Below are 56,717 nucleotides of genomic sequence, written 5' to 3' on the forward strand. Positions count from 1 at the left end.
TCGGTTTCAGTGTCGAGCAAGAAAAAAGACATGTCTTTTCAGTCAGAAGTGACGTTAGGGAAAGAGGATTTAGATCTCAGCTTCGTAAATGAAGCAGTGAAATCAAAAATGTTACAAATGATAGAACAAGAGCAGCCAGAATAAGGTTGCTCTTTTAATTTATTGGAAAGTAGGTGGCATATGTTAAACGTAGGGGAGTTAGCAACTTGGGCAGGTTGGATCATGACAATCGTGGGAATGCTGGCATTTGTAATCAAACCAGTAATGTCTAACTTTACAAAGATTGCAGATAATCTGACCAAACTCGCTCATAATCTTGATTTATTAACCAGAGATTTAGAAGCAAGTAAATCAGATCGTGTTGCAATTCATGATGAATTAAAGCGACATGATGAGCGCTTGGATAAACACAATGACCGATTGATTGAGCATGGGGAACAATTAAAGTCTTTATGGAAAGAAAGAGGGAAATAATATGAAATTGACGAACAAGCAATATGATTTAGCAAAAAAAGTTTTAACCGTTGGGGTGCCAGGTATCACGGCGTTTATCGTAACTCTAGGTGGTTTATATGGCTTCTCGACAGAAATTATTGTTGGAACGATCACGGCTGCTGCAACTTTAGCTGGTGTGTTCTTAAATATCGCTAGTAGCCAGTATCAAGATGACCAGAAACCTGATTATGGGGACGGACAAGAGTTTACCGACAAGAAGGAGTAGCCGATCGGCTGCTTCTTTTTTTAGAGAGGATGATTGATATGAGTTTCATCAAATACGAGTATATCAATATTAATGAGTACTCAAGACCAGGTATCAGGAATAACGGTATTGATGGTATCGTTATGCACTACACCGCCAACAATGGTGGCACCGCACGCAATCACAAGAACTATTTTAATAATCTAAAAGGAATCTATGCTTCTGCTCAACTGTTTATAGATGATATTGAAGCACTCTGTATCATTCCCTTGAATGAAGTTGCATATCACGCTAACGAAATCAGCAAATACAATGCAGATGGTTCACGCTATCGTCCGCTGTATTCTAAGATAGGCAACGCCAACTATTCAACGATCGGTGTTGAAATGTGCCTAGACAAGAATGGAAACATTACGGAAAAGACATTCCAAAATGCTGTGAAGGCAGTCAAAGAATTGATTGCCATTTATCCTCATATTACGAGAGAGAAGATTTGGCGCCACTTTGATGTAACAGGCAAAAACTGTCCAGCTCCTTGGGTGGCAAAAACAAGCGAATTCGAACGATTCAAGAACGCAGTTTTCAGCAATACAAGCAACAACACACAAGCAAACACACCACAAATTCAATCAAAGAAAGTAGGAGAAACCATGTTACTATTTAGAAATCAAAATGATCCGAAAGTTTACTTTTTGACAGGAAACAAATTTACTCATGTGAAAACAGAAGGTGACTTGAAGAAAATCCAAGCGATGATGGAAAAAGCAGGCTATAACACTTGGATTCACACAGATCCAGTTCAAGTTGCGTATCTCCGCAAAGTAGCAACAGAAGCATAAAAAATAGCCCGCTTCGGCGGGCTTGTACATAGATCATATTCATTTTACTTGCAGTAAATAAGTTTATACTATAAATTAGTAGGTGCGTGCAATACTTTATGAAGAGTAGTTAGGCGGTGAAAACTTGGGGAAGTGCGCCTAACACTCTTCTTTTTTATTTTATCATTATTTCAACGTAATAGATATTATTGATTAGAAATCTCTTATATATACTCTAAGCTCTAAAAATTTGACCACTTATATTAATTATTGTATTAAAATTAGTATTTTATTAATTAAACATATTGATAGAAAGTTAAGAATGATGTAGATTTGTATTAGAGGTGATTCTATGAAAGTTGATAAACTACATTATAGAAAAGTAATTAACAGCGCAAGACACCTAGAATACAATTCGATACGCTATTTTCAATCTTCGTCTGATCAAAGCAACCTCGAGACAATTAATGAAGAATTAGACTATTTAATAAAAAATGATGTTTATCACAAGATAGCACGTACATCTCGTAAGTCATTTTTAAGAGATAAGATAATAATTAGAAAAAATCTTGAGCAGGATTTTAAACTTTTGGAGAAGTATACAGCTTTTTTTGACCAGCATGAAATGTGAAAAACAATATTCATTAAAAAAATTTTTTTATTTAATTATGTTACTCCTCTATGGAGATGGTTGGTTTATATAAATACATAGCCCGCTTCGGCGGGCTTGTAAAAATACTTAGTTAACCGCTAGATCTTTTGTAAAAAATTAATAAGATTTTCTGCATCTTTCATATTATCCAACTCATAGATGCTTTCTGCATCATCGGTTTTTACTGTGACAAAATTTCCATAAAAAGTATAGCTAGTAATTATCTTGTCATTTTCAGATAAATCTAGCGCATAAGTATTAGCTCCAACAAGTCCATCATAATCTTTTACTTTGTTCTTATCTGTAAGCTCTAGTTCGGATATCATATCTTGAACCTTTGAAATTATTTCTTGATCCAAACTTTTCTTATTTATATCTTCAAATTGATAGATACTTCCGTTCATAACTTTAAAATGAACTTCATCGATATTATTCGAATCAGAGTTTTTACTGGCTGATGCACAGCCACTTAAAACTAATATTAGCAATAGTCCACCTAAAATTTTTCTCATGACGGTCCTCTTTTCTTTTTTTCAGTATATCAGAAATTTATTTAAAAAAGTCTGAAAAAAGAAAATCTTAAAAAAGGATAATTGTATCCAAATAAGGCTATAGTATGTAAATAACTAACCAATTTAATTTTTCATTGTTTTACTTATTTTGATCCACTCTATCATAACTAGGGAGGCTTTTTTGTTGAAATAAAAAATATTACTTTGTAAAATGGAATCATAGCCTTGACCGGGGCTATTTCATTTTATATCTTTTTTCAGGCCCACTCTCCTTGAGGGTGGGTTATTTTTGAGCAGAAGGTTTGAATAAATTTTAGATCGCTCATATAATTAATTTACCATATAAAAAAACTTTTTTATCTAATTGTGCCACTCCTCCCCGGGAGTGGTTTTTTTGCAAAAAAAGCACAGCATATTCTCATATGCCGTGCAAGTGGAACTATGTTCCGTCATCATAATAATCATATAGTAATTTACTTAATAGGAAAAGTAATACGCTTATCGAACATTGATATTTTCAAATTCAATCATGATCTTCGTTTTGCCAATGACAGTATACTTCTTCACAACAAACTGTTTGCGATCATTATACTCACCAACAACCACAATTTGCATTCCCTCATCCACATCGGCTAGGAAGTTTAAACTATGCGCTGCAATCAAACAATTCACTCCATCAAGCGAGAACCGCATCAAAGGGGTCTTGCTCATCTTCAACACACGTATCTTCGATACATAGCCTTTCATCGTTTTCATAACAATCGCCTCCGTAAGCTTGTAAATAATAGCGACAATCCGTTTTACCTAAAGTGACAGCAACATAAAACGCGACACATTTTGCGCCGAATAAAGCTTCCTGTGATTCAGAAATAGAGTCAGGAAATTCATTTATAAACTCGGAATAGGATAAATAGCCTTGCTCGTATTGGCTGATGATATTCATCACACATCAAACCACTTTTTCTCAGAATAGAAATCTATATTTCGAATTTCACCATATTCTATGAGGGTGGATCCGATATAGATTCCCAAATCATTATGACCAGACAGAAATCCAGTTATATCAGGCATGAATCTCCCTAACTGAGTGTAATTTAGTTGTATCGCTAACTTTTTGTGTTTCATAAGCGCATCCTGAAGAAACTTTCCTATTTCTTCTTCATCCATTTCTGGTTTAGGTGGGCATACATAAGCTAACTCTTTGTCAACTCTATCAATATCGGTTGTATGTTCAGACAAGAAGAATCCTATCCACTTTAATTTTTTTCGATCCTCATAAGGTTTAATCATTCCCATAATTATCACTCCTTACGAAAAAGTATACGAACGTTTGTTCTCTTTGTAAAGCGAACAGAATTATAAAATTTAGATATTTGAATGCATTTTTCATTTTCTTCGCCAATATTCCGCCCATCTGACAAGTATTTATAAACATTCTTAATGCAGTATAGGCATTGTTTAGAATATAGGGGATTGATGAATATAATTATATCAAGGACGAACAGGGAATAAGGAGGACGTATAAATACTATTAAATACCAGAATGATATAAGAAGCCTTCATGGCAGTTCTGAAGATGGATGAGGACGAACCGAAGAAATAATCTGTTTTGACGGATGTCAGTAAGAGGAATAGAATGAAAGTACCTTCGAGAGAAGGTGCTTTTTTTGAATAAAAGGAAAAATCTAAAATGACCGAAGGGACATTCGTCGGTTGTTTAGTAGATAGTTTCATTCGATTGATGCGTGGCTTTTGATAGATTGAAGATCGGAGATGATTTGCGCATGAAGGCGTTGTATTTTAATGAATTCGGTGATTCAACTGTTTTAACATATGGGGATTTGCCGGATCCCATCATTCATGAAAATGAGCTATTGGTAGAAATGGTGTATATTGGGTTGAATTATGCTGATATTTATCGGAGAAAGGGCACCTATCATATTGAATCCCGAGAGCCTCTTATTAATGGCTATGAAGGGGTAGGGAGGATTATTCAAAAAGGAACATCTGTCTCCAAGTTTCAGCTAGGGGAAACGATTCTTTTTGTGGATGTTCCTTTTGCTAATGCAGAATTGGTGGCTGTTCCTGAGGAAAATGCCATCCGTATCCCATCAGGTATACCACCTAAATTAGCAGCCAGTATTGGTCTGCAAGGGTTGACAGCTGATTTTTTAGCTCATGATCTTGGCAATAATGTGAATCGTAGTAAGGTCTTCGTCCATGGGATAAGTGGTGGTGTCGGACAAATTTTATCGCAATTATTAACCGCAGATGGTCTAGAAGTGTATGGCGTCACTTCTACGGAAGAAAAGCGACAACTGGCTTTAGACCAAGGAGCAAAACAAGTCTTTTTAAGAAATACAAAATGGCAAGAATCCTACACCTCTTTCTTTGATACCGTTTATGATGGCATTGGGCATACATTAGCCGAAAGTGTCGACTTGCTCAAAAATAGAGGGAGGGTTGTCTTTTTTGGCATGGCCGGTGGAAATCCGCCAGCGATCGACTTTATTCCCTTGCTATCTAAATCAAAAAGTATTTTGACAGGAGATCTCTGGGATTACTTGACAAGTTTTCAAGAGCGGGAGAGAAGAAGCTCTCGATTGTTTGACTACTTTAGCAAGGATCAAATGAAAATCAGTCAACCAACCATTTTTTCATTAGCTGACGGAAAAGCTGCCCATGATTATTTAGAATCTGGAAAAAGTATCGGTAAAATTCTGCTGCAACCATAAGAAGGTAAAAAACTAGATTTTTTATTGCAAACGATACACCGAATGTTTGATGTTTCACTAAGGAATTTTTTTATATAATCTATAGTTCTCTTTTGATACATCTTTAAGGATAAAAATAAATGTAAAATGAATAGAATATTGCAAGAAACTAATAGTTTCTATCTATTCAGTGAGAATAAGATAAAACTTTGTGATACACAGTACATTTAATTTGAAAATATTTAATTACAGCAGTAAGATAAATATATCAAATACTTAAGGAGTGATATCTATGACAAACTATGAAGAAAAGGAAGCAAAAGCATTGGTAAAGATTGCAGAGGTTCTTGATAAGTTAGATGAAAATTTAGCTGAATTAGACACACTAGATGCAGATGCAAAAAAACATAGTATGAAGAAATGGATCGTTGAGAAAAAAGCGATTCATGAAATCAAAAAGATCGCACACGAAGCCGGTAAGTATGAAAAGTACGATGAAAAAGCACTACAAAAAGAAATTGATGAAGTTGAGAAGTATATGTAATTGAAGAATAATAAGAAATTGTCACCATTATTCAGCAATTGAAATCTGAATTGATAAAAGCCAGATTTCAATTGAAGATTTAGAATTGACAATGATCTCAATAAGCCCATGCTCTTATGAGTGTGGGCTTATTTGTGTCAGTCACAAGAAGTAACTCTCTGAGAATAGTTGCGTTAAAAAACATGGGCCAAAATTTACTAATTGAAGGAATATTTAAGAAGATGCCAAAATTATTTTTCTTATTTTTGAAACGGTCTCCGCAACAGAGTAATGGGAAATATCAATTTTTCTTGAACGCAATTCAGTATATTTTGGTAACCTATCCAGTGAACGCTGTAAATCAGATAGTGTTCGTTTCCCGGTGGTTATATCTCCTTCAAAGTTTTTCTGCAATTTTTCTGGCGAGGCAATTAATGAGGAGTGTTGCACGTCAATATCTTCCAATGCGATGCCGTTCAAGACTCGATCCACAATTTTTTGCTCATCCATAACCCAGCAAAAATAAATGACGTTGATCATAGAGTTATTGATAAAAGAGTTTAACAGAAAATGGCTATTGTTGATCACCATATCCTTGTTTTCTTCATTGACGACAAACGGATTCATCATCCAGCATCAATCTCCGTCAAGGTAAACAGACTGCTTTGTTTGTTTGGATAGTTCTTCAGTTATAGTTGATTTACCAATTCCCATCGTACCACTGATCAATATGAGCTTTTTCATCAAACTACCGCCAGCTTTAATATAAGGAGTAATGTTTTTCTCAATCAAAAAATGTGTTTAGATTTTTAACTGTGATCCAACCGTTTTCTTTCCACAGCCCAATCTCTTCAGAGCAAGCTACTTTTTCACTCGGTTGCTCATGCAAAAACAATTGGATCTTCTGTCCGTAAAGTAGTTTTCGAGTCAAAGCAAAGGTTGCTTCCGCAAAACCAGCTGCACCGATATAACCACAGATGCCATTTTTTTCTGTGTTATACAAATAAAAAATCTCGGCTTTTTCTATGTCTTTATAAAAGTCTACGAATAAGGTTGGAAACTGAGTAGAAAGATCGTCCGTGGCTTTTGGATAATTGATCACCTGATGACCGTTTTCAGTAAGTGTATTCGTCAGTTCTTCAAAATCCTTTTGAAAAGCGATACTTCCAGAAATAATTATTTTTGACATGCTATGGCTCCTTGTCGTTGATTTACTTCATTATATCAGGATGAAGGTGCTAAGCGAGGGAAATTTAAGCTAAAATATATCAATACAGTAATAATGGGAGACGAAACGGTAGCTTGAATTTAGCTGATTTCTTCTTAAGAAACTTAAGCTTAAGTGACATTTAGCTTAAACGAATAAAATTAATTAAAGCTAGACCTTCTGAACAAAGTATTTTATAGTATGATATTGAATGAAGGAATATTTATCATAGGACGAATTCCTTCCATACATTTGTAGAATCTATTGAGAAAATGAAATCGTTTTAAACAAATAGAGAGGAGAGTGTTTTGTGAACAAAGCAAAACTGATTGTTATTGATGATGAGAAAGTTAATGCTGATGGGGTAGCTAACTTGATCAGCATTAGTCAGTTACCAGTCGAGGTCGCCGGTGTTTTTTATTCGGGTTTAGAGGCGAAACAGTACCTAGAAAACAATCAAGTGGATTTAATGATTACGGATATCCAAATGCCAGAGGTTACTGGATTAGATTTATGTCAACTAATTCACGAAAAAAATCCTCAAGCAAAAACGATTATTTTTACAGGTGTTGCGACCCTTGATTATGCAAAAAAAGCCATGCGTTTTGGTGTCAAACACTTTATTTTTAAACCTGTTTCGCCTATTGAACTTCAAGATAGTATTATTGATTGTTTGAATGATTTGGCAAATATACAAAACAATCAACTTTTGCTTTTGAAAGAACAACTCAATCATATCATTTTAAATAATGAAGAAACATCAGTTACGCTACCTGAATTCTCACTCATTATGTTTGAAGAACAGTTTGCCGACCGTCTTCAACCCGTTATTACCGCTCAATTAAGAAACAGTCAATGTTTATTTACATCTACAAATCTTAAAGGGGTTCAACTTTTCTATCTATTTCAAATCGAAGAGCTATCATCTATTTTACGTGGAATAGAGAGCTTTGATATACGATGTGTTATTTTTACAGCGGAAAAACAAAGACCCAATAGGATTACTAGTACCTTCAAAAAAGGGCAAATTAGTTTGGAAGATCGATTTTATTTTGACAAACTAACGATCATAGATGAATGTGATGTGACAGATAAAAATTATATAGGCTCAAAACGAATTCCTGAATTCCAGCCCTTGATTGATCTAATTAGGGATAATGAGTATACCAAAGCGAGGGAATTTTGTGTTGAACTATTGGAGCATTGTCGAGACAAGAAGGTACCTGCTCAAGACTTGAAAGATCGCTTTTTCTCATTTGTAAAAAAGGTTATGAATGAATTTGATTTTGACGATACAAAAGGGTACATGAATTTTTTAAATCAAATCAATGAAGTCACTTATTATTTACAATTGGTGGATCTTCTGGATGATTTATTAGACCGTGTGTCTAATTTAAAGAAAAAAGAGCAATTGAATGATACTATTTCAGCCAATATTAACTATATTCTTGAAAAGAACTATCATAATCCCGAACTTTCCTTGCGATGGATCTCCAAAAATTTACTATTCTTGAATCCAGATTATCTTGGGAAAACATACTTTAAAGAAACTGGTATGAAATTTAGTGATCGGCTATTAGAGTTGCGCTTATCTAAAGGAGTTACTTTGTTGCAAGAAGGAAAAAAGGTTGCTCAGGTTGCTGAATTGATTGGATATGGGAATAATCCTGATTATTTTGGTCAATTGTTCAAAAAGAAGTATGGGGTATCTCCAAAACGCTATCAAAAAGATAGTTTGAACAAATCGGATAGGCTGATGAAATCATAGGTGATTTAAAAAAGAGTTTTCACTATAAAAATCATAGTAAATAGAGAAAGTCTGATTTTTGAGTTTTTTCATCGACTTTCTCTATTTTTTTTGATGAAAATATCGATTATCCTAATATTTGTAAACGATATCATAACGAGGGGGTAACAAAATGATTACGAAGAAAAAGAACTTGCTGATGCTGCTAGGGGTAGGTTTAACAGTTGGCACACTTCTAACAGGCTGTGGCAACAATTCCAATGGTAACAGTAGTGGGGATGATCAAGAAAATGTGACCATTCGTTTTTCTTGGTGGGGAAATGATGATCGCCATCAAGCCACTTTAGAAATGATTGAAAAATTTGAAGAACTTCATCCTAATATTTCTGTCAAAGCAGAGTATAGCGGTTGGGAAGGGAATGAAGAAAAAATGGCAATCCAACTTGCTGGGGGGACAGAGCCGGATTTAATGCAAATGAATTTTGACTGGTTCATGGTTTATTCACCAGATGGCGATGGCTTTTATAATTTAGAAGATTTATCTGATCATCTTGATTTGTCAGGTTACTCAGAAGATTCTCTTGAACCTGGAATGATTAACGGAAAGCTTAATAGTGTTACCTTCGGCGAGAATATCGGAGGTGTTGTCTATAACAAAACGACCTTTGATAAGTTCGATGTTCCTATTCCTGAAACGTGGGACGACTTAGTTGAAGCAGCGAAAAAATTTCCAGACGGGTATTATCCGTTAGCAGGTTTAGGTTTCCATCAAATAGCGCAATACTTAGCTCAAAAATATGAAAAGCCAATTTTCGACGAAGAAGGAAACTTGAATATGTCCGTTGAACAGATTCAAGAAGGCTTAGAATGGAAACAAAGTATGGTTGATGCCGGTGTGATTCCAACACAAAGAGAGGTAATCGAAAACATTGGAAGTAATTCTGTTGCTACTGTCAAACAATTTATTGAAGGCCAGTACGCGGGACAAACGGAATGGATTCAAGGGTCATATAGTTTTAAGCAAGTATTAGATGAAAATGATCAAGAACTAGTTCTCGCAAAGTATCCAAAAATTGACGGAGCCCAAATAGAAGGTGTGATAACCCAACCAAATATGGCTTTCTCAATTAGCAAAAATTCACGTCATCCCGAAGAAACTGCAAAATTACTAAACTTCATGCTCAATGAAAAAGAGGGAGTTCTAGCAATGGGGACAGCCAGAGGAATTCCTGGCAATCAAAAAGCAATCGATATTTTAACAGAAGCAAATATGATTTCTGATTTTGAACAATCAATTTTAGATATTATGGCAGATACAAAAGGAATTTATCAAGGTCCTTATTTCACACAATCCACATTAACGGCTATCTATACTGACGTTCTTGAACGCTATGGTTTAGAGACCATTAGTTCAGAAGAAGCTGCGGAGTCATTGGTTCGGCAAGTAGAAACAGCTATTGAAGCGATGAAGAGGGAGTAACATAGGGGGAATTTAAAATGAATGGAAAACATAAAAGAAATAGAATGGGGCTACTTTATATCATGCCCTGGCTGATTGGATTAGTAATCTTCGTTATTTATCCATTCATTAGCTCACTTATTTTAAGTTTTACCAACTATAATTTGATATCAAAACCGACTTTTGTCGGTTTTGATAATTTTATTAAACTTTTTACGGATGATCCGGACTTTCTACAATCAATTTTTGCAACGTTTCGTTATGCCTTCTTCACCGTTCCGTTTCAGTTGATTTTTGCGTTGTTTATAGCATTCATCCTGAACTTCAAGTTAAAGGGAATCAATTTTTTTCGTACCGCTTATTATATTCCATCGATTTTAGGTGGAAACGTAGCGATAGCGGTCTTATGGCGCTTTTTGTTTTCAGGTGATGGACTTATCAATCAATTGTTAACAACGATTGGTTTGGATCCTGTTGGCTGGCTATCAGAACCAGGGCCTGCAATGGCAGTCATTTCATTACTGAGAATTTGGCAATTTGGCTCTTCTATGGTTATTTTCTTAGCGGCACTTAAAGAAATACCAGTTGAATTATACGAAGCAGCCGAAGTTGATGGCGCAGGAAAATGGCGGATCTTTTTTAAGATCACAATCCCATTAATCACACCAACGATCTTTTTTAATCTAGTGATGCAGCTTGTCAACGCCTTTCAAGAGTTTAATGCACCATTTTTGATTACGAGTGGCGGACCATTAAAATCCACTTATTTAACATCGCTAATGATTTATGACAATGCCTTTCGTTTCTTCCAGATGGGCTATGCAAGTGCGATGAGTTGGGTCTTATTTATAATTATTATGATTTTTACCCTAGTCTTGTTTAAGACATCGAATCGATGGGTTTACTATTCTGATGAAGGGGGCAAATAAGTATGGCATCAGAAATCAAAATGGATAGCTATAAGAAAAATGCTTTTGTGAAAAATAAGCAAAGAATCAATACCACCATTCGGTACACCTTACTTATCTCAGTAGCATTTCTAATGCTTTATCCAATTATATGGTTAGTCGGAGCGTCGTTCAAAACAAATGCAGAAATTTTCACCTCCATAAGTTTTATTCCGTCGAGCTTGGATTTTTCTTCTTACATTAAAGGGTGGGAAACCGGAACCCAGTTCACCTTTACGACATTTTTTATCAATACGTTTAAAATTGTCATTCCGAAAGTTCTTTTTACAGCCATCATGTGTCCAATTGTGGCTTATGGCTTTGCTCGATTTGATTTTCCTTTTAAGAAAATTCTCTTTAGTTTGCTGATCTCAACACTATTTTTGCCGGGGGTCGTCACGCGAATTCCTTTGTATATGTTGTGGAATCAATTAGGCTTTCTTGATAGCTATGTGCCATTGATCGCTCCCGCCGTTTTTGCACAAGAACCATTTTTTGTATTTATGTTGATTCAATTTTTAAGGGGAATTCCAAAAGAGTTTGACGAAGCCGCAACGATTGATGGGTGTAATTCTTTTCAAGTATTTACAAAAGTTTTATTACCCATTCTTCGACCGTCTGTTGTCACTATTTCCTTATTCCAATTTATGTGGTCAATGAACGACTTTTTAGGCCCATTGATTTACATTTCCAGTGTAGAGAAATTCCCTGTGGCAATTGCACTAAAGATGTCAATGGATGCTTCTAGTTCGATTGCATGGAATCAGGTAATCGCGATGTCGGTCATTAGCTTGTTGCCTTCGATCATTTTGTTCTTCTGCGCGTCTAAACAATTTGTGGATGGCATTTCAGCAGGAGGCATAAAAGGGTAAGGAGAGGAATTTATGGCAAAATATTTTGGGAAACTAATCAGTCCATCGACTATCGGTGCATTGATGGACGGGGTCTATCGGATCGTCAAATTGAATTTTTTGTTCAATTTGACGATTCTGCCTTGGATCATCCTCAACATTTATATTATCTTTGTACCTGAAACTTTGTGGCTGTATATTCTTACTAGCTTGTTTCTGTATCCAGCAATCAAGACTTTGTTTTGCGGAATTGAAAGCACAAACTCTTTTAAGAGATATTTATGGATTTGGAAAAAAAGTTTCTTTAAAGAGGTGAAACGAGGATTACTTTATAGCTTCCTTTTTTCGTTACTGATCATCAATATTTATATTGTTTTTTCACAAGATCAATTTATTTATTATGTCCCAATTTTTTTGTCGTTATCGATGTATAGTTCAGTAGCGATTTTACACCTATTAGCCATGAATGAATGCGGATTGAGTTGGAAAAATCAACTGAGAAGTTGTTTGTTTCGCAGTTTCCGATATTTCACTCATACGATGATCATATTTATCCTTTTTCTTACTTTACTTAGCCTATACTATTTTTTTCCTTATTTCAATTTTTTGTTTGCAAGTGCGATGATCCTGACAATGGTTCATTATATAAGCGATAAAAGCCTAAAAATGTCTAGCAGAAAGGTGATTAAATGAGTTCAGAAAAATTCAACATTTGTTTTGCACCAGCAACACTTTCTGATGATCGGATATCGATCGTTTGGAAAAGTAAGCGCTCAGGTATTGCGGTTACAACATATGATATCTTTAAAAACGGCAAGAAAGTGGCGACACAAGAAGCAAAGAAAACCCATTATACATTTAAGAATTTGATGCCTGAATGCAATTATCAGTTCCAAGTCATTGCGAATTTAGAAAATGGCAAAACTGTTTCTTCTGAGCTTTTATACGTGAAAACGTTAGATAAAAAAAGTGTGATTGATGTCACCGCTAGTCCATATTTTGCAGATCCCACTGGTGAAAAATGCTCAACGGACCGTCTTCAAAAAGCAATCAATGATTGTCCTAAAGGAGGAATTGTCCTCATACCAGAGAAAACGACAGTGTTGTCAGGGGCATTGCAGCTGAAAAGTGATATGACCTTTCAAGTAGACGGGACTTTACAAGGCAGTCTCGATCCAAAAGACTATACAATTTCACCAGATTCTGAATGTCCAGGCGAGTTCAATCAAGACGGATTAGTCCTTTCTCGCTACGAAGGATGGGAAATGTATTGCTACAGAAGTTTGGTTAATGCCGGGTGGTTAAATCCAGAAGATAGAAGGAACATTTACTGCCAAAATATACGAATCTGTGGCAAAGGTCGTATCGTTGGTGGAGGAAACTCTCTTGGTTATGCAATGCGAGAGATATACTCAGACAGTGAGCAATACCCAGAATACGAATCTGATGGTATACCCGGAAGAAGGACGAGAGGTCGACTTCTTAGTCTTATTCAGTGTAAGAACGTTCACATTACAGAAGTGACATTCGAAAACCCACCTTGTTGGACAATCCATATACTTTATTGCGATACAGTAACGACGAACGATATTTTAATCAGATCACGTGGTGTTGATAATGGGGATGGCTGGGATCCAGATTCTTCCAAAAATTTAATGATCTTCGATACGAGATTTGATACTGGAGATGATTGTATCGCTATTAAATCTGGAAAAAACCCAGAAGGAAATGAAATTGCTATACCAGCGGAAAAAATATGGATTTTTGATTTAGAGATGGTTGGTGGTAATGGCATGGCAATTGGTAGTGAAATGTCTGGTGGAGTAAATGATGTTTTGATTGAGAATTGCCTCATAAAAAATACAAATTATGGGTTAGATATTAAAGCGCATGGTAACCGAGGTGGGTTTATTCGGAATATCGAAGTTTTTAATTGTCAAATTGATGGTTGCTGTATCCATGAAGTTGCATATAATTCTGATGGTAAAGCGGATAAAGCATTACCGGTCATCGAAAATATTTCGCTCGTTCATTGCCAAATCACTGATCCAAATAAATCCATTCTTTTAAAAGGATTTAGCAAAGGGAGTAGAGTTTCTTCTTTAAAAAACATTGTCTTGAAAGATATTATTCTATTCAATAGTCCAGATCAAAAAGCAAAAATTCAAGTAAACAACGTCGAGACATTAGCGCTTACTAATGTAAGACTAAGAAATGGCGGAAAACCATCGATCGAAGAACAGGAGTGAAAGGAAAAGAGGCAAATCAATTGTTTCTGAAGTGTTACTAAAATTTCGTCTGTAAGATTTAATGATAAAAAGTGTTTATACAAAATGAAACGGGGGATTACATGGAAACAACATTTTTCATTTCGAAAAATACTTCTGTCACGTCAAAACAGTTGGAAAATGAAGTGATTGGACATGCTTGCGAGATCTTGCAGCGTGACATTTTAACCGTTGTGACAGACACGAGGAAGGCAAATGAAATTGAATTGGTTTTACTTGATGAAAAAAATGAAACGGATGCTTTTCATATACTTTTCGTATCGCCAGATAAAGTAAAAGTGTGTGCTGAAACGCCGTTAGGATTAATGTATGGGGTTCTGGAAATCTCTCATAAAATTTTAGATGTTCAACCCTTTTGGTATTTCATGGAGATTCCCCCAATAAAAAAGCCATTTATTGAATGGACAGGTTTTGACTTAACATTGCCTGATTTTGCAACGGACTATCGGGGCTGGTTCGTCAATGATGAGTTGCTGCTGGATCAATGGGAAGATAATGGTTCAAATGAATATGTATGGGAACGTATTTATGAAACATTGTTACGTTTAGGCGGAAATGTCATCATCCCTGGAACAGATAAGAACAGTCATAGACATCGAGAAAGTGCGCAAGCGATGGGGTTGATCTATACACATCATCATGCCGAGCCACTAGGCGCAGAGATGTTTGCTAGAAGGTATCCTGGTTTGAAGGCTTCATACGAGGAACATTTTGCGTTGTTTCAGGAATTATGGAAAAAAGCCTTACACGAGCAAAAGGGTACCAACGTTATTTACACACTCGGTTTTCGTGGACAAGGGGATTGTCCTTTTTGGGCAGAAGATCTTGATCGACAGTGGTCAGCAGCGGAAAAAGCAGCAGTGATCAACGAAATCGTCCATCTACAATATCATATGGTTAAAGAAGTCGATCCTCATGCAGTATGCTCAATGAACATTTATGGGGAGATGACGGAATTATTTAATCTTGGCTTACTTGAGCTTCCAGATGATGTGATTGAGATTTGGGCGGATAATGGTTATGGCAAAATGGTTTCTCGTAGACAAGAAAATCACGATCCACGAGATGAGGTGTTAACAAACACATCAAAACCAAATCAATCAAGAGGAATCTATTATCACGTTGCCTTTCATGATTTACAAGCATCTAATTTCTTGACGATCTTGCCTAATAGCCCAAAATTTGTTTCTAGAGAGCTAATGGCGGTTAGAGAAGTCAAGATGGATAAGTTTGTCTTAGTCAATACAGGCAACATAAAACCGCATATTTTGTTCTTACAAGAAATAGCGAATTTCTGGCGAGCAGATTATCAGTTACGAACCAATCAAGAGATAATTTCAGAGCATGTAACACAATATTATAAAGATCAGCAAGAAGAGATTCAAGCTGTCTATGAAGCTTACTTTGAAGCGGTTATCCGCTATGGAACACATGAGGATCAAACCGCTGGGGACGAGTTTGCCTGTTATTTGATTCGAAAAATTATTCAATCCTGGCTCAAGCAAGAAACAAAAATTCCGAGGATAGAATGGTTGACGGGTGATAAAAAAATCAAGGAGCAAGTCACAGAAATTTTCTCTATAGTAGGAGAAAAGATAGCAGTCTGGGAGAATCTATTGCTGAGATGCCAGCAAATTACATTATCCCTTCAGGATAAACATGCGCAAAATGCTCGCTTTTTTAATGATATTTACCTCTCAGTAGCCGTTCAATGCAAAACGTTAAAAGCACTGCTCCATTTGTTAGACGCTTATCAGATGCTTGATCGGGAAGAAATGGTCTTTGTATTTGTAAAAGTTTTCGATGCGTTAGAAGAAATCCATCAACTAATTCAAATACTAAAGGAAAATCCAAGTGATACATGGTATGATTTTTATGAAAATGATGGATATACCAACCTAACATTAACAAAAGAGATGATCAAAAGTCTGTTGTCTTACATTCGCATCATTGGCGATGGTCCAGATCAAGATCAGTGGGAGAGAAAATATATTATGGATCCCACTGAATCAAGAGTTATGTTGCTTTCAAATACTAAAAAAGCGCTGACGGATGAAAAGTTAGCAAGAAAAATCAGAGTAAGTTTGCGAGATGTACGAAATTAGTTTTTCAAATAGACTTATGTGTTAGCTTTTCAAGTTTTCTTATTATAAAACAGCTGAGGATTGTACATGATAAAAAAATGTCGTGAATTTTACCATGATCTTTCATATCAAACCAAATTAAGCATTCTATTTTATGTTTTATTTTTAGTGGTAACTTTATTACTCCTCTTTATCGGATTATTTTTTATTAAGATGTTATCCACTGAAATTTATAATAATAATCAGGAAAAACTCTCGATTTTATCAATGAATGTAGAAAATGAATTAAATACGATTGCAAAGATTCCCACAGAAATTCATCGTAACGCCACAATACAGAATGCTCTGGAAGAGTCAATCAATAGTGAGTTAGCCCTTTCCGACTTATCAAGTCTTCAACGAAAAGCCCTCAAAGAATTGAATTGGATAATCGCTGATAAACCTAATGTGAAATCAATTGAACTTCTAAATAATAAAAATGAACGAATTTCGGGTACTACTTCTCATGATCAGAATTTTTTTGACGGAAAAAGTCTGCTATCAATCGTAGAAGAGAGTCCTAGAACTGCTAACAGTGGCTCGTGGTATTTCGATAAAGAACTAAAAGAATCGGTGTTTGTTCAAACAATTTTTAGTACTCGGGGAAGCTCAAAGATGGCACCAATCGGGACAGTGGTCATTTCTGTTAATACAATGTTTATTCAAAACTTTCTCAAAGAGTCACCTGTCTTTTCAAGAGAAGACTTCTTTGTTTTAATCAATGGCAAGTCGATTTCCTCAACAAATTGGGACGGACAGGAAAGCTTTCTGCCTTTTATTCAAACCAAGGAGGGGCAGGCGAGGCGTGAGAATAAATATGAAATTGGAAAAATCAATGGGAACAAATTCTTTATCATGTCTGCTAATGCTAGAATAGGTCAAAATGAAATTACATTTTATTACTTTATTCTGAACCATTTGCTTGTTGAACAATTAGTCAAAGCTGAAATTTTTATTATTATTACAATCATTTTTGTATTTAGTATCAGTATTTATTTTGGGAAACGCTACTTACAAAGTCTGATTGATCCTATTAATCGTCTAGCAAAGCAAATGAAAAAATTCAACGGGGAAGCAGATTTAAATGATTTAAAAACTATTTCTCAGTCAACTAGCGGTCCAATTCGTTCTGATGAAATCGGTGTTTTATATGCGAGCTTTAATAAATTGATCCATCAAATCGAAGAACTAGTGATCAACGATTATCAGTCAAAGCTATTAACTAAGGAAATGGAATATAAATTTCTTCAGGCTCAGTTAGATCCACATTTTCTTTACAATACACTGAATTCGATCAATTGGATGGCTTTAGGCAAAGGCGAAACAGAAATTTCTGAGATGGTCACTTCCTTAGCGTTTCTCTTTCGAAATAAATTGGATAGTGGGGACTCTTTTTGGTCTTTACAAGAGGAAATGGAAGTAATCCAAGCATACCTTAATATCCAATCTAACCGTTTCGATACCAGATTGATTTTCAAAAGCGATATCCAAGATGATGCCTTTCGGGTTCGAATGCCAAAACTAATCATACAGCCTCTCATAGAGAATGCCGTGAAATATGGTGTAGAAAAAGTTGATCGTCCTGTCACTATTCTTTTAAAAATTGTTGTCCAAGAAACAACCATTAAAATAGCTGTGAGTGATGATGGCCCGGGATTTGAAAAAAGCAAAGATTCTACAAACCATTCGACTGGTTTAGGGCTTGAAAATATCCGTTCAAGAATTCAACTTGTGTACGGAAAAAAAGCAACGCTCAGCATTCATTCTAAGGCCTACGACAACACAACAGTCAAAGTTATACTGCCCAAGGAATTCGAGAATAGAAATATAGGAATAAGTGACTAAGAGGAACAAAGAAACCTACTTTTTTTGGTGTGAGTATACGCTAAGCGAAGTAGGTTTTTCATAAAAAAGTTTTAAAAAAGGGCAGAGTTGAAACAAACTTCCATTCAAATGATTTTTAGAAAGGGCTTGCAATTGATTGTGTCTCCGGTTACAATCAATTTGTAATTATTGATTATTTATCAATATACAAAAAAATGTACATTCGTAAGGAGGAAATTGTGATGAAAAAAATAGTTATCGGCGGTCAAATCGATAAGGACGAGGTGAAAGCATTAGTCGAAACGTTTGGTGATGATCAGTTCGAGATTGTTATCAAAAGTGATTTAGATGCTGCGATGGCAGTCAAAAATAAACAAGCTGACTACTACATCGGCGCATGTAATACTGGTGGTGGGGGTGCTCTGGCAATGGCATTAGCTTTATTAGGCCATGATAACTGTGTAACTGTTTCTATGCCTGGAAAAGTGATGCCGGAATCTGAAATAAGAGAACATGTCAGTTCAGGAAAAAAAGCTTTTGGATTTACCGCTCAGCATAAAGAAGCAGTAGTACCTATCATTATGGACGAACTAAAAAAACAATAGATTATATAATTTGGGGGAAAAGAGATGGAATCGTCGAAAATTGTTGAATTAATTGCTATTGCACTTTTAGGGGGACTTTGTGCAGTGTTAGCAAATAAAGGAATCGCTGTTTTTAATGACGGATTAAGGCCAATCATTCCGGAATTTTTAGAAGGAAAAATTGGTAAGAAAGAAATTGCAGCGACAAGTTTTGCTTTAAGTTTTGGATTAGTCATTGGATTTGGCATTCCTGTTTCAATAGGTGCATCTATTCTATTAGTCCATAGTGTATTATTAATGACAGATATTATCGGATCTTGGGCACCGGAAGGCAAAATCGGAGTTATTGTTGCTGCTAGTGTAGGAGCTATTTATGGTGTTGGATTAGTTATTGGACTCCAAGCGGTTGTTGATCTCTTTGCAATGATGCCGGTGAACTTTATGGACTCACTTTCGCAAGTAGGTGCTCCTGTAGTTATTGGTTTTAGTATTTTTCCAGCGATTGCAATCGCTAGTCAACATGGATTCAAAAAAGGTGCGATTTCATTCAGCGCTACGCTTTTAACATTGTTTGTTGTAAAACGTTTTGGTACATTTGATTTAGGAAATGGCGCAACATTAACACTTAGTGCAGAAGGAATGTCCTTACTTGTTGGGATGCTCTTCATGATTGTTTATGCCATTCAAGTGAAAAGCGATGGTAGTAACTCAAATGAAAGCCTTGTAAGTGTATTTTTAGAACGTGTGAATCGTATTAAGAAGAACTGGTTATGGTTATCCGTTACAGGGGGCTTAGTGGCGGCATCAACAAGTTTGATGATTATTGCAGGTGATCCTATTTCATTAAATTTGCTTTCAGAAGGAAAAATGAGTGAAGCTGCATTAGCTGCTTTTGCTCGTGGAATTGGCTTCATTCCCTTAGTTTTTTCAACTGCAATCGTTACAGGTGTGTATAGCCCAGCTGGCACGACTTTTGTATTTGTCGCAGGAATCTTATTGAATGGTAATCCTCTTGTTGCTTTTCTAGTGGGCGCACTGCTAATGTTTGTTGAAGTACAATTGTTGACCTTAATGGCAAAAGCCCTTGACAAATTTCCGGGCATACGCGAAATGGGTGAACATATTCGTACAGCTATGAATAAAGTATTAGAAGTTGCTCTTTTAATTGGGGGAGCGATGGCATCTGAGCAAATTGCACCAGGAATAGGTTTTTTCTGGGTCATCGGTTTGATGCTTTTGAATAGAAAAGCGAAAAAACCAGTCGTAGAATTAGCCGTGGGTCCTATTGCTGCAATCAGTTTAGGCGTTATTGTCAACATTTTGTATTTATTGGGATTATTCGCACCAATAGTTGCAAACTAGGAGGATTGAAGTGATGTTGTTAGACGGTATAACTTATATGCATGAACATACTACGATCGATCTTTCACGTTTGAAGAAAGATGATGATACGAACTTAAATTGTTTTGATGAGACTGTTTCAGAATACAAAAAATTGTATTCTAAGGGAGTTCGTAATATAGTAGACCTGACAAATATGGACATGAGAAGAAATCCCAAATATGTTCAGCAAGTATCTGAGCTATCTAAAATCAATATTGTCCAAGCAACAGGATTTTACCAAGATAAATTTTTACCTGAATTTGTGACGTCAGCTACGATTGAAGAGTTGACTGATTTTATGGTAAATGAGATAGAAAATGGAATTGCGGAAACCAGTATCAAAGCACAACTTATCGGTGAAATAGGGACAAGTAAAAACCATATGACTGAACGAGAAAGAAAAATATTTATCGCTGCTGTCCTCACTCAAAAACATTGTAATGTTCCTATATCGACTCACACAACATTGGGAACCTTTGGCCATGAACAAGTAAACTTTTTTAAAGAGCATGGGGCTGATTTAAATAAAGTGGTGATTGGACACGTGGATTTGACCGGTAATAGTGATTATATTTTAAGAATGTTAGATCAAGGGGTATATGTAGAATTTGACACGATTGGAAAAGAGAACTATCAACCAGATCTGCTAAGAATAGAGATGCTAAAAGAGATTGAAAAACGTGGTTATCAAGACAAAGTATTTCTTTCAATGGATATTACTCGAAAGTCAAATTTAGCATATCGAGGTGGAATAGGGTATTCTTATTTATTGGATACATTTGTTCCACTTGCACTTGAAAATGGTTTATCTGAGAATTTTATCGATAAAATGCTACGAGATAATCCAAGAATATTTATGAATTAGGAGCGAAATTATGGAGACATTCCCTTTAGAAAGTTTGTCGATAGAAGAAGCGACTCAAATGCAGTTTCGCTTTGTAGATGCTATAACCAGAAACTTCTCAGGTGAAGAAATTCTAACACGAGGGGATCTTGGTGTTGTAAAAGGGTTAAATCAGCCGAGGACTACTCAAAAAGTTGAAAAGGTTTTGGCAGATTTTTTTAATGCTGAGGCTGCGATGCTTGTACGCGGTTCTGGTACGAATGCCATTAGGTTAGCATTATATTCTCTTTTAGGAACTAACAAAACTTTAATGGTTCATGATGCACCAATCTATCCTACGTCAAAAGTATCGATTGAGATGTTAGGATTAAAAACAATTTTTGCTGATTACAATCATCTCGAGGAAGTCAAAGAAAAACTTTTGAATAATAAAGTAGACGGAATATTGATTCAAGTAACAAGACAAAAATTTGATGATTCCTATGATTTAAAATCATTGATTGCCTTTATCCGATCGTTTGATGAAACTATCCAGATCATTACTGATGACAATTATTCGGCTCTAAAAACTAAGGGGTTAGGTTCCGAATTCGGTGCCAATCTATCTTGTTTCTCTACGTTCAAATTGCTTGGTCCTGAAGGTATTGGTTGTATTGTTGGTGAGAAAAAAGCGATTCAACGCCTGAAGAATGACAACTATTCTGGTGGTGGGCAGGTTCAAGGTCATGAAGCAATAGACGTTTTAAAAGGATTGATCTATGCACCGGTCTCATTGGCTATATCAGCAAAAGTAAGTGAAGAGGTTTGTGGTCGAATCAATCAACAAGAAATTGGAGGGATTGAAAAAGCATTTCTAATCAATGCTCAGTCGAAGGTAATTGTCGTCAAATTAAAAAAGCCAATTGCAAAAAAAGTCATTGAACAAGCTACAAGTTTTGGTGCCTTACCCAATCCAGTAGGAGCAGAATCAAAATATGAGTTCTCTCCACTTGTCTATCGGGTTTCTGGCACATTTAGAGCAGCTGATCCAGACGCTGAACAATTCATGATTCGTATAAATCCCAATCGATCAGGTGCAGACACGATCATGCGGATTTTAAAACAGGCAATGGATGTTGTTGAAAAAGAGGTGTGAGTCTATGGGAGAAGAATTTTTAAAGAAAAAAGGAATCATTGTTAACTACTTAGCATCAGATCTTTTACAAAAGAAAAAGGGCGATCGAGTTCAAAGTGTTACGGAATATCAAAATAAATATAAAGTAGCCAGAGGGACTGTTCAAAATGCTTGGAGTTTTTTAAAAGAGATTGATGCAATAAAAGTTAAAAGTCACGGTCATATGGGCACATTTATAGAAGAAATTAATTATAATATTTTGCAAGAATATGCGTTATCAGATACGATTCTCGGTACAATGACCTTACCATATTCACGTCTATATGAGGGATTAGCAACAGGAATATATGAAGCCTTCAAAGAAAATAAAATTAAATTAAATCTTGCATATATTCGAGGATCAAAAGAGCGTGTTCGATCAATCTTGAATAAAACGTATCGTTTTGCAATTGTTTCAAAATTTGCGGCAAATCAAGCAATAAAAAATGGAGAACCGATTGAAATCACATTGGACTTTGGACAACATACTTATCTTAGTGAGCATGTGTTGCTATTTAGGGACAAGAAAAAAAAGTCAATTGAAAAAGGGATGAAGATTGCTATTGACTATAGTTCAATTGACCAACAATTATTAACGAAAGCAGTCGTTAATGAGACACAAGTTGAATTTGTTGAAATGCAAGGGCATCAAATCGTATCTTCTTTACAAAATGGTAGCATTGATGCTGGGATCTGGAATTTTGATGAAATTAGAGATAAAAACCATCAAGGGCTCTATGCTGTTCCATTAGAAGGAAGTGAAATGGAGCAAGAAATGAGTACTTCCGTTATCATTACCCATACGGAAGAAACGTCTATGAAAGCATTCTTCCAAAAAAGCGTAGATAAAGAAAAAATTCTTACTATTCAAAAAGAGGTTTGTGAAGGGCGTTTAATTCCTCAGTATTGATTTCATTTACAGTTTTATACCAGGGCAGGCAATCAGGAAACCTAGTTTCTTATCCATTGCTTGATAGAATATGTTTTTGTGTTTTGAGTGAAATAGGGGGATTAGATGATTAGAGAAAAATTAGCAATATTACTAAGTTCAAAAGTAATCGATGAAAATACTTATGAGTATGTTTTGCGCGTATTAGATTATTTATTACAGCAAAAAATTATTGATAATGATAAAAAAGCGGATGTCTTTTTGACTCATCTAGCGATGGCAGACCAACGACGAAAGCAAAATGAGACGATAAATGACCTCGAATCTTTTATCAGTCAGGAAATCCAATCTGATCCAAAATTTCTTCACTCGAAAGAATTATGGCAGGATCTTCAAAGAATGACAAAAGGAAAGCAATTTGCTGAAGCTGAGCTTGATTACTTTTATCTTCATATCATCAATATGTTGAGGGAGGAATAACATGTTTTTGAATGTTACCATCCAAAGAAATCAAAAATTGGTTGACGCTGCAATCTCTCTCCATAAAGAAGGAAAAATACTTCCAGATACCTATGTCTTGGACCTTGATATGATTGAAAAAAATGCTGCAAGCTTAGCAGAAGATGCCAAGACACATGGAATAAACTTGTTTTATATGACCAAGCAATTTGGTCGCAACCCATTAGTTGCACAAAAGATCCATGATTCGGGAATCAAAAAAGCGGTGGTCGTGGATTATAAAGAAGCATTGATTCTTATGGAACAAAATCTACCATTAGGAAATGTGGGTCATTTAGTTCAAATACCACGGAATCTTTTAACTAGAATCATGAATTACGGAACTGATTATATCACGGTTTATTCTTTGGAGGCGTTACAACAAATCATTCAAGCAGCTGAAGAGCTTACTATAAAACAAAAGATTCTAGTAAAAATCATTGAATCTGATGATCAGATTTACGAGGGGCAATTTGGTGGATTTCATTTAAACGAGTTATTTTCAATTGTTGAATTAGTTAGACAAACAGACCATGTGACCATTGAAGGTGTGACCTCTTTTCCTTGTTTCTTATTTGATGGCGAATCGAAGTTATTACCTACCAATAATGTGAAAACGATCCAGCAAGCGAAAAAAATTTTTGAAGAGTTAGGGATCGTAATAAAAGAAGTGAATATTCCGTCAGCAACTTGTCACGAAACTATTCCTTTCATAAAAAAAATTGGGGGAACACAAGGCGAACCCGGACATGCACTTACTGGAACTACACCATTACATTCAAAGATGATGTTACCGGAACATCCAGCTATGGTTTATGTGAGCGAAATATCGCATAACTTAGATAATCATGCTTATTTTTATGGTGGTGGATATTATCGACGTGGACATCTTGACTCGGCCCTGATTGTAAATTCGGAATCAGTTAAAAAAGACCGAGTTCGACCTTTTAGCAATGAAAATATTGATTATTATCTTTCAACAGAATCCACCCACCCTGTGGGAGCTACCGTTATCGCTGCATTTCGAACACAAATTTTTGTTACTAGAAGTGATGTAGCAGTTGTTTCAGGTATTCAAAATGGCTCGCCAAAAGTCGAAGGTATATATGATAGCCTTGGAAATATAGTTAGAAGGTGAAAAAATGGGGAAATTTGTTGTTATCGTTTTAGATAGTTTTGGCGTTGGCGCAATGGATGATGTTAAGGAGGTTCGACCTAGAGATCTAGGAAGCAACACTGCTGCACATATCATTGCCTCCAATCCGTCAATTAATATACCAACATTGGAAAGCTTAGGTTTGATGAATGCTCTTGGTTTTGAGATAAAAAATCATAAATTTTCACCGACAGCAAATTATGGCACAGCTGACCTAGCACACTATGGAGCCGACTCATTCTTAGGACATCAAGAAATTATGGGCACAACACCTAAGATTCCATTGATTCAACCATTCAATCAAAAAATCGATGAAGTCGAAGCTAATCTGATAAAGTATGGTCATCAAGTTCGAAGAGTGGGTGAAAGCGGGACACAGATTTTAGTTGTAGATGAACTTGCAACGGTCGGTGATAACTTGGAAACAGATTATGGACAAGTTTATAATGTTTCCGCTTGTCTGGATTTGATCTCCTTTAATGACTTGGCAAAAATTGGGCATGTTGTAAGGGAAGTGGTTGAGGTTTCTAGAGTCATTACTTTTGGTGGTGAAAACATAACATTAAAAGACTTACTCGGAGCAAGAAAAACAAGGAATGGAGAAATTGCAGGAGTAGATGCTCCACAATCTGGCGTATATAATACTGGTTATCAAGTCGTTCATCTTGGATATGGTATTAATAAAAATGTTCAAACTCCCACAATCTTAGATCATGCAAATATCCCAGTTTCTTTTTTGGGCAAAGTCGCGGATATTATCCAGACGGATAGTAAACGCTTATTTCCAGGAGTTGATACAAATCGTCTTTTTGATGATTTGATCAATGAAGTGAAAACGCTTGATCATGGTTTTTTTGCGCTGAATATTCAAGAAACTGATTTGGCTGGTCATGCGGAAGATGTAAATCGTTATTCTGATCGTTTAGAAATTAGTGATAAACGAATCAAAGAATTGCTTCCATCCTTAAAAAGGGGGGATATCCTAATTGTTATGGCAGACCATGGGAACGATCCCACGATAGGGCACAGCAATCACACTAGAGAAAAGGTTCCCATATTGCTTTATAGTCCAGGTATCCATAATAAATATTTAGGAAATAGACAAACCCTTGCAGATGTTGGCGCAACTGTAGCAGATTACTTTAACGTTTCGCCTCCTCAAAATGGTCAGTCATTTTTGCCAGAATTATTTATTAATTAAATGTAATGGCTCGATTAATGGTAGTAAAACCAAAATCGAGCCTTTTAAGGAGTTTATAACATGGAGCAGAATAAAGTTCAAGAGTATTCCAAGCGAACAAGTTTAGCAATGGCAAATTTTTACAACTCCGTCATTAAAGTATTTCCCAATTGCATAGAGAAAATCAGTTCCTCTTCTGGATATTATATTGGACTGAAAGATTCTATAGTTTTCACATCTTTCTTTATAGATTTTTTGGAGAAAAATGGCTTCCATCTTCACACGATTGACAAAGCAAGTCATAAAGGAAGAGGGATAGATATAGATTTAAGAAATCCAATTACTGGTGGTGTAATGACTGGTTCATCGAGTGGAACAGCTGTGAACGTTTTTTTAGGTATTAATGATGTTGGAATCGGTACGGACGGAGGTGGTTCAGTTTTAGCTCCAGCAGCAGCTTTAAACTTAGTTGGTTATATCCATCCGGAAGTGGGGAAGAAAATGCTCAGTTTAGAAAAAATAGTAAAATCTTCAACAGATGGCATATCTTTCACACCATCCATCGGACTTATTAGTCGTGAGATAGATCTCATAAAGCAATTAGCACAAATCTTTACTGATCATAAGGACCAAGAAAAGACAGTAATTATTGCTGTAGACTCAGAAATAAATAAGGATCTTTTATCAGTAGACATGGAGACTATGAAAATAATTACGAAGGATTTTTCCTATAAGTATCAAGAAAGTCGTAAAAAATTAATTGATGAAGTAGAACGATTGTTTTTAGATGTAGATATAATTATTTCGAAAGAAGGACCAATTGACATTTACGGTATTGGTGAAACACTCATCGGACATTTTGATGATCAGACGCGAGAAAATCAAATTGCTGGTAAAAAAGGATTTATCAGAGTTGTCAATATGTGTAATGCTATCGGGTTGATCGTTCCAACTACAAGTCTAGCTACTGGGTACTTAATAATCGGAAAGCCTCAATCAGGAATTGAGCAACAAATGTTTCATTTAGCAAAAAAACTTATCGCCAAAGAAGATAGATTGTTGAAGAATTATTTTCTCGATCATCATTCTTATTTTGACGATGGATATAATTTGTAAAACGAATATCTTTGAAATTATAGCAACGAGTCGAAATCCAATAAGATTTAGTCAAACCATTGACATTTATTTGTCTTTGGTTTTTTTCGTTCAAAATGTGTTGACTGATGAAATAGAAAATATTAAGGTTAAAATAGCTTTTTATATAAAATATAAAGATGAAAGTTTTGAAATGTGATGAAAATGCTTTGGTTTATCTTTAACTTTAACTAAAAAATGGACTTAAATACATCAAACTTTTTGTAGAAAGTAGTGATGTTGAAGTTTATCTATGAAAATCATAAGGAGCGTCTTTTGAAAAACACCTTACTCTTTTACCTAAAATTAGAAACAAACAGCCTAAAGCATCGCTTTATAGTAGTATTCTTGCTGTTATTGCCGCTATTTTTTGTTTTCATTCAAAAAAATGTGACAGAAACAGTCGCAGCTATTGCTCAGGCACGACTATCATCTATCGATATCGCCTTGCAAAGTTATCAAAAAATTGATTTGACCGATGTCGAGAATACCGATGAGCGTTACCTTAGTCTTATCGATCAATCCAACGCTTTAGCAACCATGACACAATCTGCTATGTTAGAAAATCGCCAACGGTATCTGTCTGCCAGTATAGATTATGGTGAAAAAATGGAAACGTTCTATGAGCAATATGCCGCTGAAAGTGACCGATCCCTGTTTCCAAAACAGGCAAAAGTGATTCAAGAAACAAGTGAGTTCACACAAGTACTTGCCAAAAGCAAAGAATTTCATTGGAATCAGCAAGGATTTAGTGACTACTGGAAAACCGTCTTTTTACTCTATGGCGCACTACTTTTTTATTTGACTGTTTTCTGGTCAGCAGATCTTTTTCTTTCAGAAGTGAAACGACCGCAGTTTTCCAACAGCTTACCTTTTAGAAAACGAGACCGAATTTTTATTCCTATCATCATTCGACTGGCAATTTGCACCATAGGGACCAGCTTGTTTTTGATCAGTGCTGTTTTTTGTTCTTTCTTTTTTGATCATGTTGATTTTTCATATCCTTTTGCCTATTGGTTGCGGGAAATTCAAGCAGTTGAATTTCTTCTCTTTTTGCTCTTGTATTTTCTGATGACGATTGTCATCACTGGCTTTGCCATTTGTTTGACCTCGTTCATTTTTACTGTAACGAAAGACGTCTTACAAACCTGCTTACTTGCTAGTTTACTTGGGGCATTACCGCTGATTGTTCCTAGTCGGATCTGGCTGCTTACACCGTTTAAATTTCTGAATGTCTTCCAGCTGCTTCAAGGAGACTATGCTTTTGCCAGTGATTGGTCATTCTATTCTTTCTATTTCGCTCTGATCCTCTTGCTCATCTATACGGTCGCTCTTTTTTGGTTGACCACACAACGATTGAAAGGGGGATTAAGGAAATGACTATCTGGATGTTCGAATTAAAGCGACAGTTTCGCCAAAAAAGAACGTATGTCTCTTTTTTCCTGCTTTTCTTCTTAGGTGTCTACTATACGTTGCAGGTCGCATCCACTTTCGAGCCGATCGATAAAATCAATCGACCTGTTATCAGTACTAGAGTTGCGGAAAGGCAGACATTTCTAGAGAATACTACTGTGGATGAAAACACTCACTTTTATGTTCATTATGCGCTGAGTGTATTTCCGATTTGGAACAAATGGGATCAAATACGATTAGCAGCGATCGATGATCATGATTGGCGGCAATACGCTGAAGCCACGAGTGAATGGTATCGATTTTCTGACGAGCAGTTATTCGCAAACGATATTGGGGTTCTACGTTACGACATTCCATATTATTTAAACAATAATCCGAATGCAAAAATCGATGGACATTACGATTATCAAAAAAATATCTTGAAATATCAGGAATTTGCCCGCTATGAGGGGGAGGTGACAGCACAAGCCTTGGAGGAAAAAACGGCTTTGCAGGCATTGCTCAGAAGCAGTGAAACGATCTTGCCAATGGCTTTGCTTTTCTTTTTCATTTTAGGAATTAGTGATAGTTTTACACGGGACCAAAAACATGAGACACTGCTTGCGACATTTCCATTGCGCAAGTCTCGCAGATTTTTAGCCAAAGCTGCAGCTGGGTTAGCGTATGGGCTCAGCTTGCTTTTACCAGTCATGGCTTGCGTTTTTCTCTATAGCTTTACCCATGAAGTTGGGCGCTTAGATTATCCAGTGGCGGTTTATTGGACAAGTGGTATCGAAGTGAATTTTGGTTTATGGACGTTGGGAAGCGTGTTGCTTCGTTGCCTTGCTCTCTATGTGTTGTTCCTGATTCTTGGTTTTCTATTTGCGTTTTTACTAAATAAGTGGTTTTCTTCTCAGATTATTAGTGCGATGTTTTCATTGCTGCTGCTTGTTTCCAGTAATTTTTATCTGGTTCGAGGTGGCGGAGCATACAATAGCTGGCATTTTTTCCCCACTTCTTTTGTTAGTATTGGGAAGGTCGTATTGGGGAGAAGTTGGTTTGATTATTATGATCCTCGGATGCGTTTTGATTTCGGAGTCAGGGTCTTATTAGCTTGGATCGTTAGTTTAACGGGTTTGCTTCTGCTTACCTATCTGATTGAAGGGAGACGAAAAAAATGTTGAGCATTCAGAATTTATCCGTCAATTTTGGAGATAAGCAGATCCTAAAAAATATATCCTTTGAATTGCCAGAAAAGTCGATTATTGGCTTAGTAGCACCAAATGGTACTGGCAAGACCACAATGATGAAAGCAATCCTGGGACAAGTACCGCGCTTTTCTGGCGAGATAACGTTAAATGGCGAAGATTTCACTTCGCTAAAGAAAAAAAGTCGCTTATTAGAAAATGTATCTCTATTACCAGATCAAAGTGAATTGTTCGAGGAATTTACCGGTATTGAACATCTTGAGCTATACAAAAGTATTTGGAAGTCATCAAAGAAGGTTGAAACGATCATTGCTCTGCTACAAATGGAAGATTATGCAAAAAACCGCGTAGCGACCTATTCATTAGGCATGCGTCAGCGGCTCTGTTTTGCGATGCAAGTAATCGGGGATACGTCATATATGTTCATGGACGAAGTGATGAACGGACTGGATCCTACCAATGTTTTATTGGTTTCGACTATTTTGCAGCAGCTGGCTGCAGAAGGAAAAGCGATCATGGTTTCTTCTCATATTTTGTATAATTTGGAGGAGATCTCTCAGCAGATCTTATTTCTGAAAGATGGGGTGATGTTTGAATACAATGATCCTAAAAAATCATTGATGGAAAAATATCAGGAGATTTATATGAAGGACCAATTTTCTATCAACTAGCTCGTTATTGCCTGTAAAAGCAGCGCACCAAACTTAAAGCATTCAAAAGAATCAGCTAACAGCTGTTTGATGAGAGGCTTTAGAGTTGGTGCGCGTTTTTTATTTGTTGTGAAAAAATTCCTGTGACTAGATAACAGCTACTCTACCAGATCGAATACCATATTAAACCATGGAACCCCGGCATGTTGTGAATCAGATTGGCCTTCTAGCTGAAAACCGTGTTTTTTATAATATGGGATCAATGACTCAAGACAGGTTAGAGTCACGCCTAACCTTTGCTGTCTTTTGCATTGGCGGACTAGTTCCTTAAGTAATCTTCCGCCAACCTTCAACTGTCGGTACTCGGGTGCAACAGCTAAACTAAGAATGCTTTGATAACCGCCAGAAGGAGGATTTAGACTGGTTTTTTCGAATAGTTCATCATATAAATACCGCTCCTGGATAATCGGTCCAACAACATAGCCAATCGGTTGATCGTCGTTATTGACTGCAACCAAAAAACTATCTTTAATGATTGAAATACGCTCTTTCATCGCTTTTTCTGATGCTGCCTCATCAGCTGTAAATCCTGCTTTTTCAATCTGCATGATTTGATCAATATCATCAATTTTTGGTGGTCTGAAGAAAACGTTCATTCAATCACTCCTTTACTCTTTAGGAATAGTTTATCATATAATGAAATTATTCGAACTCGTCTTATTTGCTTCTATTTTAATTTTTTCCTGCCTAATATTTGCTTTAACCAGAGATAGGCTCATTTTGTCGCTGCCAGTTTGAGAAAAATCGATAACTAAACAAAAAAGTCGTAAAACAAAGCTTTGTTTACGGCTTTTTTCAGTATGCTGGGAAGGAAATTTTTTTGTGAGGAAGTTGTGAGAAAGATGTAAAAAATAGGGGAAGGTTTGCTCAAGAGTCTTGCCTTAAAGTCCACTTCAAGAATTATACTGGAACTACCATTTTGATGGGAAAAGAAAGGAGCAATTCAATGAACAAATGGACAAAAGGACTTTTTCTGACGATGATTTTTCTAGCAGGATGCAGCAGTGATTCAATGAATGACGAGCCAGACATTGGTACAACGGAAACAAGTACTAGTGACACCATTACGCAACAAATGAGAGAAACAGGGATTGATGGGGATGCCGATATTTTGATCGCCTACTTCACAAGACCAGAAAATTTAGAGCATGAACCAGCAGTCGAAGCAGTTTCTGGAAGTAGTTTTAATGTAATCGATGACACCTTAGTAGGAGATGTCCAGGTGATAGCAGAAATGATTGCTGAACAGACCGGCGGTGCGTTGTTCTCGATTCAAACAGAAGTAGGTTACCCTAACGTTTACGATGAACATACAGCTTTTGCGACTAGAGAGGTGGAAGAAGATGCCCGACCAACGTTGATGACTGACGTTGCCGAAATGACTGAAGTGGATGTTCTCTTTATCGGCTTTCCCGTTTGGTGGAACCGTGCCCCAAGAGCCGTTTTAACATTTCTTGAAACCTATGATCTTACGGATAAACAAATCATTCCTTTTGCAACCCATGGGGGAAGTGGACTGACCAATAGTCAAAACGAACTTCAAACGTTGTATCCAGCGTATGACTTTCTGGAAGGCTTTGCAGCAAGAGCGGGAAGTGTTGAAGAGGCTGAACCGAATCTGTTGAATTGGCTCGATGAAATAGGATATTAGCAAAATTCAAGTTTAGTAGCCGTTTCTCAATTGGCTACATGTTCATGATGTACCACAAACCGAAATAATCATAATATAATTATGGTAAACTAATGCAGTTGATTTATGAATCATTTGGGGATGCGCTGATGGATTAGAAGCAAAAGCTCCTACTTATTCCCGAGAATAGTCAGTTTTTCCGATTTATTCGTTCTAGGTTGACTACAATTCTGTTATTTCGGATAAGAAAGGTAGATCATGACCAAAGAGACGATGAAAAGAATTACACCAATAACCGACAATGGCAATACAGGACCATTCCACGGACGTTTATTCAGCAACGCACGCACTCTAAAGATGAATCCTGCAAGTCCGAGTAAAGCGATCGCTACACAAAATAAAAGAATTGATAAATTTAACATTGTATTCCTCCAAATCATTGTATGAGGACTCATACCAAGATACTCATATATCCTACGCCAAAAGCCGTAAAAAGCAAGCAGCTGACAAAACTGTTCGTTTAAGCGAACAGTTTTTACATGTCGTTGACGAATCTTTTTACAATTCTGCAATTTCCTACGCTTTTTTAGCTAGATTCGCTGGAACAGTGATTCTTTGTTATCATAAGAATTGATAAGGAGACTGGAGAGGGAGCTTCTCTTTTGTTTCGAACACCTGGAATGCACAAGAAAAAATGAGGAGGAGATTTTGTGGAAATTCGGTTATTAAAATATTTCTACACGATTGCGGAGGAAGGGACGATTTCTCAAGCTGCAGAAGTGCTCCACATCACACAACCGACATTGAGTCGACAATTAAAAGAATTAGAAGACGAGTTAGGGACGGCACTATTCACTCGTGATAATCGGAAAATGGTTTTAACGGAAGCGGGGCGTTTTTTAAAAAGCCGTGCGGAAGAGATTTTGAGTTTGACAGACCAGACAATGCAAGCGTTTGAAGATCGTAAAAAACATTTATTTAGCGGTCACTTCACGATTGGTTGTGTGGAAGCAGATAATTCCGATACGCTTTCCTTGATGTTGGAAGAATTTATCAATGACTATCCTGATGTTCGCTTTCATATTCATAGTGGTACGGGAGATGACATCAGCGATCGCCTGGAGAAAGGCTTGTTGGATCTAGCGATATTGATCGAACCGATTGAAATCGAGAAGTACGAAAAAATCGTTCTTCCACGAAAAGAAACATGGGGCTTTTTGACATCGGCTGATTCTTTTCTTGCGCATAAAGAAGAAATAACACCCGAAGACATCAAAGGTGTGCCTTTATTGATCTCCAAGCGTCCAGAAGTACAGCAAATGTTCAGTCAATGGTCGAAGACACCAGTGGAAGAGTTGCCGATCGTGGGCACCTACAATTTAATATTCAATGTCTTTTCCTTAGTAGAAAACCATGTTGGTTCGGCATTGACCATCAGCGGAGCAGTCGGAGAACGAAGGAATGAGGCAATCAAGTTTCTACCTTTAGTACCACAAATCGAGACCAGCTGTGTATTGGTCTGGAAAAAGAATCGTGTGCTGTCACCAGTCGTTATCGAGTTTATTCGGCGATTTCGCGATTCCTTTCAATAGTCTCAGTGTAAACATCAAAAGAAGCGGTGATATCCGCTTCTTTTTTGTATATCGAAACCAGCTATGCTTTGTAAGCATAAGGTCTTGTGTGAAAAAGCATTAGCCAATCCAACTCGATTGGCTTACCATTAAATCTATCAGGAAACAAAGAGTAGGAGGTGACAAAATGGCGGCAATACTTGTTTGTTCACGAGCTGGTGAAAATCTGATTGAGGGACAGCTCAAAAAACTGGGCATAGGAAATACGCAGATTCTAGCAGAGAAGCTGTCAGAGCAGCTGCAATGCCCCCTTTATACTCTTGACCCTGTGGAACCTTATCCTGAAAGCTATCGGGCGATGGTCGAACATGCAAAAAAAGAAAAAGCTGCTAATGATTTTCCCCGCTATCAAACAGTACCGTCTGCGTTTTTTAAAGAACGGATACTATTTGTTGGATTTCCCAACTGGTGGGGGAGCTATCCGAGGATCGTGGCGAGTTTTTTAAAAGACCATCATTTCGATGGGAAGATTATTTTTCCCTTTTGTACCCATGAAGGCTCAGGATTCGGCAATAGCCTAGAAGACTTTAAAAAAACTTGTCCTGAAGCCCTCATATATCCTGGATTAGCCATCCGTGGGTCACGAGTGAATAAGGCGAATACTGCCATTCAAAATTGGGTGAGCCAGCATTTTATCACAATAGAAGAAGGAGTCGATCGATATGGTAAAGAAACAAACTGCAGGAAGAGATAACCTAGGGACATTTGCGCCGAAATTTGCGCAATTAAATGATGATGTGTTATTTGGTGAAGTTTGGTCACGTGAGGAAGAATTGGCTCCCCATACAAGAAGTTTATTAACGATATCTGCCTTGATTTCGGGTGGCAATTTTGAACAATTGACTGCCCATCTGACGATTGGCAAAGAAAACGGGATCACAGTAGAAGAAATTGCAGAAGTAATCACTCATCTGGCTTTCTATGTTGGCTGGCCCAAAGCTTGGTCTGCTTTTAACATCGCCAAAACGGTTTATCAAGAAGAGCTAGCTGAAATGGAGGAAAAATAAATGTCAGAACTCGATGCAGCAAAAGAAGCTGGAATCTTTTCATTAGGCAACACAAATGACGCCTATGCACAATATTTTAGCGGTCAGAGCTACTTGAATCCTTTAGTAGCTGATCCAGCGATTCCAGTCAACGTTGGCAATGTGACCTTTGAACCAGGTTGCCGCAACAATTGGCATCGGCATATTGATGGTGGGTATCAATTGTTGTTGGTGACTTCAGGAGAAGGCTGGTACCAAGAAGCAGGCAAGAAACCGCAAAAACTTACTGTTGGTGATGTCGTAGTCATCAAGGAAGGGGTCAAACATTGGCATGGTGCAGCAAAAAATAGTTGGTTTGCCCATGTAGCGATTACTGCTGGTGCTTCAGAATGGTTAGAAGCAGTCAGTGATGAAGAATACGATCAATTGCCCGATGCATAAGCGATGATAAGGCAGCCGTACTGGAAGGCGTGTAACAAATCTTATGGGGTCTCACCTGACGGGGCAGCCAATAGTGTGGCTAGCCAAAAGAGATCGAAGTGATCAATGTGAATGAATGTACGGTCGATCCGATGATTCAACCGTGGTAAATAGGAAAGAAAAAAGAAGCGTCCACTTGCACAGCTAACGTGCGAATGGACGCTTCTTTTTGTTTAGCCAAGATAAAATTCAATCAACGTTTTTGCAATTAGTTTTGTCATGGGATGACCTTTAGTAAAGCTTGAGGCTAAATAGATCGTCCTTGATAAGGGGAAATCTGCTAGTTCACGTAAAACGAAAGGTGCCTGATCTTCATAGCCCCAAGTAATTTTAGGAAAGAACGTGATTCCTAGCCCTTGATTGATAAGGGAGCGCAACGTCGCCGGATCGTCCGTCGTTGAACCGATAGCCAAACTGATTTTTTTTGCTTCAAACGTTTTGTCGATGGTTCTACGCAGTGGGCTGTTTTCAACCAGCATCAGCAAAGGCACGTGTTGGATATCGGCAACTTGCAAGTCTTTTTTTTCTGCCAAGGGATGCTTTTTCGGGATCGCCAGTAAGATGGGTTCCGTGAATATTGGCAGATTGGTCAAGCCGTTCTTTGGCTCAGAGGTAATGTAGAAGGCTTGTTCTTTGTCGGTCTCCTTACTGCCGTGCTGCTTGATCGAAAGTTGGATCTCAGGGTGCTTTTCAACGAATGTCGCCACCAAGTTGGGCAAGGAAACAGAAGCGACTTCAGAATAAATCGTCACTGCAGGCACCATTTCTCCATTTAAGGCTTGGATCGCACTCATTCCTTCGTCGAAACGTGCTAACGTCTCAACGACATAGGGATAAAATTCTTCAGCATACATCGTCAACTCGATATGCCGACCGGCATGATAGAACAAAGGAACGCCTAGTTCACTTTCTAGGTGTTTCATGGCACGGCTCAAGGCAGGTTGTGAGATGTATAATTCTTGTGCAGATTGGGTAATATTTTTCGATTCGGCTACTTTTTTAAAATAGCGTAAATGATCAAGGTTCATCAGATACTCCTCTTTCCATACCTTATGGTTATGGATATTCACGAAACTGGTATTTTTTATTATAACAAACTTCCGTTATTATGACACAGGAAAGAGAAATTGTTTAGGAGGTGTTTCATGAGTACAGGTTTCTTATACCCAGGACAAGGCAGTCAGACCAGCAAGATGCTTGAGGACGTGCCTGCCAGTTATTTCCATCGTCTAGAACAGGCGACAGGCTTTGATTTACACCCTGTATCGGGGGATCTAAAACAAGATACCGTCTCTATTCAGTTGGCGCTTTTAGTAAAAGCGGCTTTTTACACGGACCAGATGAAAGCATCTGGTGTGCAACCACAGCTAGTGGCGGGGCATTCGATTGGCGCTTTTTCCGCTGCGTTAGCTTGTGAAAGTTTGAGTTTCGAAAACGCCGCTAGCTTGGTCTATCATCGGGCGACATTGATGAAAGAAGCCTATCCGACTGATTATGCCATGGGAGTACTGGTTGGTGTAACGAGAAGTGAAGCAGAAGCGCTCGTGGCAAAAACATTTGATCCTGCTGCTCCCGTCTATTTATCAAATGAAAATTGCCCCATGCAGCATACGATCTCTGGTCATATCAAAGGCTTGCGCAAGACGCTAGCTCAAGCGAAAGATTATCATGCGCAAACCGCCAAACTTTTAGCAGTGCCTGTCCCGTCCCATTGTGTGTTGATGGCAGAACCCGTGAAACGGTTTGCGCCATTTATGAACACGGTATTCCTTGATGTGCCTATCTGTCCGTACCTCAAAAATACGGATGGTCGGATGACCATGAACCCTGAAGAGATCCGTCGAGATTTGCTGCAAAATATTGCTTATCCGGTGCAGTGGAACAAGATCATGGATGTTGCCTACGAAGCAGGACTTGATTTGGCTCTTGAATTTCCTCCTGGCAATACCCTAACAAAACTGATCCAAGCAAAATTTGGTGAAAACAAAGCGATCCGTGTGATCAATTTGGATCAACATGGCTTGGATGATGCTTTATTCCTATATCAAAAATGGAGATGAATAGAATGGAAAAAACTGCAAGAAACTGGGCAAGTAAACGTGAAAAGAAAGCCCAAACCATGAAAAAAATCGAGCATCTTCTCGATGGAAAATATGTCCCAACGGAAGCGATCATTGAAGTCTTAGAACAGTTGATCCGTCCGGGAGACAAAGTGGTCCTTGAAGGCGACAATCAGAAACAAGCAAGCTTTCTATCAAAAAGCTTAGAACAAGTCGATGCTCAAAAAGTCAACAATTTGCATATGATCATGTCGAGTATCTCCCGTCCAGAACATTTGACGATATTTGAAAAAGGCATTGCAGCGAAAATCGATTTTTCTTATGCAGGCGCACAAAGTACGCGCGTTGCCCAAATGATTGAAGACAAAACCATGAAATTAGGGGACATTCATACGTATTTGGAATTATATGGCCGCTTATTTATCGACTTGATTCCGAATGTGGTCCTTGTGGCGGCGGACAAAGCCGATCGCCAAGGAAATCTTTATACAGGTTACAATACGGAAGAAACGCCAACGATCGTCGAAGCAGCAGCCTTTAAAGATGGGATTGTGATCGTTCAAGTTAATGAAGTGGTCGATCGTTTGCCGCGGGTCGACATTCCCAGCGATTGGATCGATGTCGTCGTGGTAGCAGACCAACCGTATCAATTAGAAGCCCTCTTTACGAGAGATCCGCAAAACATTACGGAATTACAAATTTTGATGGCGATGATGGCATTAAAAGGAATCTATGCAGAACATGAAGTACAATCGTTGAATCATGGGATCGGTTTTAACACCGCTGCGATCGAGTTACTTTTACCAACCTATGGAGAAACGCTTGGAATCAAAGGAAAAGTAGCGAAAAACTGGGTCTTGAATCCTCATCCAACGATGATTCCAGCTATCGAATCTGGTTGGGTCGAAAGCATCCACAGTTTTGGTGGGGAAGTTGGTATGGAAAAATATATTGCCGCTCGACCCGATGTATTCTTTGTCGGAAAAGACGGCACGATGCGCAGCAATCGAGCATTATCACAAACTGCAGGTCAATATGCCATCGATATGTTTATCGGTTCGACCTTACAACTAGATTATCAAGGAAATTCTTCTACAGTGACGAAAGGCCGCTTATCTGGGTTTGGTGGTGCACCAAATATGGGGCATAATCCAGGGGGCCGTCGGCATTCGACTCCAGCTTGGCAATCCTTGCGGGATGAAACAGATCCTTTTGCAAAAGGACAAAAATTAGTCGTTCAAATGGTTGAAACGTATGGGTCCAATAAAAAACCTGTTTTTGTAGAAACGTTAGATGCGTTGGCTGTCCAAAAGCAAGCTGGTTTAGCCAATGCCCCAATTATGATCTATAGCGAAGATACGACGCATATCGTGACAGAAGAAGGCATCGCTTATCTTTATAAAGCAAACTCAAAAGAGGAAAAACAAGCAGCCATCGCAGCCATCGGTGGTGTAACGCCACTAGGAATGACCAGCACAAAAGCTTCTCTGGATGCCTTGCGCAAAGCGGGAATCGTGAAATTACCAGAAGACTTAGGGATCAAACGCAGTGATGCCAAACGATCATTGCTAGCAGCTCAAACCGTTGATGATTTGATCGAATGGTCCGATGGGTTGTACGAACCGCCAATGAAATTCAGAACGTGGTCTTAATAAGAGCAAGAGGAGAGAAGAAGAGATGGAAAAATTAGCTTATACGTATCAAACAACGAAACCAGTCACCAAAAAAGTCCATGTTGGCGTGGTGGGTTCTGGTGACTTGGAAATTCTGCTTTTTCCAACAGACAAACAAGAAACCACCGTTTCAGTTTGTACAGGAAGTGACGGCTTTGGCGATGTGTGGCAAAATGTCTTGACGCGTTTTTTTGAGCGCTATCCAATCAGTGCGCAAATAGTGATCAACGACTTTGGCGCCACTCCCGGTGTGGTTTACCTACGATTAACCCAAGCAATGGAGGAACTAGCAGATGAAGAATAGTTTTGTAGAATTAAATGCTCGAGAACGGGTGCACGCCTTATTGGATGCCAAGAGCGGTCGTGAATTGATCGATCCATTCGACCAAATGATCGCACCCAATCTGGTGGCTCAAGACATCGTGCCACAAAGCGATGATGGGATCGTTGTGTATCGTGGAACGATTTCTGGAGAAAACGTAGTCGTGATCGCTATGGAAGGGAAATTCCAAGGTGGCGGGATCGGTGAAGTTTCTGGTGCTAAAATCATCGCTGCATTGACGCATGTGTTGGAAGAAAACCAAAAGGGCAATCCGATCACACCGATCATCATCCTCGATACTGGTGGGGTACGCCTCCAAGAAGCGAATTACGGCTTATTGTCGATCGCAGAAATCGGCAATTTGATCGTTGCAATAAAATCGTATGTGCCAGTGATTGGCTTAGTGCCAGGTCGGGTGGGTTCTTTTGGCGGTATGTCGATTACCTCAGCACTTATGAGCTACTTGATAGCGACGAAGAAAGCCCGTATCGGTTTGAACGGTCCTGAAGTCATCGAACAAGAAGCTGGCGTGAGAGAATTTGATTCCAGTGATAAAGATTTGATTTGGAATACCATTGGCGCCAAACAACGTTTGGAAGCACAAATGATCGATGAACTAGTGACTGACAGTGTCGAATCGATCCAAGAAGCTGTGATTGCGGCGATGGTTGAAAAGAAAGACAGTCATCGCAGCGAAAAAAGTGGTTTTTATCTTTCTCTTTTAAACGAACTTGATCTATCAAAGCCGCTGACTATCGAGGCATACAATAAGGCTCTTGCAGCGCATAAAGCAACTGAAGTGGCACCTATTACTGTAACAGAAGGCCAAGAAGCTGCTGCTGACAGTATCGGTTATCATTGGTTTTCAGCATTGACGAATCTGCAGTTCCCAACCTCAACTAGTGCAACAGTCTATGCAGCTGCATCTGACCTTTTTACTGAAGAAGTCGTTGTTACAGCAATCGTGCCAAACCCAAATAATCCGATGTATCGGGTACGCAATGGAGAAGTTGGTTTAGTCGAAGGGTACGAGATGGGCCATCTGTTAGAAACTGTTTATCACGAAGACAAAGAGAAAGCAATCAAACGGCCAATCGTTGCGGTCATCGATGTCCCTAGCCAAGCGTATGGCTATAATGAAGAATTGATTGGTATTCATGCAGCTTTAGCAAATAGTGCGGCAGCTTATGCCAAACTACGCCAAGCGGGTCATCCAGTGATCGGTTTTATCGCTGGTAATGCGATCTCTGGGGCTTTCTTAGCGCACGGCTTGCAATCAAGTCGTCTGATCGCATTAAATAGTGAAAAGATCACTGTTCAAGCAATGTCAAAAGAAAGTGCAAGTCGAGTCACCAAACGGTCGATTGCAGCGATTGAAGCCGCGGCGGAAAAAGTACCAAGTATTGCTTATGATATCAAAAATTATACGAAACTTGGGGCAATCTTCACTTTCTTATCCTCCATTACGGATCAGTCTGTCACCTCTGAAAGCAAAGCGACTGTAATTGAAGCGATCAATGAGGCGATTGATGATGTGCGTAAAACGAATGACACGATGTTGACCAGTCGCTACACCAATCCGATCGCTAAAAAGAGCGGCCGGCTGGAAACGAATAACGTATTTGAAAAAATGAATGCAGAATGGAATGAGTAACGAATGAACCGTGCCCACGATATCGTTCAATTAGATAAAGAAGTTCTTGATATGATTGATATTCCCAAATGGTTTTCTGAAAAAGAACAGCTTTTTGCGACCGTCCGTCGTGGGAAACCCCGTAACCCCAGCTATTTACCAGTGGGGTTGCGCGGGGAAAAGCGGCAAGAACGGTTTGCCTTTGAGGCACCCTGCAACATGATCAAACGAACGATCCATCCTTGGGAATTGATCACTCGTGAGAGCTTCCGATTCAATGAAGTAGCCAATTATCCAGTTTACCGCAACTATCAACAAGCACGGCGTTTATTGAAGCACTATTCTTGGGGAATCGGTGGCAGCTTGGGTTTTGAATTGGCTGCAAAACAGGCAGCAATCAAGCCGACCAGTGATTTAGATCTGTTGCTTTATGCCGACACGAAAGAAAAGCTGCCACTGGAACTATTGGAAAAGCAGGCAGCCTTTTTTCAACAGATCGATGTTCAAGTTATCACAAAACAAGGCGGGTTTGCCTTAAAGGAGTATTTGGAACATCCATCAAAAAAAATCTTAGTAAAAACAGACGAAGGGCCAAAACTCACCACTGAGATTTGGTAATTATTAGAAAAGTGAGCGAAAAACATGTTTGAGAACAACGATTTAAAAATCAACATCAGTGATTTCCAAAAAGTATTTGCCGTGACAGCAGTAATGATGCAAACGATTTTGACTTTTGCCTTATCCAATACCCAAGATGAAAAGACTGCAGCATTCATCGGTACCTTTTATGTCTTGGTGAAATTTACCGCACCCCTGTTTATTTTTGCTATTGTTTATAACATGGTTAAGACTAGTCAACATCTGTCTTATCTAGAATTTTTGAAAGAAAAGTTTTTTGAACTTGTCGTGCCATATGTGCTTTGGACGACGGCTTATTTATGGCTGTTTCCCGCTGTCCAACAAGGAAAACCTTATACTGACACAGCAACGTTTTTACTGAAATATGTGACGGGGGATGCGGCGCCACACTTGTGGTATACGATCATGATGCTGCAGATCCAATTGTTGATGCCGTTTTTTGTCTGGTTAGGCTACAAAGTGTTGACGAAGAAAAAAGCTGTTTGGCCAGTATTGATCGTCGCAACTGCTTTGTATGTCATTTGGTATGTATTTTATGATCGCCAAGTTTTTGAAGGACCGCATCATGAAAGCTGGTATTTATTGGATCGGTTTGTCTTTAGCTTTGTGATCTACGGGATCTATGGCGAAGCCGCTTTGATTTATCACGAAACCGTTTATCGCTTCCTATACAAGATTCGCTACGCTTTCTTGCCAGTGGGCTTAGCATTAGGGCTATTATCTGCCAATCATCTGCTACATTATGCAGGTGATCTAAGTTTCGCTCATGCACCGTATTTAAATACATTGCAAAGCTTATATAGCTTAGTATTGATTTTTGCAGTCTTTATGTTTGGATCAACCATGATCAAAAACAATGCCCCACAGTTAGGGACGTTTAAGTGGCTGTCTACTTATGCGTATCGAACCTATCTTGCCAATGTTTTTGTCTTTCAAGTCTTGTTGCTATGCTTCAAAGATTTGTTGCTGCAACTGCCAATGGGCATCATGATCATCGTCGCTTATTTGGCAACTGCCAGCTGTGGTTTTTTAACAAGCTATGTTTTGCATGTTTTATGGGTAACGATCAAAGGTCAAATCAAAAACTAGAGGAGGAGTTGGATGTTTGCATTAGCTGTAGAAGAAAATTGTCGACGACTCGCCCAATTGGTAGAAGAAGCCTTGATTGCAGAAGTGACATTGTCCCCAAAACCTGGGTTAGTGGATGCCATTGATTCAGGTGCCCATCACGATATGGATCAAGCACTCTTTCTACGATCAGCTCGAGCATTGACGCCATACTTTGAAGAAATGGCCTTGGTGTCTTGGGGAAGCAGCATGTCTCAAGAGTTGCGGGAAGCAATCGCTGCAATCGGTCGGAAGGCAGAACAGGCGATGTTGGCAGCCACTGGTGGCATCAACACTCATAAAGGAGCCATCTGGGCATTAGGCTTGCTCATCAGCGCCGTCAGTAGCCAACTTAGTCGCAAACAGCGGATTTTTTTACCAGAAGTCTTTTCTGACATCCAGCTTCTCACTGCATTTCCTGATCGTGCTCTGATTCAACAAACAGAAAGTCATGGCAAAACTGTTCAAGCCAAATATGGACATCTCGGTGCGTATGGGGAAGCTGCTGCTGGGTTCCCTCATGTTCAAATCGCTCTAGCAGATTATTTTTCTCGGGATTGTTCCAATGAGACCAAAAAAAGGCTCCACATGCTGTTGGCGATCATCGCTACGCTGAACGATACGTGTATTTTATACCGCAGCAATCAAGAGGTACTGGCACTGGTTCAGCAACTCGCACAAAAAGCCAATCAGCAAGCGTTGCCGAACCCAGCATTTCATGCACTAGCAGCCTTCTGCCAGTCAGAAAATGTGTCCCCAGGCGGCAGTGCTGATCTGTTGGCTGCCAGCTTCTTTTTATTGTCCATCAACTCGGTTTTACCCGTAAACGAAGGAAAGACCGTTTACCAATAACTCTTTTCCTTAGAAGAAAGGCAACGATTCTTCTAAGGATTTTTTGTTTCATTTTTTCGCTCGATTAAGAAAAATAAAATCTCTTGCTATTTGCATAGTTTAATGATTAGATAATTCTTAGGCACTACTGAAATGCTTCGTTGCTCCATTGCAACGAATAAAGGAGTTACAGATGAAATACTATAATGCTTTTCTTCAAAATCTTGTGTTGCGGCGCTGGACTGTCCTGTTTATGCTTGCGGGCATTCTTTTTTTGTTTCGCAGTCTGATGACCATTCTTTTGCTGACCTTTATCTTTACGTATCTGATTTATCGGCTGGTTCTTTTGCTCCATCGAAAAAGCCATCTGCCCATCAAGCTTACGAGCATCCTGACCTACAGCTTGATTGTTTTTATTCTTTATTTAGTAGCAACAAATTATGTACCCATCATCATCAAACAATCCGTCCAATTAGTCAATTCCGTTGCTGATTTCTACCAACGGACAGACTCCAATAATGAATTGATCGAATATGTCTTGAATTTATTGCAGACCAGCGAATACATCCAGAAATTACAAAGCGGCGTTCTAGTCGTGATCAATTATCTGTATAATTTCGGTGAGTTGGCGTTGACTGTGCTGATCTCCTTTCTGCTTAGCTTCTTCTTTATGATCGATAACAAAAAGACCGTTGCGTTTTCTCGGCTGTTTTTGCAAGGGCAAGGGGCGTGGTTCTTTGAAGATGTTTACTATTTAGGAGCTAAGTTTACGCGGGCTTTCGGAAATGTGATCGAGACGCAGTTGGTGATCGCCTTAGTCAATACAGCGATCACTGTTTTCGCCTTAGCGGTGATGGGCTTTCCGCAGCTGTTGAGTTTGGCGTTGATGATTTTCTTTCTCAGCTTGATTCCTGTTGCTGGTGTGATCATCTCGTGTATTCCATTGACGTTTATTGCCTATTCTATCGGCGGATTTAATGACGTGATCTACATTTTATTGATCATAGTGTTTGTTCATGCGTTGGAATCCTATATCTTAAATCCGCGCTTGATGGCTAATAAAACAGAAATCCCGATGTTTTACACGTTTATTCTCCTGTATCTTAGCGAACATCTCTTTGGCTTGTGGGGCTTGATCATCGGGATCCCATTGTTCACTTTCTTTTTAGATTTAATGAATGTGAAAGAGATTCCGCGATTGCGTAAAAAATCCGATGACACCTTGCAGGACCAATAAAAATGATTGCTGTAAAGGATGGCAATTGATAGAAAAAACCATCTCTGCCGATGAAAGGCGAGATGGCTTTTTTATTTCGTAGCAATTTTTTTCGTAAAGGAGGCAAAGCAGATTGCTGAAGAGGGGCTTTGAAACCTGCCTGTTGCTGAATACCCTAACGAGTGATAAAAGTGAACCAGCTTAGGTTCTTGCAGGATCGTATTCAAACGTAACGTATCTGTTTGAACGAGCCTTTCAATCAAGGTCATTGCTTGTCTACCAATCCCGCGGTTCTCGTAGGAGGGAAGAAGGGCGATGGAAGATAGCTTCGTCGTATGTTCCTGCTCAACCGTCAGTTTTACAAAGCCCACGGTTTTCTGAGCGGTCATGATTAAATAATAAGTGGTATTCGACGCAGAAAACTTTGCGTTTAGCTTCTCGAAACTTTGTAAATAGGGAGAAGTTTCTTAGTCTTGATAACGGAGAAAGAGTGGTTTGAAGGCCGCTTTTTGTATCAAGTAGATTGAAAGCAGATCGGAAAGCTTCGCTTCTTTAAGCTGAATGAGCATGCACACCTCCATAAAAAAATCAGACATCATTTATTGAAAGACATTGATTCGGCTTAGCAGATCCTGATGGAAAAGCCATCGATTAGCAGTCTTTCATTGGCTCGTTTCTGTTTTGATCCTTCCCTCAACCACAGGTTCACAAACGAAGAGATCCGCAGGGGTTCGTGCCGTCGTTGTTTTATTGAAAAAGATCATTTATCGATGTCACTAAGTCGTCATAGGTTTGACCGGTAGCGATTGCATAAACGGAAAGCAAAAAGACGAGTGCTGCTGCCAACACGTAAAAAATACGGAGGCGATAGCCGTCACCTGTCCGACGATTTTTTACAAAAGTAAAAACCGTCACAGCTAGATAAGCGAAGGTCAATAAACAAATAAGGTACGTTATAATTTCTGGAGTCATAAGCGTTTTCCTTTCTTTTTTTATTTGTATAAAAATATACTCAATAAATATAATATAACCATTTCAACAGCGTCAAAGAAAGCGCTCAATTTTTGACAAAAAAACTGACCGAGTGGCAACCACTGGTCAGTTCTATTCAAAAACGATGGGGCATGATCTTAATTGTCTTTTTTTTCCGCATCTAGCAAGCTTCTTAGTTCATCTGCTAAAGCGATACAGGCAATACTATCTGTTAAGGACATCAGGGGATTTTCGAGTTGTCCTTGTGCAAGCGCGGTGTGAACTGCTTGAATCTCTGAATGGAAATCATCGATCTCGTACCCAATATCATAGACCGTGTCTTCTTGGTCAATCGTCACTGTAAAAGAAGCGGGGCGATGGAAGTTGGGGATCGTGATTTTCCCTTTTGTTCCTTGTAATTCCGCCACCGTCTCTTTTGTTTGGTCAAATCCAGTCTCAATCACTGCAACAAAGTCTTCACTGACAAAGCGTGCTTCAACGTAGGTATCAACCCCAGTTTCATACAGGCTGTAATCGATCAATTCGGCAGTTAAATTTTCTGATGAAAAATCTTGGATAAAGGCTAAGTTATAGATCCCCATATCCAGTAAAGCACCCCCTTGTTTTGGCAGATAATGGTAAGAACTGCCTTCGACTGGTAAATGGCGGCGAAAAGTAGTCGTGACACTTGTTAGCTCACCGATATGACCACCATCCACAAGTTCCTTTAGTTTGCGATACGCTGGGGTGAAGCGTGGCTTCATGGCTTCCATAAAGAAGACTTCGTGTGCTTGAGCTTGTTTTTGTACATCGCGCATTTCTTGTGCAGTCAAGGTTGCTGGTTTTTCACATAAAACAGCTTTTTTCGCTTGAAAGGCTTTGATGATCCATTCATAATGATACAAATGTGGCAAAGCAATATAAACGACATCGATAGTTGGATCATCTAATAGGTTTTGGTAGTCATCAAAGACGGCATCACACGGAAATTTTGCTTGAAACGCTTGCGCTTTTTCCATCGTACGACAAGCAACCCCATAAAGCTGGGCGACTTGAAAATTTTCTAAACTTGCAGCAAAGCGATTGGCGATATTTCCGGCACCAATAATTCCCCAATTGATCATTTCATTTCCCTCTTTTCTTCAGTTGACGGGTATTCTGAGAGAATCCCTGATTCCAAAACAGTTTGTTTTTTTCTTAACTCGACAATATTTTTTTGGTATTCTTTGGCATACAGCAATGCAAACAGTGAATCTAAAATATACTCAAAGGCGACCTGTGAAGAAAAGGTGCCGACTTTGAGAAAATCACGTTCATCATGAGAAGCGATGATCGCATGGGTCGCTAATGGGATGATTTTCGCATGGGCGTTTCCAGAAATCACGATCACTGGTACCCCGACATCACGAAAGTGCTGCATGATTTTTTCGTATTGCGTATTTTTCCCACGGTAGGTAATAAACACGGCACAATCATTTTGCGTGACGTTCGATGCATTCCACGCATCATCCCCATATTCATCAGCTACGATCAGATACTTATTGATTTTGACCAACTTATTTTGAAAACTTCTTGCTCGGATCTGAGAATCGCCGCGAGCAAATAAGAAAATCCGTTGCGCAGCTTCCAACGATTGCACCACTGCTTCCATCATTTCTGGAGCGACCTGAGCATGGGTTTTGTGGATCGAGTTGATCGTTAGATCGGCCATTTTTTTCAAAATATCAGGTGTTTGATCCTTAGGCGAAAAGGGAAAATTCGCGTCAACAAAGGTTGGGTTGAACATCTGATTATGGGCAATTTCAGCCAGACCTAAGCGAAAACTTTTAAATCCTTCATACCCCATCTTTTTGGCTAGACGAATGACGGAAGAGTGGGATGTGTATGTATGCTTAGCGATGACTTCAATCGTCAACGAAGGCACATCATTGATATTTTGCAAAATATAATCGGCAATCCGTTTCTCCGTATTGGTCAATCCTTCTTGAAGCCGTAATTTATCTCCTAATAACATCAAACCACCTCTTTCTAATCATAGCCTAGGACAAAGAAAACCAAAAGCAAAAACTGTACCTTTTTGGCAATTTGGTAAAAATGTTCAGAACCACTCAGCAGTTTGCGAAAAAGTCTGGTCAAAAGAACCTGTTTTTGGCAAAAGACTTCTCATTTCGAAGGATATCAGCAATAATCAAGCTATCAATTCATAGGAGGCGTCATAATGTTAACTATCGCATATCTCGGAAACGGAAAAAGCACCAATCGCTACCATCTGCCTTTTTCAACCAAGCTGCAGGATAAGATCAAAGTAAAGACGATCTATTCACCAAGCGGAAAGCTGACCTGGCCAACACTAGAAGGTGTTCATTACACCTCTGACTTAGAGGATATCTACCGTGATCCTGAAATTCAATTAGTTGTGGTCACGACCCCCAGTCATTTGCATTATGAATTAGGCAAGGATGTCTTGCTTCATGGGAAAAATGTCTTGATCGAAAAACCTTTTACGGAAACTTCGGCACAAGCAAAGGAATTGTTCGCACTGGCGCAGGAGAAAGGCTTGTTTGTGCAATGCTATCAAAATCGCCGCTTTGATTCCGATTTTTTGACGACGCAAAAAGTGATCGAAAGCGGCGTGCTCGGAGATCTCTTAGAAGTAGAGATGCATTATGATTATTTTCGTCCAGAGGTTCCGCGGTCAGTGACCGAATTTTCATTGAATACAAGCTACTTGTACGGACACGCTTGTCATACACTGGACCAAGTGATCTCCTATTTTGGACAACCAGACGATGTCCATTATGAGGTTCGGCAATTGCTTGGAAAAAATCGCATGAATGATTACTTCGATTTGGATCTGTTTTATGGTCGAATGAAAGTCTCAGTCAAATCTAGTTACTTCCGATTAAAAGAGCGGCCTAGTTTTGTCGTTTATGGCGAAAACGGCGTTTTTGTAAAACAAACGAAGGATCGACAAGAAGAGCATCTAAAACAGTTTTATCTCCCGGATCATGCCGATTTTGGGATCGATTTGCCAGAGCACTATGGCACACTAACTTATATGGATGCTAACGGGAACTACCATGAAGAAAAAGTCATCTCTGAAATTGGTGATTATAGCCGTGTGTATGAGGGCGTCTATGAAACGATCATCCATGGCAAAGAGAAAATCGTGAAAGACGAAGAAACGATTTTACAAATCGAAATGCTAGAAACAGGCATCAATCAAGTGATTACTGAGTCATAAGGCAGGGTGATTATGGGGCTTTTGACAAACAAAGCGCCTGAAGGCATCAACTGACTCAACGTAAAGGAGGAGATCCGAATCGAACCTTCAGAAATCCTGCAAGAAGAACAGCAGCTGCAGTTTGCTCATTTTGACAATGACCTCGCATTGCGGTTGGTTATTGCCATCGATCAGTACGTTAAAAGGAATTACCCGAAGCCGGTAGGGATCAAAGTTGTTCATCAGGGCTTGCCGATCATTCGATTTTTAATGGCAGGGCGAAAAGAGAGCCCTTGGCTTGAAAGAAAAGAACGAACGGTACTAGAAAGCGGGCATAGTTCACTGTACGTCTATGCGCAAAAAGATAGAGATATACAATTTGCTAAATGGGCACAAGACGAACATTATGCAATTTGTGGTGGTGGTTTTCCAATTATCGAAGACAGAAAAGTCACGGGTGCTATCTGTGTGTCAGGTTTGGCTCATTTAGAGGATCATAAAGTGATCACCGAAGTATTGAAACAAATGATTTAAGAAGATAGAAAAGGGGAAGCAAGATGAACTTAGCGATTTTAGGGGCAGGCATGATCGTCCATGATTTTTTAACGGTGGCAGGGGATGTCCCACAACTTGAACTGTCCGCTATTTTTGGGACAGAAAATGATTTAGAGAAAATGAATCACTTAAAACAGCAATACGGGATTCAAACCGTCTACACAGAGTTAGGGGCATGTTTGGCGGATCCATCCGTTGACACCGTGTATGTCGCACTGCCCAATCATTTGCATTATTCCTTTGCCAAAGAAGCGATCCTCGCTGGCAAACATGTCATTTGTGAAAAGCCATTTACGTTGCAGACACGAGAATTAGTAGAATTAGCAGAATTGGCTGCTGCCCATGAGGTGCTTTTGATGGAAGCCATCACAAATCAGTACTTAGCCAACTATCAAGGAATAAAAGCGCAGCTTGAAACATTGGGAGAGCTAAAAGTGATTGAATGCAACTATTCGCAGTATTCTTCTCGTTATGATTTATTCAAAGAGGGAACCGTTTTACCTGCATTTAACCCGAAAATGGGTGGTGGGGCATTGATGGATATCAATATCTATAATATTCATTTTGTCGTCGGGCTTTTAGGAAAACCAAAAAGTGTCCGCTATTTTGCTAATGTCGAACAGGGGATCGATACTTCTGGCATGCTGTTTTTAGACTATGAACAAACAAAAGTCGTTTGTATCGGCGCCAAAGATTCGACAGCGACGATTCGTTCAACGATCCAAGGGACGAAAGGATCGATCATCGTCAATGGGCCGACGAATATGCTTGCCAGCTATGACGTTGAACCGGTCCATGGGGCAAAAAGCCATCAGGATCGCAGCGTTCACGGACATCGTATGTTTGAAGAATTTGTCCGTTTTGCACAAGCCATTCACGAAAATGATCAGGCCTTTGTCAAGGAACGTCTTGCCCATAGCAAGCTGGTGATGGAAGTCGTGGAAAAAGCATTGGCAGATGCCCAGATCGTATTAGGATAATCGCATCAATGAGGAAAGACACCAGCTTCTTAGAAAAGTTGCTGGTGTCTTTGTCTGTTGTCTTATTTTTTCTTCTTTAAACTCAATAAGGTTAGTGGGATACCCAATGTGAGGTAGCCGACAATCGTCATCAAACAGACCACCAGCCAAAAGTTATCTACTGCTAGAAATGCAATCAGGCCATATGCCACCAGAATCGAGAGAAAATAAAAAAGAAAGAGCTGAAAAAAACGTTTAAAACTCACAGTCATTCATTCTCCTTTGTCGTTAAACTGACAAGAAAAGTATACCACATCAAATGCAACTTCAAGGGCTGAATGTGATCTTTCGCAGGAGCCGCTAAAGGCGAATTGTTTTGTCGACTGGCCGTGATTCGCTATACTTGAAGGGAAGAGAAAGCGCAGGAATATTTTTTTAGGAGAAGGAGGAGACAGATGAAAAAGGTGGATGTACTGATTATCGGAGCGGGTCCAGCTGGAACGGCTGCTGCCTATGGGTTAAAAGCCAAAGGTAAGACAGTGGCGATCGTTGAAGCCGATTTATGGGGTGGCACTTGCCCCAATCGCGGGTGCGATCCGAAAAAACTACTGATGCGAGGCGTAGAAGTCAAAACAGAGGCGAAACGTATGCAAGGCAATGGCGTTCAAGGGCAGGTAGCCATTGATTGGCCAGTACTGATGGCGTTTAAGCGCTCGTATACCGATCGGGTGCCGGAGTCAACCAAACAAGGGTTACTAGCAGAAGGAATCACTACTTACTACGGACAAGCCGCTTTTCGTGATGCCCATACGGTCGTCGTGGACGCAGAAGAGATTCAAGCAGAAAAAATAATTATTGCGACAGGACAGCGTCCAGCGGTACTGCCAATCGTCGGCAAGGAACATTTACAAAGCAGTACTGATTTTCTTTCCTTTGAAAAGATGCCAGCAACGATTGCTTTCATAGGTGCTGGTTATATTACCTTCGAACTGGCGATGATCGCTCAAGCAGCAGGTGCTGAAGTTCATGTGATTCATCATAATGACCAGCCATTAAAAGGATTTGATGCTGAATTGACCGCAGAAATGGTTCGTTCAATGCAGGACCAAGGTGTTTCGTTTCACTTTAACCAGAACACACAGCGAATCATGAAAGAACAAAACCACTATACAATTCAGACACAAGCATTGTCTCTCACCGTAGAAGCAGTGATTGGTGCCACGGGACGCAGACCCAATAGCGATCAGCTGCAACTGGAAAAGGCAGGGGTAGAAACGTCAAAACAAGGGATCGTAGTTAATGAATTTTTGCAGACTAGTCAAAGACACATCTATGCAATCGGGGATGTGCTAGCGAAAAAGCAGCCCAAACTGACGCCTGTTGCCAGCTTTGAAGCCGCCTATCTTGTCGAGCATATAGATGATCAGAAAACACCCATCCGCTATCCGCTGATCCCTACGCTGGTTTTTGGTGCGGAAAAACTGGCAAGAGTCGGGATCAGTGAGCAAGAGATTGCCGATAATGCCTCAGAATATCATAGCGAGGTGATGGATTTTTCTTCTTGGTATACCTATCGACGAATCAATGATCAAGATGCAAAAATCAAATTGGTTTATAACACATCTGATACCATCGTTGCGGTCACGATTGTTTCTGCATTGGCCGATGAGTTGATCAACCACTTCGTTTTTGTGTTGGAGAATCAGCTATCGAAAGAAGCGCTGGCCCAAATGATTTTTGCCTACCCAACACCTGCTAGCGATTTGTCCTATTTTCTATAAATAATCAAACAAGCCTGCGCTAGTTTCCGCTAGCACAGGCTCTAAATTATTATGTCCGTATTGACTATAGTCCGTGAACCTTAAATGAACCTTAAAGTTAGGCTGGGTTTCATTTAAGCCATGTCTTTGTTTTCTAGTAACCCTAGGTTTAGGCTTTTTTTGACAGCCGGCGGACAGCTGCAATCAGTAAGATCGCTGACAAGAAGAGTCCGACCAAATAGATGATGAAAACAGAATCTGGCTCATAATGCCGATAATTGAATATTTTTACCATAAAAAAGAGAAACGGGATCGCTGCAATAAGGGTTGAAACGAAACGTTTCCGCCATTGTATGAAAAACGATCCAATCACTAGAAAAAGACAAAACGGAATCCAAAAGACCAAATGTCCGATAAGTTCGATTTTTCACACCTCCTAGCAAGTAAAATCATCATAACGTTTCTTCCTAAAAAGCAAGCGTGAAGGAAAAAATAATCCCATTAGGCATGTATGAAATTATGAGTGGAGTCTTCTGAAAAATTCACAAGAAATCTGAGAATTTCAAAAGGAAATGAAAAAACGAACGGTTAGGAATATCCCAATTGTCCGAGACGAAAAATACCTCTTGCAGCATTCATTTTGACTTGAATCCTGCAAGGGGTACTCTTTTGTAGAAAATCTGGTGCTTTATTCAATTGATATAAAAGAAATGCTTAGGAAGGAGCAGCAGTCCTTTTTTATGGCAAGATGTTCTTACTATGAAAAAGGGAAATGACCATACCTATGTCCAACAGATCCTTATAATAAAATCCTTTTAGTGGACCAATGTGTAAGAAAAATCCGAGAATCATTAATACAAACAGCAGCAGAAAAAGCAGGTTGAAAGCGGTCATCAAGCGAAAACTGAAATGCCAATTACTCAGGAAATACTGATATTTCGCTGCTCGGTAAACTTTGTTTTGAATCGGAATTTTCTTGAGTGCAGGGATCGATTCATGATAGGACGTAAATAATTCGTAGTCTTTTTTCGTCAGTACTTCTGAGAAAATGTGCGTCCCTGCCTGAAAGTCGAAATAGCCCCAATGGAATTGTTCTTTATCCTCTGGTGATTCGTGCTTCATCAGCTTTCTTGGCTTGATCGTGAACGCCTTGATGGTCTCATAGGGGTAACTGAAATAGGTGTTACTTTCTAAATAGTCGATGATGACCAGAAAAAGCATGCGGGTTTCTGTGAAAACTAACAAACGATTGCCGCGGGTATCATGAAAGATGTCACGGTATGCTTTTGCTTTCTCGGTTGTTGCATAGGCATAGGCGCCAAGCCCTTGATTGGCGAAGGCGAGGTTTCCATCTGGCGTCAAAGGCAGATAGCCAAGAATCGTTTCGTCTTTTGCTAAAAGCGTCCGAAGCTCCTCTAATAGATCTTGCAAGAAAACATATTGTTTGGACAGCTCGAAGGTTGCTGCTTTTTCTTGTTCAGATATTTTTGTCAGTGAATTGTTTTCATTTAAGACTAACTGTTTAAAATCCATCGATAGTCATCCTTTCTTTTAAGCGTTTGCGGCCACGGGAAAGACGATTGTAGATCGCTGAGACATTTAAGTCCGTCTGCTCTGCGATGGTTTCGGGTGACTCTTGGTAAAAATAGTAGAGCAGAAAAATCCTTTGATCGAGGGCTTCAAGGTCTTCAATAAAGCCCAAAAAGGTTTCCTTTGTCAAAGGTGATTCTTCAATAGCTAGTTCCTGCTCATCAACAGGTTTTTCTTCCAGTGAGCGCTTGTTCAACTTCCGCTTGTGGTCAATCGCACGACTACGACTGATCAAAAGCAGCCAAGTAATCAAGCGGCTTCTTTCTGGTTGGTACGCAGCAATCTTTTGCCAAACCTCGTAAAAAACTTCGTTCGCTACATCTTGGCGCTCGCTCACTTCATGCGGTTGGGAGAGGACACTATGAATCGTCCTCAGCATGCTATCACCATAAACAGCTAACAGTTCTTCTAAGCCGGCATAGTCTTTCTTTTTGATTCGTTCAATGATTTCTTTATCCTGCACCTTTTTCACTCCTTCACACTATATACGAAGAATGTTTGCCTTTTCTATCAGAAAAAGAAAAAAACCTCTGTTAACGAGGTTCATGTTCTTTGGCCAGAAGATCTGTTGCCAAGCGCTGGGCCAAATATTCCCAAAGAATGCCGCCAAAAAAAGCGCCTATCATATAAAGAATGACTGCTTGCAGCTCCAATGGATTATTTGCTAGCCAGAAAGAAAATAGCGAGCCGATGATGAATAGGTAGCTGCCAAAAAGCACTTGCCGCCACGAGCGTTTTTTAACAAACTTGCTAATGAGAAAGGTTGAAAGGATCATCAAGAGAATTTGGATGAATGCCAGCGAAGGCAAAAGTGCAAAGTCAGAAACAACCATTTCCCAAAATTGTTGAATCAAGAAAAAGAAAGCAAAGAGAATGAGCCCGCTTGATAATGTACTAAGCCGCAAGGAAGATATTTTTTTTCGCATTGGTTTACTCCTTGAAAGGTTTTCTTTATTATAGCAAATTTTTAATTAAATAATGTAAAAAGATGAACGAGAAGATCTGCAAAAAAACTTCTCCTACATGTGCCTACTTTTAGTATACTTGAAAGAAACGAGTGGATGGACTCGATACATAAGGAGGATTTCATGCCAACGATTCTTTTTGCGCCTGCGGTATTCAACTTGGCTGAAACGACAAGGATGATCGAAGTCGCTAAACAAATGCAAGGAAATCACCACTGCGAGTTCTTTGGTTTTTCAAAAACCTTTGCTTCACTTATCACTGAAAGTGGCTTTACGTACCATTTGCTGACGCCGACTCTGACAGAAAAACAAGAGGAACAGATCATAAAATTAGATCAACTACGCTCAATCAAAAATCCCTTCACCAAAGAGATGGTTGCCGCGCGTATTCTGAGCGAACAAAAGCTGATCGATAAACTTGCTCCTCAGGTCATTGTAACTGGATCGAATGTCACGATCTTTCTATCTGCTCGCAGCAAACAGATTCCCTTAGTCTACGTAAAACCCTATGCGATGAGCGATCCCTTTTTTCGATCAGATAGCGCATTTATCCCTTCTAGTTTGCGTTTCTTAGGACCGCTAAGGAAACCACTTTGGTATTGGATAAGAAAACAACTGGTAAAATCCCGCTGGATGCCCCGAGCATTCAAACACGCTGCTCAAACAGAAAAACTTTTTATGCCTGAAACGAGCTTACGAATGATGGACGCTGATTTAAATCTCATCACCACTCCTGATTTATTTTTAACGAAAGAGCAGCTGCCAGAAAATTATCAAATCGTTGGGCCGATTTTTGCGAAGCTCGGGTCTTCTTTACCAGACGAAGTGTTGACTTTTATTCAACAAAAGCGGCGGGAAAGAAAACGAATCGTTTATTTTGCGATGGGCAGTTCGGGGAATCCGCGCATGGTGCGAAAAATCTTAGCTTTCTTGCGAAACCGTTCGGAACTAGCGATCATTGCTCCGGTTACACATCTACTCAAGGGGAAACACAACGACTCAGAGAATCTGTTCTTGACCGAATATCTGCCAAGTCATCTATTGCATGAGCATATCGATTTTTCTTTTATCCATGGTGGGGAAGGGACTGTTCAAACAGCTTGTGCATCTGGGAAGCCGTTTATCGGAATTGGGATGCACTATGAGCAATGCTGCAATATTCAGTACTGCGTGGCGTATGGCAATGCAATCGCACTGACAAAACCCTTAACTGAGAAAAAGCTGGAAGCTGCCCTGACTGAGGTTGGTGCTCCGAAGATTTGCCAACAAGCCTATCAGTTAAAGAAGGATTTCCCGACAAATGGTCCTCAGAAAGCGATGCAGGAGATTGAACACTTTTTAGAAAAAAACAATTTTTCTACTAAAAAAAAGAGCGATTATCATTGAGATAATCACTCTTTTTTTAATAGAGATCTAATAGCATCAGCAAGCCTGGGACCCACGTAGTGAAGATACCACAAGCGATCGCAAAATAATGAATCTTACGACCAAAGTTTACCTTCACGATCGTATCCAAAAAGCCGCAAAACCATAACGCTCCCCATGTTAACCAAATCAATGCAAAGAGGGGATCTTGCTCCCATTGCCAAGAGACCCAAGCAAAAGGCAAGGTATTGATGGCTACGAATAGCGCAAAAATCCCATAAATACGTAGATCTAAATCAAAAAGGTAAATGATCCCTACCAATAAGTACGTGAAGGCAAAGAGAAAGCCAGTGCCTGCTTCATAATAAGCGCCTTGAAGCATATAGATTAGATTGATAATAAAAGATAACGAACCTGTAAAAAGATTGATCAAAGCAAGTGAGCGGTAGTCAATGTGAAGTAAGCTGCCCCAGCCGTTGATTATCAAAGTAATTCCTACAAAAAATAAACCGATCCCTAACATAAAATCCTCCTTTACTTAAATTTAGAATAACAAATTCTAAGAAAAAATAATAGCTCTATTTATTTTTAGGTCAATAAAAAGGAAAGTAATTTTGAAATTTG

Annotated in this window: 62 protein-coding genes and 1 pseudogene (1 of these 63 running past the window's edge); 44 read left to right on the forward strand and 19 right to left on the reverse strand. The window is 38.9% G+C overall.

Translation table 11 applies throughout. The features are described 5' to 3' along the window. From IGI71_RS08120 to IGI71_RS08140, 5 genes are all read left to right on the forward strand, one after another. Positions 1 to 144: the 3' portion of a hypothetical protein gene (locus tag IGI71_RS08120; RefSeq protein ID WP_121261419.1), read on the forward strand. The gene continues 57 nt to the left of window position 1, outside the view; only the last 144 of its 201 coding nucleotides appear in the window; its start codon lies off the left edge, out of view; its stop codon occupies positions 142 to 144. Between the two features lie 36 nt (positions 145 to 180). Next, the gene (locus tag IGI71_RS08125) at positions 181 to 474 is read left to right on the forward strand and encodes a hypothetical protein (protein ID WP_010749285.1); all 294 of its coding nucleotides are present in this window, start codon (positions 181 to 183) and stop codon (positions 472 to 474) included. 1 nt (position 475) lies between these two features. Further along, positions 476 to 721, forward strand: a complete 246-nt coding sequence (locus IGI71_RS08130) for a phage holin (protein WP_142425454.1) — start codon at positions 476 to 478, stop codon at positions 719 to 721. A 38-nt stretch (positions 722 to 759) separates the two neighbouring features. Next, entirely contained in the window at positions 760 to 1,539 is a 780-nt protein-coding gene (locus IGI71_RS08135; RefSeq protein ID WP_430616316.1) for a peptidoglycan recognition protein family protein, read from the forward strand. A 331-nt stretch (positions 1,540 to 1,870) separates the two neighbouring features. Continuing rightward, the gene (locus tag IGI71_RS08140; RefSeq protein ID WP_142967367.1) at positions 1,871 to 2,149 is read left to right on the forward strand and encodes a hypothetical protein; all 279 of its coding nucleotides are present in this window, start codon (positions 1,871 to 1,873) and stop codon (positions 2,147 to 2,149) included. Between the two features lie 119 nt (positions 2,150 to 2,268). Here the strand turns inward: IGI71_RS08140 and IGI71_RS08145 are convergent, their stop codons facing one another. The 4 genes from IGI71_RS08145 to IGI71_RS08160 form a co-directional block, all read right to left on the reverse strand. After that, entirely contained in the window at positions 2,269 to 2,682 is a 414-nt protein-coding gene (locus tag IGI71_RS08145) for a hypothetical protein (RefSeq protein WP_074536836.1), read from the reverse strand. Between the two features lie 498 nt (positions 2,683 to 3,180). Further along, positions 3,181 to 3,438 carry a hypothetical protein gene (locus IGI71_RS08150; protein WP_142974222.1) on the reverse strand — a complete coding sequence of 86 codons (258 nt, stop codon included), beginning with the start codon at positions 3,436 to 3,438 and terminating at the stop codon, positions 3,181 to 3,183. Beyond that, on the reverse strand, positions 3,359 to 3,625 hold the full coding sequence (locus IGI71_RS08155) for a hypothetical protein (protein ID WP_121261409.1): 267 nt from the start codon (positions 3,623 to 3,625) through the stop codon (positions 3,359 to 3,361). Before IGI71_RS08155 ends, IGI71_RS08150 begins: the two co-directional genes overlap by 80 nt. After that, complete coding sequence (locus IGI71_RS08160) at positions 3,625 to 3,978, reverse strand: hypothetical protein (RefSeq protein WP_430616317.1); 354 nt, start codon at positions 3,976 to 3,978, stop codon at positions 3,625 to 3,627. Before IGI71_RS08160 ends, IGI71_RS08155 begins: the two co-directional genes overlap by 1 nt. 488 nt (positions 3,979 to 4,466) lie before the next feature. On the opposite strand from IGI71_RS08160, the gene IGI71_RS08165 reads away from it, so the two are divergent. Both IGI71_RS08165 and IGI71_RS08170 read left to right on the forward strand, forming a co-directional pair. Further along, on the forward strand, positions 4,467 to 5,417 hold the full coding sequence (locus tag IGI71_RS08165) for a zinc-binding dehydrogenase (protein ID WP_430616318.1): 951 nt from the start codon (positions 4,467 to 4,469) through the stop codon (positions 5,415 to 5,417). A 271-nt stretch (positions 5,418 to 5,688) separates the two neighbouring features. Next, entirely contained in the window at positions 5,689 to 5,940 is a 252-nt protein-coding gene (locus tag IGI71_RS08170) for a hypothetical protein (RefSeq protein ID WP_015509648.1), read from the forward strand. Between the two features lie 213 nt (positions 5,941 to 6,153). On the opposite strand, the gene IGI71_RS08175 is transcribed toward IGI71_RS08170, so the two are convergent. Further along, positions 6,154 to 6,549, reverse strand: coding sequence for a hypothetical protein (locus IGI71_RS08175; protein ID WP_016609500.1), 396 nt, complete (start codon positions 6,547 to 6,549; stop codon positions 6,154 to 6,156). 154 nt (positions 6,550 to 6,703) lie between these two features. Beyond that, positions 6,704 to 7,108, reverse strand: a complete 405-nt coding sequence (locus IGI71_RS08180; RefSeq protein ID WP_016609498.1) for a hypothetical protein — start codon at positions 7,106 to 7,108, stop codon at positions 6,704 to 6,706. Between the two features lie 328 nt (positions 7,109 to 7,436). On the opposite strand from IGI71_RS08180, the gene IGI71_RS08185 reads away from it, so the two are divergent. From IGI71_RS08185 to IGI71_RS08275, 19 genes are all read left to right on the forward strand, one after another. After that, positions 7,437 to 8,894, forward strand: a complete 1,458-nt coding sequence (locus IGI71_RS08185) for a response regulator transcription factor (protein WP_430616319.1) — start codon at positions 7,437 to 7,439, stop codon at positions 8,892 to 8,894. A gap of 151 nt (positions 8,895 to 9,045) precedes the next feature. Continuing rightward, complete coding sequence (locus IGI71_RS08190; protein WP_430616320.1) at positions 9,046 to 10,353, forward strand: ABC transporter substrate-binding protein; 1,308 nt, start codon at positions 9,046 to 9,048, stop codon at positions 10,351 to 10,353. Positions 10,354 to 10,370: 17 nt separating this feature from the next. Then, a complete protein-coding gene (locus IGI71_RS08195) occupies positions 10,371 to 11,261 on the forward strand; it encodes a carbohydrate ABC transporter permease (protein ID WP_156237285.1) in 891 nt (296 codons plus the stop codon). Between the two features lie 2 nt (positions 11,262 to 11,263). After that, positions 11,264 to 12,151 carry a carbohydrate ABC transporter permease gene (locus IGI71_RS08200; RefSeq protein ID WP_016609493.1) on the forward strand — a complete coding sequence of 296 codons (888 nt, stop codon included), beginning with the start codon at positions 11,264 to 11,266 and terminating at the stop codon, positions 12,149 to 12,151. A 668-nt stretch (positions 12,152 to 12,819) separates the two neighbouring features. After that, positions 12,820 to 14,379 (forward strand): glycosyl hydrolase family 28 protein, encoded by a 1,560-nt coding sequence (locus tag IGI71_RS08205; protein ID WP_430616321.1) that lies wholly within the window; start codon positions 12,820 to 12,822, stop codon positions 14,377 to 14,379. Between the two features lie 101 nt (positions 14,380 to 14,480). Next, the gene (locus tag IGI71_RS08210; RefSeq protein ID WP_034857763.1) at positions 14,481 to 16,523 is read left to right on the forward strand and encodes a glycosyl hydrolase 115 family protein; all 2,043 of its coding nucleotides are present in this window, start codon (positions 14,481 to 14,483) and stop codon (positions 16,521 to 16,523) included. Positions 16,524 to 16,589: 66 nt separating this feature from the next. Continuing rightward, a complete protein-coding gene (locus IGI71_RS08215; protein WP_430616322.1) occupies positions 16,590 to 18,386 on the forward strand; it encodes a histidine kinase in 1,797 nt (598 codons plus the stop codon). Between the two features lie 221 nt (positions 18,387 to 18,607). After that, positions 18,608 to 18,970 (forward strand): DUF2620 domain-containing protein, encoded by a 363-nt coding sequence (locus IGI71_RS08220; protein WP_074535920.1) that lies wholly within the window; start codon positions 18,608 to 18,610, stop codon positions 18,968 to 18,970. A gap of 24 nt (positions 18,971 to 18,994) precedes the next feature. After that, complete coding sequence (locus IGI71_RS08225; RefSeq protein ID WP_086292346.1) at positions 18,995 to 20,311, forward strand: YhfT family protein; 1,317 nt, start codon at positions 18,995 to 18,997, stop codon at positions 20,309 to 20,311. A 13-nt stretch (positions 20,312 to 20,324) separates the two neighbouring features. Then, a complete protein-coding gene (locus tag IGI71_RS08230; RefSeq protein ID WP_430616323.1) occupies positions 20,325 to 21,197 on the forward strand; it encodes a phosphotriesterase family protein in 873 nt (290 codons plus the stop codon). Between the two features lie 10 nt (positions 21,198 to 21,207). After that, a complete protein-coding gene (locus IGI71_RS08235) occupies positions 21,208 to 22,311 on the forward strand; it encodes an aminotransferase class V-fold PLP-dependent enzyme (protein WP_010748295.1) in 1,104 nt (367 codons plus the stop codon). Between the two features lie 4 nt (positions 22,312 to 22,315). Beyond that, complete coding sequence (gene yhfZ / locus IGI71_RS08240) at positions 22,316 to 23,239, forward strand: GntR family transcriptional regulator YhfZ (RefSeq protein ID WP_010748296.1); 924 nt, start codon at positions 22,316 to 22,318, stop codon at positions 23,237 to 23,239. Between the two features lie 105 nt (positions 23,240 to 23,344). Further along, a complete protein-coding gene (locus tag IGI71_RS08245) occupies positions 23,345 to 23,698 on the forward strand; it encodes a PRD domain-containing protein (protein ID WP_010748297.1) in 354 nt (117 codons plus the stop codon). Between the two features lies 1 nt (position 23,699). Next, entirely contained in the window at positions 23,700 to 24,854 is a 1,155-nt protein-coding gene (locus tag IGI71_RS08250; RefSeq protein ID WP_430616324.1) for a YhfX family PLP-dependent enzyme, read from the forward strand. A gap of 4 nt (positions 24,855 to 24,858) precedes the next feature. After that, positions 24,859 to 26,073, forward strand: coding sequence for a phosphopentomutase (locus IGI71_RS08255; RefSeq protein ID WP_074535911.1), 1,215 nt, complete (start codon positions 24,859 to 24,861; stop codon positions 26,071 to 26,073). Positions 26,074 to 26,133: 60 nt separating this feature from the next. After that, on the forward strand, positions 26,134 to 27,168 hold the full coding sequence (locus IGI71_RS08260; RefSeq protein WP_430616325.1) for an amidase family protein: 1,035 nt from the start codon (positions 26,134 to 26,136) through the stop codon (positions 27,166 to 27,168). A gap of 294 nt (positions 27,169 to 27,462) precedes the next feature. Beyond that, positions 27,463 to 28,566, forward strand: coding sequence for a hypothetical protein (locus tag IGI71_RS08265; RefSeq protein ID WP_430616326.1), 1,104 nt, complete (start codon positions 27,463 to 27,465; stop codon positions 28,564 to 28,566). Then, a complete protein-coding gene (locus IGI71_RS08270; protein WP_430616327.1) occupies positions 28,563 to 29,762 on the forward strand; it encodes a Tat pathway signal sequence domain protein in 1,200 nt (399 codons plus the stop codon). Before IGI71_RS08265 ends, IGI71_RS08270 begins: the two co-directional genes overlap by 4 nt. Next, positions 29,756 to 30,457: an ABC transporter ATP-binding protein gene (locus tag IGI71_RS08275; RefSeq protein WP_430616328.1), complete on the forward strand. Its 702-nt coding sequence runs from the start codon at positions 29,756 to 29,758 to the stop codon at positions 30,455 to 30,457. The genes IGI71_RS08270 and IGI71_RS08275 overlap by 7 nt, the downstream gene beginning before the upstream one ends. Before the next feature lie 137 nt (positions 30,458 to 30,594). On the opposite strand, the gene IGI71_RS08280 is transcribed toward IGI71_RS08275, so the two are convergent. Then, positions 30,595 to 31,092 carry a GNAT family N-acetyltransferase gene (locus IGI71_RS08280; protein WP_156236137.1) on the reverse strand — a complete coding sequence of 166 codons (498 nt, stop codon included), beginning with the start codon at positions 31,090 to 31,092 and terminating at the stop codon, positions 30,595 to 30,597. A 350-nt stretch (positions 31,093 to 31,442) separates the two neighbouring features. Between IGI71_RS08280 and IGI71_RS08285 the strand changes: the two genes are divergently transcribed. After that, positions 31,443 to 32,147 carry a flavodoxin gene (locus tag IGI71_RS08285; protein WP_430616329.1) on the forward strand — a complete coding sequence of 235 codons (705 nt, stop codon included), beginning with the start codon at positions 31,443 to 31,445 and terminating at the stop codon, positions 32,145 to 32,147. A 212-nt stretch (positions 32,148 to 32,359) separates the two neighbouring features. Here the strand turns inward: IGI71_RS08285 and IGI71_RS08290 are convergent, their stop codons facing one another. Continuing rightward, positions 32,360 to 32,548 carry a hypothetical protein gene (locus IGI71_RS08290; RefSeq protein ID WP_074535879.1) on the reverse strand — a complete coding sequence of 63 codons (189 nt, stop codon included), beginning with the start codon at positions 32,546 to 32,548 and terminating at the stop codon, positions 32,360 to 32,362. A 288-nt stretch (positions 32,549 to 32,836) separates the two neighbouring features. Here IGI71_RS08290 and IGI71_RS08295 point away from each other — a divergent pair, with 288 nt between their 5' ends. From IGI71_RS08295 to IGI71_RS08310, 4 genes are all read left to right on the forward strand, one after another. Further along, positions 32,837 to 33,718: a LysR family transcriptional regulator gene (locus IGI71_RS08295; protein ID WP_118215231.1), complete on the forward strand. Its 882-nt coding sequence runs from the start codon at positions 32,837 to 32,839 to the stop codon at positions 33,716 to 33,718. 166 nt (positions 33,719 to 33,884) lie between these two features. Next, the gene (locus tag IGI71_RS08300) at positions 33,885 to 34,451 is read left to right on the forward strand and encodes a flavodoxin (RefSeq protein ID WP_271772581.1); all 567 of its coding nucleotides are present in this window, start codon (positions 33,885 to 33,887) and stop codon (positions 34,449 to 34,451) included. Continuing rightward, the gene (locus tag IGI71_RS08305) at positions 34,420 to 34,764 is read left to right on the forward strand and encodes a carboxymuconolactone decarboxylase family protein (RefSeq protein ID WP_271772578.1); all 345 of its coding nucleotides are present in this window, start codon (positions 34,420 to 34,422) and stop codon (positions 34,762 to 34,764) included. Before IGI71_RS08300 ends, IGI71_RS08305 begins: the two co-directional genes overlap by 32 nt. Continuing rightward, positions 34,765 to 35,184 carry a cupin domain-containing protein gene (locus IGI71_RS08310; protein WP_010748319.1) on the forward strand — a complete coding sequence of 140 codons (420 nt, stop codon included), beginning with the start codon at positions 34,765 to 34,767 and terminating at the stop codon, positions 35,182 to 35,184. A gap of 212 nt (positions 35,185 to 35,396) precedes the next feature. Here IGI71_RS08310 and IGI71_RS08315 read toward each other — a convergent pair whose 3' ends face one another. Further along, positions 35,397 to 36,251, reverse strand: a complete 855-nt coding sequence (locus IGI71_RS08315) for a LysR family transcriptional regulator (RefSeq protein ID WP_034857451.1) — start codon at positions 36,249 to 36,251, stop codon at positions 35,397 to 35,399. Positions 36,252 to 36,368: 117 nt separating this feature from the next. Here IGI71_RS08315 and IGI71_RS08320 point away from each other — a divergent pair, with 117 nt between their 5' ends. The 8 genes from IGI71_RS08320 (at position 36,369) to IGI71_RS08355 (ending at position 44,725) form a co-directional block, all read left to right on the forward strand. Then, positions 36,369 to 37,283, forward strand: coding sequence for an ACP S-malonyltransferase (locus IGI71_RS08320; protein WP_010748321.1), 915 nt, complete (start codon positions 36,369 to 36,371; stop codon positions 37,281 to 37,283). 5 nt (positions 37,284 to 37,288) lie between these two features. Beyond that, on the forward strand, positions 37,289 to 38,935 hold the full coding sequence (gene mdcA, locus IGI71_RS08325) for a malonate decarboxylase subunit alpha (protein WP_430616330.1): 1,647 nt from the start codon (positions 37,289 to 37,291) through the stop codon (positions 38,933 to 38,935). A 25-nt stretch (positions 38,936 to 38,960) separates the two neighbouring features. Continuing rightward, positions 38,961 to 39,260, forward strand: coding sequence for a malonate decarboxylase subunit delta (locus IGI71_RS08330; protein WP_005226050.1), 300 nt, complete (start codon positions 38,961 to 38,963; stop codon positions 39,258 to 39,260). Next, complete coding sequence (gene mdcD, locus IGI71_RS08335; protein ID WP_430616331.1) at positions 39,250 to 40,932, forward strand: biotin-independent malonate decarboxylase subunit beta; 1,683 nt, start codon at positions 39,250 to 39,252, stop codon at positions 40,930 to 40,932. Before IGI71_RS08330 ends, mdcD begins: the two co-directional genes overlap by 11 nt. A 3-nt stretch (positions 40,933 to 40,935) precedes the next feature. Next, positions 40,936 to 41,529 carry a malonate decarboxylase holo-ACP synthase gene (locus tag IGI71_RS08340; protein ID WP_159161326.1) on the forward strand — a complete coding sequence of 198 codons (594 nt, stop codon included), beginning with the start codon at positions 40,936 to 40,938 and terminating at the stop codon, positions 41,527 to 41,529. Between the two features lie 24 nt (positions 41,530 to 41,553). After that, entirely contained in the window at positions 41,554 to 42,639 is a 1,086-nt protein-coding gene (locus IGI71_RS08345; RefSeq protein ID WP_430616332.1) for an acyltransferase family protein, read from the forward strand. Between the two features lie 12 nt (positions 42,640 to 42,651). Further along, positions 42,652 to 43,509: a triphosphoribosyl-dephospho-CoA synthase gene (locus IGI71_RS08350; protein WP_430616333.1), complete on the forward strand. Its 858-nt coding sequence runs from the start codon at positions 42,652 to 42,654 to the stop codon at positions 43,507 to 43,509. Positions 43,510 to 43,681: 172 nt separating this feature from the next. Then, positions 43,682 to 44,725, forward strand: a complete 1,044-nt coding sequence (locus tag IGI71_RS08355) for an AI-2E family transporter (RefSeq protein ID WP_142974238.1) — start codon at positions 43,682 to 43,684, stop codon at positions 44,723 to 44,725. Positions 44,726 to 44,796: 71 nt separating this feature from the next. Here the strand turns inward: IGI71_RS08355 and IGI71_RS08360 are convergent. The 4 genes and pseudogenes from IGI71_RS08360 to IGI71_RS08375 all read right to left on the reverse strand — a co-directional run. Further along, positions 44,797 to 45,132, reverse strand: a pseudogene (locus IGI71_RS08360) (GNAT family N-acetyltransferase); the annotation flags it as partial. A 319-nt stretch (positions 45,133 to 45,451) separates the two neighbouring features. Continuing rightward, positions 45,452 to 45,676, reverse strand: coding sequence for a hypothetical protein (locus IGI71_RS08365; RefSeq protein ID WP_005226057.1), 225 nt, complete (start codon positions 45,674 to 45,676; stop codon positions 45,452 to 45,454). A 158-nt stretch (positions 45,677 to 45,834) separates the two neighbouring features. Next, positions 45,835 to 46,800, reverse strand: coding sequence for a Gfo/Idh/MocA family protein (locus tag IGI71_RS08370; RefSeq protein WP_430616335.1), 966 nt, complete (start codon positions 46,798 to 46,800; stop codon positions 45,835 to 45,837). After that, the gene (locus IGI71_RS08375) at positions 46,797 to 47,690 is read right to left on the reverse strand and encodes a MurR/RpiR family transcriptional regulator (protein WP_010748330.1); all 894 of its coding nucleotides are present in this window, start codon (positions 47,688 to 47,690) and stop codon (positions 46,797 to 46,799) included. Before IGI71_RS08375 ends, IGI71_RS08370 begins: the two co-directional genes overlap by 4 nt. A gap of 204 nt (positions 47,691 to 47,894) precedes the next feature. Between IGI71_RS08375 and IGI71_RS08380 the strand changes: the two genes are divergently transcribed. From IGI71_RS08380 to IGI71_RS08390, 3 genes are all read left to right on the forward strand, one after another. Then, a complete protein-coding gene (locus IGI71_RS08380; RefSeq protein ID WP_121261368.1) occupies positions 47,895 to 48,920 on the forward strand; it encodes a Gfo/Idh/MocA family oxidoreductase in 1,026 nt (341 codons plus the stop codon). A 114-nt stretch (positions 48,921 to 49,034) separates the two neighbouring features. After that, positions 49,035 to 49,433 (forward strand): heme-binding protein, encoded by a 399-nt coding sequence (locus tag IGI71_RS08385; protein WP_080542651.1) that lies wholly within the window; start codon positions 49,035 to 49,037, stop codon positions 49,431 to 49,433. A 23-nt stretch (positions 49,434 to 49,456) separates the two neighbouring features. Next, entirely contained in the window at positions 49,457 to 50,434 is a 978-nt protein-coding gene (locus IGI71_RS08390; RefSeq protein ID WP_128489635.1) for a Gfo/Idh/MocA family protein, read from the forward strand. Positions 50,435 to 50,496: 62 nt separating this feature from the next. Here IGI71_RS08390 and IGI71_RS08395 read toward each other — a convergent pair whose 3' ends face one another. Beyond that, positions 50,497 to 50,685, reverse strand: coding sequence for a hypothetical protein (locus tag IGI71_RS08395; RefSeq protein WP_005226063.1), 189 nt, complete (start codon positions 50,683 to 50,685; stop codon positions 50,497 to 50,499). A gap of 183 nt (positions 50,686 to 50,868) precedes the next feature. Between IGI71_RS08395 and IGI71_RS08400 the strand changes: the two genes are divergently transcribed. Then, entirely contained in the window at positions 50,869 to 52,194 is a 1,326-nt protein-coding gene (locus IGI71_RS08400) for a dihydrolipoyl dehydrogenase family protein (RefSeq protein WP_430616336.1), read from the forward strand. Positions 52,195 to 52,436: 242 nt separating this feature from the next. Here the strand turns inward: IGI71_RS08400 and IGI71_RS08405 are convergent, their stop codons facing one another. The 4 genes from IGI71_RS08405 to IGI71_RS08420 form a co-directional block, all read right to left on the reverse strand. Further along, the gene (locus IGI71_RS08405; RefSeq protein WP_185080173.1) at positions 52,437 to 52,604 is read right to left on the reverse strand and encodes a hypothetical protein; all 168 of its coding nucleotides are present in this window, start codon (positions 52,602 to 52,604) and stop codon (positions 52,437 to 52,439) included. Between the two features lie 307 nt (positions 52,605 to 52,911). After that, positions 52,912 to 53,706 carry a hypothetical protein gene (locus IGI71_RS08410; protein WP_005226067.1) on the reverse strand — a complete coding sequence of 265 codons (795 nt, stop codon included), beginning with the start codon at positions 53,704 to 53,706 and terminating at the stop codon, positions 52,912 to 52,914. Beyond that, entirely contained in the window at positions 53,696 to 54,235 is a 540-nt protein-coding gene (locus IGI71_RS08415) for a sigma-70 family RNA polymerase sigma factor (RefSeq protein ID WP_086295377.1), read from the reverse strand. Before IGI71_RS08415 ends, IGI71_RS08410 begins: the two co-directional genes overlap by 11 nt. Before the next feature lie 61 nt (positions 54,236 to 54,296). After that, on the reverse strand, positions 54,297 to 54,689 hold the full coding sequence (locus tag IGI71_RS08420) for a hypothetical protein (protein ID WP_010748336.1): 393 nt from the start codon (positions 54,687 to 54,689) through the stop codon (positions 54,297 to 54,299). Between the two features lie 162 nt (positions 54,690 to 54,851). Between IGI71_RS08420 and IGI71_RS08425 the strand changes: the two genes are divergently transcribed. After that, positions 54,852 to 56,114, forward strand: coding sequence for a glycosyltransferase (locus IGI71_RS08425; protein WP_128489639.1), 1,263 nt, complete (start codon positions 54,852 to 54,854; stop codon positions 56,112 to 56,114). A gap of 16 nt (positions 56,115 to 56,130) precedes the next feature. On the opposite strand, the gene IGI71_RS08430 is transcribed toward IGI71_RS08425, so the two are convergent. Next, complete coding sequence (locus IGI71_RS08430; protein ID WP_086295381.1) at positions 56,131 to 56,616, reverse strand: AmiS/UreI family transporter; 486 nt, start codon at positions 56,614 to 56,616, stop codon at positions 56,131 to 56,133. Positions 56,617 to 56,717: the final 101 nt, after the last annotated feature.

This window comes from Enterococcus sp. DIV1279b (genome assembly GCF_050531515.1).
GTDB classification, from domain to species: domain Bacteria; phylum Bacillota; class Bacilli; order Lactobacillales; family Enterococcaceae; genus Enterococcus_D; species Enterococcus_D casseliflavus.

Bases quoted from the DNA above. Each gene is read 5' to 3' on its own strand.
- IGI71_RS08125 (WP_010749285.1), top strand. From the start codon at position 181: ATGTTAAACGTAGGGGAGTTAGCAACTTGGGCAGGTTGGATCATGACA.
- IGI71_RS08130 (WP_142425454.1), top strand. From the start codon at position 476: ATGAAATTGACGAACAAGCAATATGATTTAGCAAAAAAAGTTTTAACC.
- IGI71_RS08135 (WP_430616316.1), top strand. From the start codon at position 760: ATGAGTTTCATCAAATACGAGTATATCAATATTAATGAGTACTCAAGA.
- IGI71_RS08140 (WP_142967367.1), top strand. From the start codon at position 1,871: ATGAAAGTTGATAAACTACATTATAGAAAAGTAATTAACAGCGCAAGA.
- IGI71_RS08145 (WP_074536836.1), bottom strand. From the start codon at position 2,682: ATGAGAAAAATTTTAGGTGGACTATTGCTAATATTAGTTTTAAGTGGC.
- IGI71_RS08150 (WP_142974222.1), bottom strand. From the start codon at position 3,438: ATGAAAACGATGAAAGGCTATGTATCGAAGATACGTGTGTTGAAGATG.
- IGI71_RS08155 (WP_121261409.1), bottom strand. From the start codon at position 3,625: ATGAATATCATCAGCCAATACGAGCAAGGCTATTTATCCTATTCCGAG.
- IGI71_RS08160 (WP_430616317.1), bottom strand. From the start codon at position 3,978: ATGGGAATGATTAAACCTTATGAGGATCGAAAAAAATTAAAGTGGATA.
- IGI71_RS08165 (WP_430616318.1), top strand. From the start codon at position 4,467: ATGAAGGCGTTGTATTTTAATGAATTCGGTGATTCAACTGTTTTAACA.
- IGI71_RS08170 (WP_015509648.1), top strand. From the start codon at position 5,689: ATGACAAACTATGAAGAAAAGGAAGCAAAAGCATTGGTAAAGATTGCA.
- IGI71_RS08175 (WP_016609500.1), bottom strand. From the start codon at position 6,549: ATGATGAATCCGTTTGTCGTCAATGAAGAAAACAAGGATATGGTGATC.
- IGI71_RS08180 (WP_016609498.1), bottom strand. From the start codon at position 7,108: ATGTCAAAAATAATTATTTCTGGAAGTATCGCTTTTCAAAAGGATTTT.
- IGI71_RS08190 (WP_430616320.1), top strand. From the start codon at position 9,046: ATGATTACGAAGAAAAAGAACTTGCTGATGCTGCTAGGGGTAGGTTTA.
- IGI71_RS08195 (WP_156237285.1), top strand. From the start codon at position 10,371: ATGAATGGAAAACATAAAAGAAATAGAATGGGGCTACTTTATATCATG.
- IGI71_RS08200 (WP_016609493.1), top strand. From the start codon at position 11,264: ATGGCATCAGAAATCAAAATGGATAGCTATAAGAAAAATGCTTTTGTG.
- IGI71_RS08205 (WP_430616321.1), top strand. From the start codon at position 12,820: ATGAGTTCAGAAAAATTCAACATTTGTTTTGCACCAGCAACACTTTCT.
- IGI71_RS08210 (WP_034857763.1), top strand. From the start codon at position 14,481: ATGGAAACAACATTTTTCATTTCGAAAAATACTTCTGTCACGTCAAAA.
- IGI71_RS08215 (WP_430616322.1), top strand. From the start codon at position 16,590: ATGATAAAAAAATGTCGTGAATTTTACCATGATCTTTCATATCAAACC.
- IGI71_RS08220 (WP_074535920.1), top strand. From the start codon at position 18,608: ATGAAAAAAATAGTTATCGGCGGTCAAATCGATAAGGACGAGGTGAAA.
- IGI71_RS08225 (WP_086292346.1), top strand. From the start codon at position 18,995: ATGGAATCGTCGAAAATTGTTGAATTAATTGCTATTGCACTTTTAGGG.
- IGI71_RS08230 (WP_430616323.1), top strand. From the start codon at position 20,325: ATGTTGTTAGACGGTATAACTTATATGCATGAACATACTACGATCGAT.
- IGI71_RS08235 (WP_010748295.1), top strand. From the start codon at position 21,208: ATGGAGACATTCCCTTTAGAAAGTTTGTCGATAGAAGAAGCGACTCAA.
- yhfZ (WP_010748296.1), top strand. From the start codon at position 22,316: ATGGGAGAAGAATTTTTAAAGAAAAAAGGAATCATTGTTAACTACTTA.
- IGI71_RS08245 (WP_010748297.1), top strand. From the start codon at position 23,345: ATGATTAGAGAAAAATTAGCAATATTACTAAGTTCAAAAGTAATCGAT.
- IGI71_RS08250 (WP_430616324.1), top strand. From the start codon at position 23,700: ATGTTTTTGAATGTTACCATCCAAAGAAATCAAAAATTGGTTGACGCT.
- IGI71_RS08255 (WP_074535911.1), top strand. From the start codon at position 24,859: ATGGGGAAATTTGTTGTTATCGTTTTAGATAGTTTTGGCGTTGGCGCA.
- IGI71_RS08260 (WP_430616325.1), top strand. From the start codon at position 26,134: ATGGAGCAGAATAAAGTTCAAGAGTATTCCAAGCGAACAAGTTTAGCA.
- IGI71_RS08270 (WP_430616327.1), top strand. From the start codon at position 28,563: ATGACTATCTGGATGTTCGAATTAAAGCGACAGTTTCGCCAAAAAAGA.
- IGI71_RS08275 (WP_430616328.1), top strand. From the start codon at position 29,756: ATGTTGAGCATTCAGAATTTATCCGTCAATTTTGGAGATAAGCAGATC.
- IGI71_RS08280 (WP_156236137.1), bottom strand. From the start codon at position 31,092: ATGAACGTTTTCTTCAGACCACCAAAAATTGATGATATTGATCAAATC.
- IGI71_RS08285 (WP_430616329.1), top strand. From the start codon at position 31,443: ATGAACAAATGGACAAAAGGACTTTTTCTGACGATGATTTTTCTAGCA.
- IGI71_RS08290 (WP_074535879.1), bottom strand. From the start codon at position 32,548: ATGTTAAATTTATCAATTCTTTTATTTTGTGTAGCGATCGCTTTACTC.
- IGI71_RS08300 (WP_271772581.1), top strand. From the start codon at position 33,885: ATGGCGGCAATACTTGTTTGTTCACGAGCTGGTGAAAATCTGATTGAG.
- IGI71_RS08305 (WP_271772578.1), top strand. From the start codon at position 34,420: ATGGTAAAGAAACAAACTGCAGGAAGAGATAACCTAGGGACATTTGCG.
- IGI71_RS08310 (WP_010748319.1), top strand. From the start codon at position 34,765: ATGTCAGAACTCGATGCAGCAAAAGAAGCTGGAATCTTTTCATTAGGC.
- IGI71_RS08315 (WP_034857451.1), bottom strand. From the start codon at position 36,251: ATGAACCTTGATCATTTACGCTATTTTAAAAAAGTAGCCGAATCGAAA.
- IGI71_RS08320 (WP_010748321.1), top strand. From the start codon at position 36,369: ATGAGTACAGGTTTCTTATACCCAGGACAAGGCAGTCAGACCAGCAAG.
- mdcA (WP_430616330.1), top strand. From the start codon at position 37,289: ATGGAAAAAACTGCAAGAAACTGGGCAAGTAAACGTGAAAAGAAAGCC.
- IGI71_RS08330 (WP_005226050.1), top strand. From the start codon at position 38,961: ATGGAAAAATTAGCTTATACGTATCAAACAACGAAACCAGTCACCAAA.
- mdcD (WP_430616331.1), top strand. From the start codon at position 39,250: ATGAAGAATAGTTTTGTAGAATTAAATGCTCGAGAACGGGTGCACGCC.
- IGI71_RS08340 (WP_159161326.1), top strand. From the start codon at position 40,936: ATGAACCGTGCCCACGATATCGTTCAATTAGATAAAGAAGTTCTTGAT.
- IGI71_RS08345 (WP_430616332.1), top strand. From the start codon at position 41,554: ATGTTTGAGAACAACGATTTAAAAATCAACATCAGTGATTTCCAAAAA.
- IGI71_RS08350 (WP_430616333.1), top strand. From the start codon at position 42,652: ATGTTTGCATTAGCTGTAGAAGAAAATTGTCGACGACTCGCCCAATTG.
- IGI71_RS08355 (WP_142974238.1), top strand. From the start codon at position 43,682: ATGAAATACTATAATGCTTTTCTTCAAAATCTTGTGTTGCGGCGCTGG.
- IGI71_RS08365 (WP_005226057.1), bottom strand. From the start codon at position 45,676: ATGACTCCAGAAATTATAACGTACCTTATTTGTTTATTGACCTTCGCT.
- IGI71_RS08370 (WP_430616335.1), bottom strand. From the start codon at position 46,800: ATGATCAATTGGGGAATTATTGGTGCCGGAAATATCGCCAATCGCTTT.
- IGI71_RS08375 (WP_010748330.1), bottom strand. From the start codon at position 47,690: ATGTTATTAGGAGATAAATTACGGCTTCAAGAAGGATTGACCAATACG.
- IGI71_RS08380 (WP_121261368.1), top strand. From the start codon at position 47,895: ATGTTAACTATCGCATATCTCGGAAACGGAAAAAGCACCAATCGCTAC.
- IGI71_RS08390 (WP_128489635.1), top strand. From the start codon at position 49,457: ATGAACTTAGCGATTTTAGGGGCAGGCATGATCGTCCATGATTTTTTA.
- IGI71_RS08395 (WP_005226063.1), bottom strand. From the start codon at position 50,685: ATGACTGTGAGTTTTAAACGTTTTTTTCAGCTCTTTCTTTTTTATTTT.
- IGI71_RS08400 (WP_430616336.1), top strand. From the start codon at position 50,869: ATGAAAAAGGTGGATGTACTGATTATCGGAGCGGGTCCAGCTGGAACG.
- IGI71_RS08410 (WP_005226067.1), bottom strand. From the start codon at position 53,706: ATGGATTTTAAACAGTTAGTCTTAAATGAAAACAATTCACTGACAAAA.
- IGI71_RS08420 (WP_010748336.1), bottom strand. From the start codon at position 54,689: ATGCGAAAAAAAATATCTTCCTTGCGGCTTAGTACATTATCAAGCGGG.
- IGI71_RS08425 (WP_128489639.1), top strand. From the start codon at position 54,852: ATGCCAACGATTCTTTTTGCGCCTGCGGTATTCAACTTGGCTGAAACG.
- IGI71_RS08430 (WP_086295381.1), bottom strand. From the start codon at position 56,616: ATGTTAGGGATCGGTTTATTTTTTGTAGGAATTACTTTGATAATCAAC.